At 67.0% G+C, this 51,924-nt stretch carries 50 protein-coding genes and 1 pseudogene (1 of these 51 running past the window's edge); 39 read left to right on the top strand and 12 right to left on the bottom strand.

Annotated features, from left to right (window positions below; all coding sequences use genetic code 11):
• Window positions 1-2,102, bottom strand: a pseudogene (locus BLT60_RS22595) (beta-propeller fold lactonase family protein); the annotation flags it as partial.
• 436 nt (window positions 2,103-2,538) lie between these two features.
• Here BLT60_RS22595 and BLT60_RS22590 point away from each other — a divergent pair.
• Window positions 2,539-3,513, top strand: coding sequence for a complex I NDUFA9 subunit family protein (locus BLT60_RS22590; RefSeq protein WP_090880716.1), 975 nt, complete (start codon window positions 2,539-2,541; stop codon window positions 3,511-3,513).
• A gap of 25 nt (window positions 3,514-3,538) precedes the next feature.
• Here BLT60_RS22590 and BLT60_RS22585 read toward each other — a convergent pair whose 3' ends face one another.
• Window positions 3,539-4,345 (bottom strand): undecaprenyl-diphosphate phosphatase, encoded by an 807-nt coding sequence (locus BLT60_RS22585; RefSeq protein ID WP_090880714.1) that lies wholly within the window; start codon window positions 4,343-4,345, stop codon window positions 3,539-3,541.
• Window positions 4,346-4,466: 121 nt separating this feature from the next.
• Here BLT60_RS22585 and BLT60_RS24840 point away from each other — a divergent pair, with 121 nt between their 5' ends.
• The 5 genes from BLT60_RS24840 (at window position 4,467) to BLT60_RS22560 (ending at window position 8,594) form a co-directional block, all read left to right on the top strand.
• Entirely contained in the window at window positions 4,467-5,159 is a 693-nt protein-coding gene (locus tag BLT60_RS24840; RefSeq protein WP_090880711.1) for a glutathione S-transferase family protein, read from the top strand.
• Window positions 5,057-6,265, top strand: coding sequence for a tRNA epoxyqueuosine(34) reductase QueG (queG, locus tag BLT60_RS22575; RefSeq protein WP_244521395.1), 1,209 nt, complete (start codon window positions 5,057-5,059; stop codon window positions 6,263-6,265). The genes BLT60_RS24840 and queG overlap by 103 nt, the downstream gene beginning before the upstream one ends.
• Window positions 6,246-6,563: a hypothetical protein gene (locus BLT60_RS22570; protein ID WP_244521394.1), complete on the top strand. Its 318-nt coding sequence runs from the start codon at window positions 6,246-6,248 to the stop codon at window positions 6,561-6,563. The genes queG and BLT60_RS22570 overlap by 20 nt, the downstream gene beginning before the upstream one ends.
• A 33-nt stretch (window positions 6,564-6,596) precedes the next feature.
• Window positions 6,597-7,469, top strand: coding sequence for an NAD-dependent epimerase/dehydratase family protein (locus tag BLT60_RS22565; protein WP_090880754.1), 873 nt, complete (start codon window positions 6,597-6,599; stop codon window positions 7,467-7,469).
• A 252-nt stretch (window positions 7,470-7,721) separates the two neighbouring features.
• On the top strand, window positions 7,722-8,594 hold the full coding sequence (locus BLT60_RS22560; protein ID WP_175478592.1) for a LysR family transcriptional regulator: 873 nt from the start codon (window positions 7,722-7,724) through the stop codon (window positions 8,592-8,594).
• A gap of 9 nt (window positions 8,595-8,603) precedes the next feature.
• On the opposite strand, the gene BLT60_RS22555 is transcribed toward BLT60_RS22560, so the two are convergent.
• Window positions 8,604-9,398, bottom strand: a complete 795-nt coding sequence (locus BLT60_RS22555; RefSeq protein WP_090880703.1) for an alpha/beta hydrolase — start codon at window positions 9,396-9,398, stop codon at window positions 8,604-8,606.
• Window positions 9,399-9,584: 186 nt separating this feature from the next.
• On the opposite strand from BLT60_RS22555, the gene infC reads away from it, so the two are divergent.
• The 9 genes from infC to BLT60_RS22510 all read left to right on the top strand — a co-directional run bounded on the left by infC (window position 9,585) and on the right by BLT60_RS22510 (window position 17,339).
• Window positions 9,585-10,124, top strand: a complete 540-nt coding sequence (infC, locus tag BLT60_RS22550; protein ID WP_090880700.1) for a translation initiation factor IF-3 — start codon at window positions 9,585-9,587, stop codon at window positions 10,122-10,124.
• Window positions 10,125-10,363: 239 nt separating this feature from the next.
• Window positions 10,364-10,564: a 50S ribosomal protein L35 gene (gene rpmI, locus BLT60_RS22545; protein WP_090880751.1), complete on the top strand. Its 201-nt coding sequence runs from the start codon at window positions 10,364-10,366 to the stop codon at window positions 10,562-10,564.
• Window positions 10,565-10,590: 26 nt separating this feature from the next.
• Window positions 10,591-10,947 (top strand): 50S ribosomal protein L20, encoded by a 357-nt coding sequence (rplT, locus tag BLT60_RS22540; protein ID WP_090880697.1) that lies wholly within the window; start codon window positions 10,591-10,593, stop codon window positions 10,945-10,947.
• Between the two features lie 80 nt (window positions 10,948-11,027).
• Window positions 11,028-12,083 (top strand): aromatic ring-hydroxylating oxygenase subunit alpha, encoded by a 1,056-nt coding sequence (locus BLT60_RS22535; protein WP_210185666.1) that lies wholly within the window; start codon window positions 11,028-11,030, stop codon window positions 12,081-12,083.
• Between the two features lie 10 nt (window positions 12,084-12,093).
• On the top strand, window positions 12,094-13,191 hold the full coding sequence (pheS, locus tag BLT60_RS22530; protein ID WP_090880691.1) for a phenylalanine--tRNA ligase subunit alpha: 1,098 nt from the start codon (window positions 12,094-12,096) through the stop codon (window positions 13,189-13,191).
• On the top strand, window positions 13,188-13,805 hold the full coding sequence (locus tag BLT60_RS22525) for a 3'-5' exonuclease family protein (RefSeq protein ID WP_090880687.1): 618 nt from the start codon (window positions 13,188-13,190) through the stop codon (window positions 13,803-13,805). Before pheS ends, BLT60_RS22525 begins: the two co-directional genes overlap by 4 nt.
• On the top strand, window positions 13,802-16,225 hold the full coding sequence (gene pheT, locus BLT60_RS22520) for a phenylalanine--tRNA ligase subunit beta (protein ID WP_090880683.1): 2,424 nt from the start codon (window positions 13,802-13,804) through the stop codon (window positions 16,223-16,225). Before BLT60_RS22525 ends, pheT begins: the two co-directional genes overlap by 4 nt.
• Window positions 16,225-16,779 carry a dihydrofolate reductase family protein gene (locus tag BLT60_RS22515; protein WP_090880681.1) on the top strand — a complete coding sequence of 185 codons (555 nt, stop codon included), beginning with the start codon at window positions 16,225-16,227 and terminating at the stop codon, window positions 16,777-16,779. The genes pheT and BLT60_RS22515 overlap by 1 nt, the downstream gene beginning before the upstream one ends.
• Before the next feature lie 59 nt (window positions 16,780-16,838).
• Window positions 16,839-17,339: a cyclic nucleotide-binding domain-containing protein gene (locus tag BLT60_RS22510; protein ID WP_090880678.1), complete on the top strand. Its 501-nt coding sequence runs from the start codon at window positions 16,839-16,841 to the stop codon at window positions 17,337-17,339.
• 34 nt (window positions 17,340-17,373) lie between these two features.
• On the opposite strand, the gene BLT60_RS22505 is transcribed toward BLT60_RS22510, so the two are convergent.
• Both BLT60_RS22505 and ppa read right to left on the bottom strand, forming a co-directional pair.
• Window positions 17,374-19,902 (bottom strand): hypothetical protein, encoded by a 2,529-nt coding sequence (locus BLT60_RS22505; protein ID WP_090880675.1) that lies wholly within the window; start codon window positions 19,900-19,902, stop codon window positions 17,374-17,376.
• Window positions 19,903-20,083: 181 nt separating this feature from the next.
• Window positions 20,084-20,674 (bottom strand): inorganic diphosphatase, encoded by a 591-nt coding sequence (gene ppa / locus BLT60_RS22500; RefSeq protein WP_090880673.1) that lies wholly within the window; start codon window positions 20,672-20,674, stop codon window positions 20,084-20,086.
• 161 nt (window positions 20,675-20,835) lie between these two features.
• On the opposite strand from ppa, the gene BLT60_RS22495 reads away from it, so the two are divergent.
• From BLT60_RS22495 to BLT60_RS22480, 4 genes are all read left to right on the top strand, one after another.
• Entirely contained in the window at window positions 20,836-21,336 is a 501-nt protein-coding gene (locus tag BLT60_RS22495) for a Crp/Fnr family transcriptional regulator (RefSeq protein WP_175478591.1), read from the top strand.
• A gap of 127 nt (window positions 21,337-21,463) precedes the next feature.
• Window positions 21,464-22,438, top strand: a complete 975-nt coding sequence (locus tag BLT60_RS22490; RefSeq protein ID WP_175478590.1) for a thiamine pyrophosphate-dependent dehydrogenase E1 component subunit alpha — start codon at window positions 21,464-21,466, stop codon at window positions 22,436-22,438.
• A 12-nt stretch (window positions 22,439-22,450) separates the two neighbouring features.
• Window positions 22,451-23,479 (top strand): alpha-ketoacid dehydrogenase subunit beta, encoded by a 1,029-nt coding sequence (locus BLT60_RS22485; protein ID WP_090880667.1) that lies wholly within the window; start codon window positions 22,451-22,453, stop codon window positions 23,477-23,479.
• 89 nt (window positions 23,480-23,568) lie between these two features.
• A complete protein-coding gene (locus BLT60_RS22480) occupies window positions 23,569-24,675 on the top strand; it encodes an acetoin dehydrogenase dihydrolipoyllysine-residue acetyltransferase subunit (protein ID WP_090880745.1) in 1,107 nt (368 codons plus the stop codon).
• A gap of 23 nt (window positions 24,676-24,698) precedes the next feature.
• Here BLT60_RS22480 and BLT60_RS22475 read toward each other — a convergent pair whose 3' ends face one another.
• Entirely contained in the window at window positions 24,699-25,781 is a 1,083-nt protein-coding gene (locus BLT60_RS22475) for an endonuclease/exonuclease/phosphatase family protein (RefSeq protein WP_210185665.1), read from the bottom strand.
• 287 nt (window positions 25,782-26,068) lie between these two features.
• Between BLT60_RS22475 and BLT60_RS22470 the strand changes: the two genes are divergently transcribed.
• The 3 genes from BLT60_RS22470 (at window position 26,069) to BLT60_RS22460 (ending at window position 28,630) form a co-directional block, all read left to right on the top strand.
• The gene (locus BLT60_RS22470) at window positions 26,069-26,917 is read left to right on the top strand and encodes a DUF1206 domain-containing protein (protein WP_090880664.1); all 849 of its coding nucleotides are present in this window, start codon (window positions 26,069-26,071) and stop codon (window positions 26,915-26,917) included.
• Window positions 26,918-26,994: 77 nt separating this feature from the next.
• Window positions 26,995-27,693 carry a phosphatase PAP2 family protein gene (locus BLT60_RS22465; protein WP_244521393.1) on the top strand — a complete coding sequence of 233 codons (699 nt, stop codon included), beginning with the start codon at window positions 26,995-26,997 and terminating at the stop codon, window positions 27,691-27,693.
• Window positions 27,694-27,931: 238 nt separating this feature from the next.
• Window positions 27,932-28,630, top strand: coding sequence for a DUF899 family protein (locus BLT60_RS22460; RefSeq protein ID WP_090880658.1), 699 nt, complete (start codon window positions 27,932-27,934; stop codon window positions 28,628-28,630).
• Here the strand turns inward: BLT60_RS22460 and BLT60_RS22455 are convergent.
• Both BLT60_RS22455 and BLT60_RS22450 read right to left on the bottom strand, forming a co-directional pair.
• A complete protein-coding gene (locus tag BLT60_RS22455) occupies window positions 28,627-29,739 on the bottom strand; it encodes a mannitol dehydrogenase family protein (protein ID WP_090880739.1) in 1,113 nt (370 codons plus the stop codon). The two genes, BLT60_RS22460 and BLT60_RS22455, sit on opposite strands and share 4 nt — an antisense overlap.
• A 5-nt stretch (window positions 29,740-29,744) precedes the next feature.
• A complete protein-coding gene (locus BLT60_RS22450) occupies window positions 29,745-30,764 on the bottom strand; it encodes a zinc-binding alcohol dehydrogenase family protein (RefSeq protein WP_090880655.1) in 1,020 nt (339 codons plus the stop codon).
• 209 nt (window positions 30,765-30,973) lie between these two features.
• Between BLT60_RS22450 and BLT60_RS22445 the strand changes: the two genes are divergently transcribed.
• Genes BLT60_RS22445 through BLT60_RS22425 form a run of 5 tightly spaced genes read left to right on the top strand, consistent with a single transcriptional unit; the run spans window position 30,974 to window position 36,475 of the window.
• Window positions 30,974-31,996, top strand: a complete 1,023-nt coding sequence (locus BLT60_RS22445) for an ABC transporter substrate-binding protein (RefSeq protein ID WP_090880652.1) — start codon at window positions 30,974-30,976, stop codon at window positions 31,994-31,996.
• Between the two features lie 58 nt (window positions 31,997-32,054).
• Entirely contained in the window at window positions 32,055-33,530 is a 1,476-nt protein-coding gene (locus BLT60_RS22440) for a sugar ABC transporter ATP-binding protein (RefSeq protein WP_090880649.1), read from the top strand.
• The gene (locus tag BLT60_RS22435) at window positions 33,527-34,567 is read left to right on the top strand and encodes an ABC transporter permease (protein ID WP_090880647.1); all 1,041 of its coding nucleotides are present in this window, start codon (window positions 33,527-33,529) and stop codon (window positions 34,565-34,567) included. Before BLT60_RS22440 ends, BLT60_RS22435 begins: the two co-directional genes overlap by 4 nt.
• Entirely contained in the window at window positions 34,567-35,514 is a 948-nt protein-coding gene (locus BLT60_RS22430) for an ABC transporter permease (RefSeq protein WP_090880644.1), read from the top strand. Before BLT60_RS22435 ends, BLT60_RS22430 begins: the two co-directional genes overlap by 1 nt.
• A gap of 28 nt (window positions 35,515-35,542) precedes the next feature.
• Complete coding sequence (locus BLT60_RS22425; protein ID WP_090880641.1) at window positions 35,543-36,475, top strand: SMP-30/gluconolactonase/LRE family protein; 933 nt, start codon at window positions 35,543-35,545, stop codon at window positions 36,473-36,475.
• On the opposite strand, the gene BLT60_RS22420 is transcribed toward BLT60_RS22425, so the two are convergent.
• A complete protein-coding gene (locus tag BLT60_RS22420) occupies window positions 36,472-37,470 on the bottom strand; it encodes an acetyltransferase domain-containing protein (protein WP_175478589.1) in 999 nt (332 codons plus the stop codon). The two genes, BLT60_RS22425 and BLT60_RS22420, sit on opposite strands and share 4 nt — an antisense overlap.
• 324 nt (window positions 37,471-37,794) lie before the next feature.
• On the opposite strand from BLT60_RS22420, the gene BLT60_RS22415 reads away from it, so the two are divergent.
• From BLT60_RS22415 to BLT60_RS22385, 7 genes are all read left to right on the top strand, one after another.
• Window positions 37,795-38,076: an acyl carrier protein gene (locus tag BLT60_RS22415; protein ID WP_090880635.1), complete on the top strand. Its 282-nt coding sequence runs from the start codon at window positions 37,795-37,797 to the stop codon at window positions 38,074-38,076.
• A 9-nt stretch (window positions 38,077-38,085) separates the two neighbouring features.
• A complete protein-coding gene (locus tag BLT60_RS22410) occupies window positions 38,086-38,553 on the top strand; it encodes a 3-hydroxyacyl-ACP dehydratase FabZ family protein (RefSeq protein WP_090880633.1) in 468 nt (155 codons plus the stop codon).
• Between the two features lie 47 nt (window positions 38,554-38,600).
• Window positions 38,601-39,809, top strand: coding sequence for a beta-ketoacyl-ACP synthase (locus tag BLT60_RS22405; protein WP_090880630.1), 1,209 nt, complete (start codon window positions 38,601-38,603; stop codon window positions 39,807-39,809).
• 117 nt (window positions 39,810-39,926) lie between these two features.
• On the top strand, window positions 39,927-41,198 hold the full coding sequence (locus tag BLT60_RS22400; protein WP_090880627.1) for a beta-ketoacyl-ACP synthase: 1,272 nt from the start codon (window positions 39,927-39,929) through the stop codon (window positions 41,196-41,198).
• A gap of 26 nt (window positions 41,199-41,224) precedes the next feature.
• Window positions 41,225-42,250 carry a zinc-binding dehydrogenase gene (locus BLT60_RS22395; RefSeq protein WP_090880622.1) on the top strand — a complete coding sequence of 342 codons (1,026 nt, stop codon included), beginning with the start codon at window positions 41,225-41,227 and terminating at the stop codon, window positions 42,248-42,250.
• On the top strand, window positions 42,247-43,362 hold the full coding sequence (locus BLT60_RS22390) for a lipid A biosynthesis lauroyl acyltransferase (protein ID WP_090880619.1): 1,116 nt from the start codon (window positions 42,247-42,249) through the stop codon (window positions 43,360-43,362). Before BLT60_RS22395 ends, BLT60_RS22390 begins: the two co-directional genes overlap by 4 nt.
• Window positions 43,363-43,433: 71 nt before the next feature.
• On the top strand, window positions 43,434-43,916 hold the full coding sequence (locus BLT60_RS22385; RefSeq protein WP_090880616.1) for an MmcB family DNA repair protein: 483 nt from the start codon (window positions 43,434-43,436) through the stop codon (window positions 43,914-43,916).
• 22 nt (window positions 43,917-43,938) lie between these two features.
• On the opposite strand, the gene BLT60_RS22380 is transcribed toward BLT60_RS22385, so the two are convergent.
• Both BLT60_RS22380 and BLT60_RS22375 read right to left on the bottom strand, forming a co-directional pair.
• Window positions 43,939-44,484 (bottom strand): ActR/PrrA/RegA family redox response regulator transcription factor, encoded by a 546-nt coding sequence (locus BLT60_RS22380; protein WP_090880614.1) that lies wholly within the window; start codon window positions 44,482-44,484, stop codon window positions 43,939-43,941.
• A gap of 56 nt (window positions 44,485-44,540) precedes the next feature.
• A complete protein-coding gene (locus BLT60_RS22375) occupies window positions 44,541-45,911 on the bottom strand; it encodes an ActS/PrrB/RegB family redox-sensitive histidine kinase (RefSeq protein ID WP_090880612.1) in 1,371 nt (456 codons plus the stop codon).
• Between the two features lie 124 nt (window positions 45,912-46,035).
• Here BLT60_RS22375 and phaZ point away from each other — a divergent pair, with 124 nt between their 5' ends.
• From phaZ to BLT60_RS22360, 3 genes are all read left to right on the top strand, one after another.
• Complete coding sequence (gene phaZ, locus BLT60_RS22370; RefSeq protein WP_090880609.1) at window positions 46,036-47,562, top strand: polyhydroxyalkanoate depolymerase; 1,527 nt, start codon at window positions 46,036-46,038, stop codon at window positions 47,560-47,562.
• A 94-nt stretch (window positions 47,563-47,656) separates the two neighbouring features.
• The gene (locus BLT60_RS22365; protein ID WP_090880606.1) at window positions 47,657-48,082 is read left to right on the top strand and encodes a DUF2852 domain-containing protein; all 426 of its coding nucleotides are present in this window, start codon (window positions 47,657-47,659) and stop codon (window positions 48,080-48,082) included.
• Between the two features lie 160 nt (window positions 48,083-48,242).
• Complete coding sequence (locus BLT60_RS22360) at window positions 48,243-49,034, top strand: M48 family metallopeptidase (RefSeq protein ID WP_090880603.1); 792 nt, start codon at window positions 48,243-48,245, stop codon at window positions 49,032-49,034.
• A 126-nt stretch (window positions 49,035-49,160) separates the two neighbouring features.
• Here the strand turns inward: BLT60_RS22360 and BLT60_RS22355 are convergent, their stop codons facing one another.
• Window positions 49,161-50,102, bottom strand: coding sequence for an aldo/keto reductase (locus tag BLT60_RS22355; protein WP_090880601.1), 942 nt, complete (start codon window positions 50,100-50,102; stop codon window positions 49,161-49,163).
• Between the two features lie 118 nt (window positions 50,103-50,220).
• On the opposite strand from BLT60_RS22355, the gene BLT60_RS22350 reads away from it, so the two are divergent.
• Together BLT60_RS22350 and trpB are read left to right on the top strand one after the other, a co-directional pair.
• Window positions 50,221-50,895 (top strand): phosphoribosylanthranilate isomerase, encoded by a 675-nt coding sequence (locus BLT60_RS22350; RefSeq protein WP_090880599.1) that lies wholly within the window; start codon window positions 50,221-50,223, stop codon window positions 50,893-50,895.
• Window positions 50,892-51,924: the 5' portion of a tryptophan synthase subunit beta gene (gene trpB / locus BLT60_RS22345; RefSeq protein ID WP_090880596.1), read on the top strand. It continues 185 nt past the right edge of the window; the window shows 1,033 of its 1,218 coding nt (coding positions 1-1,033); its start codon is at window positions 50,892-50,894; the stop codon falls past the right edge of the window. The genes BLT60_RS22350 and trpB overlap by 4 nt, the downstream gene beginning before the upstream one ends.

Below are 51,924 nucleotides of genomic sequence, written 5' to 3'. Positions count from 1 at the left end.
GCGAACTTGACGGCGTCGTCGCCGCCCTTGCCGTCGGCGTCGTAGCGCAGCCACCCCTTGTTCTTCTGCCACAGGACGTGGTCGTTGCCGTCGCTGGCTTTCTTGCCCGTGTTGAAGAATTTGCCTTTCAGCGCGCCGACGCCGATCCCGTCGAAGATGGCGCTGTCGAGCACGATGGTGTCGTCCCCGACCTCGAAATCCTCGATCCTGTCGGCCCACTTGTTCTTGAGCCTGGTCGAGAAACTGAACTGGTCCTCGCCGTCGCCGCCGAAGAGCGTATCCCGCTTCTTGCCGCCATCGAGCAGGTCGCCGCCGCCGAGTCCCTGCAGGATGTCCTTCCCGCCACGGCCGGCGATGGTGTCCGCCTCGCCGCCGCCGGTCAGCGTCTCGCCCGTGTTGGTGCCGGAGATGTCGAGCCCGCCGACGTCGGTGACCGTCACCGTCAGTGTCTTGGTCTCGACAAGGGCGCCGTCGTCGGCGCTGACCTCGACCTCGTAGCTGTTGTCGCCATCGGCATCGGCCGGCATTTCGAAGTCCGGGGCGTCGATGAAGGAGACCGCACCGGTCGACGCGTCGACCTGGAACAGCGCCGCGTCGGCGCCGCCGGTGATCGCGAAGGCCACCGGGTCGCCGGCATTGACCTTGGCGACCGTGGCGACGGCGGCCCCGTTCTCGGCGATCGTGACGGTCGCGGCCGTCTCGTCGATGACCGCATTGGTGACCGCGACGGTCAGTGTCTTGGTTTCGGTGATGATGCCGTCGTCGACGGTGACCTCGACCTCGTAGCTGTTGTCGCCATTGGCATCGGCGGGCATCTCGAAGTCGGGAGCGTCGATGAAGGAGACTTCGCCGGTCGTCGCATTGACCTGGAACAGCGCCGCGTCCGCGCCGCCGGTGATGGTGTAGGCGACGGTGTCGTCGTCGTAGAGCTTGTCGACGGCGACGACCGCGGTGCCGTTCTCGGCGACCTCGACCACCGCCGCCGTCTCGTCGATGATGTTGTGTTCGGCCCGGAAGACGGTGATCTGACCGCTGGCACTGGGGGTGCCACTCGCCACGACGTAGGTGACTCCGTCGATCTCCGCCGTCGCGACCCTCGCCATGCCGGGAATGGAAAGGTTGTCACCGCCCAACTCGGCCTTGGTCAGCGTGCCGTCATCGGCGATGGCGTAAGCTCTGACATCGCCGCTGCTTGAGCCGCCGATGACGAGGTAGCTGACGCCGTCCACGTCGATGACCTTCATGCCGGACGGATATCTCGGGAAGAACTCAGTGTCGAAGCCGGCGATGGTCTCGACCTCGGTCAGCGCCCCGTCCACGCCGACCGAGAACACGCTGAGGCCGTAGTCGCCGCTGCCGCCCGCGATCAGGTAGGTGACGCCGCCGACCCGCGCCGTGATCATCTCGAAGACGCGGGCGATAGCGAGATCGGGGGTGTCGGCGATGTTGGAGACATTGGCGAGGCTGCCGTCGGCAGGATCCACCGAAAAGACGCTGATGCCACCGTCGTCTTGTCCGGCCACGAAAAGGTAGGTGATGCCGTTGACGACGGCGGTGGTGATGGCGCGGGGTCCGTCGAGGAAGAGCGTACCGTCGTCGGTGAAGTTCTGGAGGTTGGTGAGCGTGCCATCGGAGCCCAGCGAGAAGGTGCTCATGCCCTCGTCGCCGCCGCCGGCCACGAAGACATAGGCGACATTGCCGAAGGTCGCCATCGCGACGCCCCTGGAGCTTTCGAGCTCCAGGCTGCCGCCATCGGTGACGTTGTCGACGTTGGTCAGAATGCCGTCCTCGCCGACGATGAAGACGCTGACACCGGAATCATTCGCGGCAGCGGAGATGAGATAGGTGATGCCGCCGGTCTCGACGGTGGCCAACCGGTTGACGTCAAAGAGTTCGAGGTCGCCGAAATCGGTGACGTTATCGGTGTTGGTGAGCGTTCCGTCAGCGTTGAGCCTGAAAACGCTTAAACCGTCGTCATTCCTGCCGGTGACGAATACATAGGTCGTCCCGCCGACCACGGCCGTGATTGCGTCGAACGTGTTCTCGAGTTCGAGTACGTCGTCGTCCGTAACAGTATCGGTGGTAATGAGTTCCAATGCCATAGCGCGTCGCCTCGCTTAGCTGGTTGAGCCCATGGAAGACACACGTCATGGCCGCGTCTCTAACCAGATCAGTGAAGCGAGTCGGAAGCAGAAACGCAATATAACTTAAAGTAGAATTAGTCGATAAACTTGCGACATCGTTAAGGCCTGAAATTTGGATTCTGGTGAGCATCCAGCTATTTGGATTTGGATCAAACCGAAAGAAAATCCGAGGGCGGGCTTGTTCCCGAACAGGAGGGGCCTCCGCACAGCGCGACGGTAATCCCGTCGCGGGTTGTGGACCGTCATGGAGGCGCGCGGTTCGACCGATTCCGGACGGAAGGTCCGGTTTCGCGGCGCCGGCTGGCCGCATCGGCTTGCCCATGTCGCCCCGGGCGAATACACAGACCATTGAATGGAATGGCGCGCCGGCGCCTCGCTTCGGAGACACGACAGAATGGCAATCGCTTACGCCGACAAGGGGCTGGTCACCGTATTCGGTGGCTCCGGATTCCTCGGCCGGCATGTGGTGCGGGCGCTCCTGAAGCGCGGCTGGCGGGTGCGCGCCGCGGTGCGCCGCCCCGATCTCGCCGGTCACCTCCAGCCGCTCGGCATGGTCGGCTGGGTGCAGCCGGTCCAGGCCAATCTGCGCTATCGCTGGTCGGTGGATCGCGCCGTCGATGGCGCCGATGCGGTGGTCAATCTGGTCGCCGTCCTGGCGCCGTCCGGCCGCCAGACCTTCGATACGGTCCATACCTTCGGCGCCCGCGCCGTCGCCGAGGCGGCCCGTGGCATCGGCCTCGACGCGATCACCCATGTCTCGGCGATCGGCGCCGACCCGGACTCCGAGTCCGACTACGCCCGCACCAAGGCGGAAGGCGAAGCGGCGGTGCGGGAAACCTTGCCCCAGTCCGTCGTCATGCGTCCGTCGATCATCTTCGGGCCGGAGGATCACTTCTTCAATCGATTCGCGGGAATGGCGCGGATGTCGCCGGCCCTGCCGTTGATCGGTGGCGGCAAGACCCGCTTCCAGCCGGTCTTCGTCGGCGATGTCGCCGCGGCCATCGCCGATTCCGTCGAGGGCAGGGCGCGGCCGGCCACCACCTATGAGCTCGGTGGCCCGGAGGTCGTGACCTTCCGCGAATGCATGGAACTGATGCTGCGCGAGATCGACCGCAAGCGTTTGCTGGTGCCGCTGCCATGGGGCGTGGCGAGCCTGATCGGCTCGATTGCCCAGCATCTCCCCGGCAAGATCCTGACGCCCGATCAGGTCCGCCAACTCCGTCACGACAACGTCGTGTCGGAGGCGGCCATCGCCGAGAACCGGACGATCCAGGCCTTCGGCGTCAAGCCGACCAGCCTCGCGGCCATCCTGCCGACCTACCTGTCGCGCTTCCGCGCCCGCGGCGAATACGAGAACCGCCCGGCCTGACCGCCGAAGGCGGCCCGGCCGGCGCTCAGGCCCGGTAGACGAAGAAGTAGAGGCCGAGCAGGCCGACGACGATCCGCCACCAGCCGAACAGCGCGTAGCCGTGGCGGCTGACGAAGTCGAGCAGCGAGCGCACCACCAGGATCGCGGCGACGAAGGCGGCGGCGAAACCGATCGCCACCAGCATCAACTCGTCGCCGGTGACCAGCGCCCGGTTCTGGTAGAGGTCGTAGGCAAAGGCCCCGGCCATGGTCGGCATGGCGAGGTAGAAGGAAAACTCCGCCGCCGAGCGCTTGTCCGTGCCCATCAGCAGCGATCCCACGATCGTCGCGCCCGAGCGCGACACCCCCGGCACCAGCGCCAGGCACTGGAAGAAGCCAATCCGCAGCGCCAGCCACAGCGGAAATTCCTTCACGTCGTGGTAGCGCGGCTCGAACCTGATGCGGTCGACGATCAGCAGGATCACGCCGCCGACGATCAGCATGGTCGAGATCAGCGCCGGCGATTCGAAGAACACTTCCTTGATGATCCGGTGGCCGAGCACGCCAAGCACCGCCGCCGGGAGGAAAGCCAGGAAGACCGCGGCGACGAAGCGGCGGGACGTCGGGTCGCTCGGCAGGGTGCGCACCAGCTGGATCAACCGGCCGGCATAGACGACGAGGATGGCGAGAATCGCGCCGAGCTGGATCAGCACCTCGAACATCTTGCCGGGGTTCTCGAAGCCGAGCGCCCGGCCGGCCAGCAGGATATGGCCGGTCGAGGAGACCGGGATGAATTCGGTCAGCCCCTCGATTATCCCGAGGATGAGGGCGTCGATGATTGAAGTGCCGTCCAACGGATGCCCCCTTGTCCCGAAAGCCGAATCGCCTTGTTCCGGCCGCAGGTGGCCTCTATACCCGATGCCGAATCACGCAAGATAGACCGTGTGATCGGGGACCTTCCTTTACGCCTGCCTGATGTCAGTTCTGTACCATCACCCATTGTCGGCGCCTTGCCGCTACGTGCGCCTGATCCTTGCCGAATACGGCGAGGCGGTTGAACTCGTCGAGATGCCGCCCTGGGTCAGGAGCGAGGATCTCCTCGCCCTCAATCCGGCCGGCACGGTTCCGGTCTTCGTCGACGAGACCGACGGTCCGATCGCCGGTGCCACCGTCATAGCCGAGTATCTGGCCGAAACCCGCGGATCGCGGGTCGGCGAAAGCACGCTGATGCCGATCACGCCGGCCGACCGGGCGGAAGTCCGGCGTCTCGTGTCATGGTTCCTCGACAAGCTCGACGACGAGGTCGTTGGCTACCTGATTACCGAAAAGGTGCTGAAGCGCCTCGCCCCGGCCAGCAACGGCGGCGGTTCGCCGGATGCCGCGGCAATTCGCGCCGCCCGTAGCAACATCCGCTATCATCTGCGCTATATCGGCTATCTGGTGACGCGGCGAAACTGCCTGGCGGGGCGCGAACTGACCTTCGCCGATCTCGCCGCCGCGGCCGAATTGTCTTGTGCGGATTACCTCGGCGAGGTGCCATGGGAGGAAGACGCGACGGCGAAGGAGTGGTACGCGCGCGTCAAGTCGCGGCCGAGCTTCCGCGAGATTCTCGCCGACAAGGTGCGCGGCAGCCTGCCGGCGACCCATTACGCCGACCTCGACTTCTGAAGACCCGGCTGATTGCCGATGCGCGCGCCGAAGGGTTCGACGCCGTCGGCGTCGTCAGGCCCGATTCCGTTCCCGAGACCGTCCCACGCCTCCGCCAGTTCCTGGCCGAGGGTTTCCACGGCGAGATGGCCTGGATGGCCGAGACCGCCGGGCGTCGCGGCGCGCCGCGCAGCCTGTGGCCGGAAGCCCGCTCGGTCGTCATGCTCGGCCTCAATTACGGTCCCGACAGCGATCCGATGGCCAGTCTTGCCCGCCACGACCGGGCGACGATCTCGGTCTATGCCCGCAATCGCGATTACCATGACCTCGTCAAGGGCAAGCTGAAGCAGGTCGCCGGCCGCTTCGCGGCGCGGGAGGGCGTCGGCGTCAAGGTCTTCGTCGATACCGCCCCCCTGATGGAGAAACCGCTGGCCGCCGCCGCCGGCATCGGCTGGCAGGGCAAGCACACCAATCTGGTCAGCCGCGACTTCGGCTCATGGCTGTTCCTCGGCGCCATCCTCACCGACATCGACCTGCCGCCGGGCGAACCGGAGGTCGATCATTGCGGCTCCTGCCGCGCCTGCCTCGACATCTGCCCGACCGCCGCCTTCCCCGCGCCCTACCGCCTCGATGCCCGGCGCTGCATTTCCTACCTCACCATCGAGCACAAGGGCCCGATCCCGCACGAATTCCGCGCCGCGATGGGCAACCGCATCTATGGCTGCGACGACTGCCTCGCCGTCTGCCCGTGGAACAAGTTCGCGCAGGTCACCCAGCAGGCCAAGCTCGCCGCCCGCGACGATCTCGACGCGCCGCCACTGGCGGACCTTGCCGTCCTCGATGACGCCGGCTTCCGCGCCCTGTTCTCCGGCTCGCCGATCAAGCGCATCGGCCGCGACCGCTTCGTCCGCAACGTGCTGGTCGCCATCGGCAATTCCGGCGAGGCGGAACTCCGCACCGCCGCCATGCGTCTACTCGATGATGCCGCGCCGCTGGTCCGTGGCGCGGCGGTCTGGGCGCTCGCCCGGCTCGATCCCGCCGCGGCTGTGGCGGAGCGGGCGAGCCGCATGGCCGACGAATCCGATCCCGATGTCCTGGAGGAATGGCATGCCATCGACAGAGACTGACAAGCCCGCGAGCCCGGTGGAACCGATCAACCAAGGCAAGATGCTGGTCGCGCTTGAGGAGAGCAAGACCCCGGCCACCGCGACCGGCGCCAGCGCCGTCGGCGCCAGTGCGATCGGCACGTTGGCGCTGGGGGCGTTCGCCATCGGTGCGCTGGCGATTGGCGCGCTGGCCATCGGCCGCCTGGCGGTCGGGCGATTCAGCGCCCGCGATGCCCGCATCGACCGCCTGCGCATTGGCAGCCTCGAGATCGGCGAGATCAAGCACCTCGACGACCCACCGCCCAAACGCCGCCGTTGACAGGGCTCGCCACTGGCGGGCATGTCGGCGTCCATGCGTCTCTTCATCTTCGGCCTCGGTTTCAGCGGCTCCGCCTTCGCCGCCACGATGCGCGACAGTGCCACCGGGATCGGCGGCACGGTGCGCGACGCCGGAAAGGCTGCCGCCCTTCGGGGTGACGGGATCGCCGCGCTGCCCTTCGACGGCACGCGACAGGGCGAAGGCGTCGACGACGCCCTGCGCGAAACCACTCACCTCGTCATATCGATCGCGCCGGGCGAGGGCGGCGATCGCGTCCTCCGCCATTACCGCGACGCCATCCTTGCCGCGCCATCGCTGCAATGGATCGGCTACCTGTCGACCGTCGGTGTCTATGGCGATCACGGCGGCGCCTGGATCGACGAGGACACCCCGCCGCGCCCCCGCCGCGGCCGCTCGGAAGAGCGACTGGCCGCCGAAGAGGCGTGGGCGGCGCTTGCAGATGAGAAAGACGTGCCGCTCGGCACCTTCCGCATCGCCGGCATCTACGGCCCGGGCCGCAACGCCCTGGTCAATCTCGACAAGGGCAAGGCCCGGCGTCTGGTCAAGCCGGACCAGGTCTTCAATCGCATCCACGTTGCCGATATCGCCGCGACCCTCGCTGCCGCGGCGGCTGCGCCGGCAACGCGCATCTTCAACCTCGCCGACGACGAGCCCGCCCCGCCGCAGGATGTCGTCGCCTGTGCCGCCGGTCTGATGGGGGTCGCCCCGCCGCCCGAGATTCCGTTCGAGGAAGCCGACCTTTCGCCGATGGCCCGCTCCTTCTACGGCGAGAACAAGCGGGTCTCGAACGCTCGCATCAGGACCGAACTCGGCGTCGATCTCCGCTATCCCACCTACCGCGAGGGCCTCGCCGCGCTGTGGCGGGAGGGGACCTGGCGCGGATAGTCCGTCCCGTCAGCCAGCCGGCGGATGCGGCGCCATGTGTCCCGCACTTCGTCCGCCACCGTCACACCAAAGGTCAGGTCGCCGTCGTCGACGGTGCGCCTTTCGGCCTTTGGACCAAGGACGATGGCCGTGGCAAGGTGGTATATGTCAATCATGAAACGATCCCGTGTCGTGATGGAATCACCATGTTCAGCAGATAGGAGATACGGTGCCCGCCGGAGTAGACCGGACGTCGCAAGAGGTGTTTCAGAAATGAAAGATGTCACCGACTGGGATACCCTGCGGCTCTTCCTCGCGGTGGCGCGGGCGGGCGGGCTCGGTCCCGCCGCCCGTCAGACCGCGATCAGCGCCCCGACCCTGGGACGGCGGATGGCCGCGCTGGAGCGTGCCCTCGAGCTTCGCCTGTTCGACCGCGCCCGCACCGGCTACAGCCTCACCGAAGTCGGTCGGGCGCTCTACGGACAGGCGGAGGAGATGGAGACCGTCGCGCTCGGCATTGACCGCTGGCGCCGGGAAGACGCGCCCCGCCGCTCCGTCCGCGTCTCGGCCGGTGCCTGGACGAGCCGCTTCCTCGCCCGCCATGTCGGCCGCCTGTGGTCGGCCGGTGAGCCGCTGGTCGTCGAATTCGTCACCGCCACCCAGCGGGTCGACATCCTGCGCCGCGAGGCCGATATCGGCATCCGCAACCACGCGCCAGCCGAGGTGCGGCTCGCCGCCCGCCGCCTGTCCGATGTCGCCTTCGCCACCTACCGCGCCCGCGATGCGGCCGATCCGGCGGCGCTGCCATGGATCGCGGTCATCGGCGACGCCGGCATCACCCCATCGGCGCGCTGGACAGGCGATCGTCATCGGGCCGAGGTCGGGCTCGCCACCACCGACCCGCGCATGGTGCTCGACCTTGTCGCCGCGGGCGCCGGGCGCGGCGTCCTGCCGTGCTTCGTCGGCGATGCGGAGGCCGGGCTGGCCCGCGACGGCGACCCCATCCCGGACCTCCGCAGCCAGCAGTGGCTGGTGCTCAACGAGCAGGCCCGCCACGCCGGCGCGGTGCGTCAGGTGATCGATCGCATCGTCGCGTTGCTGGCGGAGCACCGCGCCCTGTTCGAGGGCGATCAACCGGCCGGGTAGGGCGTCGCCCTACGTCTCGGCGTTCTCGGCGATGATCCCGTCGATCGCCGCTTCCAGCCGTTCGAGGTCCTCCGGGCGCGACAGCCGGTGGTCGCCATCCTTGACCAGCGTCAGCACCACGTCGTCGCTGGCCAGTCGCGACACCAGCTCGGTCGCGTGCCGCCATGGCACGTCGGTATCCTTGATCCCTTGCAGGATATGCACGGGGCAGCCGGTCTCGATCAGCCGGTCGCCGAACAGGTGGGCCTCGCCGTCGTCGATCAGCCCCTTGGTGATCAGGTAGCCTTCCGCGTCATAGTCGCTGGCCTCGCGGACCGATCCGGTTTCGGTCAGCGTCTTCTTCTCCGCCGCGCTCATCTTGTCCCACATCAGCACCTGGGTCATGTCGACGGCCGGGGCGATCAGCACCAGCCCCTCGATGCGGCTCGCCGACGCCCCGACCGCTGCGCGGTGCGCCTCGACCAGCAGCAGGGCGAGCCATCCGCCCATCGACGAGCCGACCAGGATCTGCGGCCCTTCGGTGCGGTCGAAGACGGCAAGCGATTCCGCCAGCCAGCGAGAGATCGTCCCGTCCGCGAAGGCGCCGCTCGACTGCCCGTGACCGGAATAGTCGAAGCGGGTCATGCCGAGCCCGCGCCGCGCGGCAAAGCCGTCAAGCGCCTCGGCCTTGGTGCCGGTCATGTCCGAGGCGAAGCCGCCCATCCAGAACAGGCCCGGGCTGCCGCCCGGCCGCGCCAGGACGGCGATCCGCCGGGCGTCGTCGCCGTCGCCGACGGTCAGTGTTTCGGGGGGTGTTTCGCTCATCCCGTCTCTCCGGCTGGCGTCAAAGGGTGCGACTGCCTATATCCAATCCACCGCGCCGGGGAACCCTCGGCCAAGGGAATCGGTTGACTTCCCGCCGACTTTGCAGGAATCCTTCTGCCGTGTCGCCGCGTGCGAGGAGCAGCGCGGTGATTTCGCTATTGTCTTGAACAGAACAGGAGACTGGCCATTCGCAGGCCCCATAGAGCACCGCCCGCAGCCGCAAAGGAAGGACCGCGGGTCAACGAAGATATTCGCGTGAGCGAAGTCCAGTTCATCGACGCCGAGGGCGCCAATCTGGGCACTGTCCCGACTGAGCGCGCTCGAGAGATGGCCGCAGCGGCCGGTCTCGATCTCGTCGAGATTGCACCCAATTCGGTCCCGCCCGTCTGCAAAGCCCTCGATTACGGCCGCTTCAAGTTTCAGGCCCAGAAAAAGGCTGCGGAAGCCCGCAAGAAGCAGAAGACGGTCGAGATCAAGGAAATCAAGATGCGGCCGAACATCGACACCCACGATTACGAGGTGAAGATGCGCGCGGTGAAACGCTTCTTCGATGAAGGCGACAAGGTCAAGGTGACCCTGCGTTTCCGTGGCCGCGAGATGGCCCATCAGGAACTCGGCGTCAGGCTGCTCGACCGGGTCAAGGACGAGACCTCGACGATCGCCAAGGTCGAGTCCGAGCCGCGCCTCGAAGGCCGTCAGATGACGATGGTGCTGGCGCCGCGCTGACGCGGCGTCCCCGACCCGACGCCATTCTGGTTTCTTGCATCCATCGGGGCGACGGCGCGTCGCCCCGCCGGTCAATTTTCGGCCGGTCGGTGCTTGTGCGCCGCAGCGCCAGTCGCTATAACCCCGCGGTTCCGAGCCGCCCGGCCTCAAAAGGGCATGCCGTGGCGGCTCGAATGCTCAGATGAACATCTAACTGGCCGGCGGTCTCTTCTACCGCGTCAGGCCGCATGGAGAGCCAAATGCCCAAGATGAAGACCAAAGCTGGCGCCAAGAAGCGATTCAAGGTGACCGGCACCGGCAAGGTGATGGTCGCGCAGGCCGGTAAACGGCACGGCATGATCAAGCGTAGCAAGAAGTTCATCCGCCAGGCGCGCGGCACGATGGTTCTCGCGGACCAGGATGCACGCGTCATCAAGCGGCACTTCCTGCCTAACGCCTGAACGCCAGCCCTACCGGAGAAAACGACATGTCACGCGTCAAACGCGGCGTAACCGCCCACGCCCGGCACAAGAAGGTCCTGGCTCGCGCCAAGGGCTTCTACGGCCGTCGCAAGAATACCATTCGCACAGCCAAGGCCGCCGTCGACAAGGCGGCGCAATATTCCTATCGCGACCGCAAGAACCGCAAGCGCACCTTCCGCGCCCTGTGGATCCAGCGGATCAATGCGGCAACCCGCGAGCATGGGCTTGCCTACGGCCGGTTTATCGACGGCCTCGGCAAGGCCGGGGTCGAAGTCGACCGGAAAGTGCTTGCAGATCTTGCCGTTCGCGAGCCAGCGGCCTTCAAGGCCCTCGTCGAGAAGGCCCAGGGCGCGCTCTCCTGACGCGCCGACCGGCCTTCCGCCGATCGCCCCTCAAAGGCTAGGCTGAAGCGAACGGCGCCACTCGGGACGGAACGCGGACAGTGCAGGGCCTCAAAGCGGAACTTCTGCGCGGTTGCTGGTATCTCGCGATGCCGGCAGCCTCGCTGAAACGACACGCGACCGTTGCAAAGACATTGCTCGGCGAGCCGCTCCTCTTCGGCAGGGGAGACGACGGCAAGGTCTTCGCGATCCGCAATACCTGCCCGCATCGCGGCATCCCCCTCCAATATGGCCGTTTCGATGGCGAAACGATCATGTGCACCTACCACGGTTGGCGTTTCGACCGGACGGGGACCTGCGTCGAGATTCCATCGCTCCGGGAAGGCCAGACCGCCGATCTCAGCAAGATCCGGTGCGGTAACTGGCGCTGCGTCGAGCAGCAGGGGCTGATCTGGGTCTATTTCCCGCGTGGCGACGAAGAGCCCTCGGGCGACGAGGCCGAACCGCCGCGCATGCCGATCTTCGGCGACGACGTCGGTCCGAAACTCACCATCACGCTGCCCTTTCCCTGCTCGACCGATCACGCTGCCTTCGGCCTGATGGACCCGACCCACGCCGCTTATGTCCATACCTCGTGGTGGTTCAAGCGTCAGGCGACCAAGTTGCGGCCGAAGGAGAAGAAGTTCGAACCGGCCGACTATGGCTGGCGCATGGTTCGCCACCAGATTCCGCCGCAGAACCTCGCCTACCGCATCCTCGGTCGCGAGGTCAGCACCGAGATAACCTATCGCCTGCCCGGGCTCCGCATCGAGGAAATCCGCGGCAACAAGCATTCGGTCGTCGGCCTGACGGCGATCACGCCGGTATCGGATGAAGCCACTGAAGTCTGGCAGATGTTCTGGGCGACGCCGGCCTGGATCGGCGCGCTGAAGCCGCTCTTGCGCAAACTGATGACCATCTTCCTCGATCAGGACCGGGTCGTCGTCGTGCGCCAGCGCGACGGCCTGGCCACATCGCCGAAGCTGATGCTGATAAACGATGCCGATACCCAGGCCCGCTGGTGGATGCATCTCAAGGACGAGTGGGTCAATGCCGGCAAGGAAGGCCGCGCCTTCGTCAATCCGGTGAAGGCGCGAACCCTGCGCTGGAAGAGCTGACGGGAAAACAATGAACACAATCGCCACCGCCGACATCGAAGCGCTGGAGCGCGACCTCGCCACCCGCATAGCCGGTGCCACCGATGACGCCGCCCTCGAAAGCGAGCGCGTCGCCGCGCTGGGCAAGAAGGGCGCCGTCTCCGAATTGATGAAGGGCCTCGGCGCGATGACGCCGGATGAGCGCAAGGTCATGGGCCCGGCGCTGAACGGCCTGAAGGAGCGTGTCACCCAGGCGATCGCCGCCCGCCGCGCCGTGCTGCGCGAGGCGGAGCTGACCCGGCGGCTCGAGCAGGAGCGCGTCGACGTCACCCTGCCGGTCCGTCCCTCCGGCCTCGAGACCGGCCGCATCCATCCGGTCAGCCAGGTGATCGACGAGATCACCGCGATCTTCGCCGATCTCGGTTTCGCCATCGCCGAAGGCCCGGATATCGAGACCGACTATTACAATTTCACCGCGCTCAATTTCCCGGTCGGCCATCCGGCTCGCGAGATGCACGACACCTTCTTCTTCAATCCGAAGGAGGACGGCGAGCGGATGCTCTTGCGCACCCACACCTCGCCGGTGCAGATCCGCACCATGGAGACGCAAAAGCCGCCGATCCGCGTCGTCATCCCCGGCCGCACCTACCGCTTCGATTCCGACCAGACCCACACCCCGATGTTCCATCAGGTCGAGGGACTGGTGCTCGACGAGGAGTCCACCGTCGGAACGCTGAAATGGGTGCTGGAGGAATTCTGCAAGGCCTTCTTCGAGGTCGACCAGGTCAGGATGCGCTTCCGTCCGTCCTTCTTTCCCTTCACCGAGCCGTCGATGGAGGTCGATATCCAGTGCGACCGCTCCGGTTCGGAAATCCGCTTCGGCGCCGGCGACGACTGGCTGGAAATCCTCGGCTGCGGCATGGTCCATCCCAATGTCATCCGCCATGGCGGCCTCGACCCCGACAAGGTCCAGGGCTTCGCCTGGGGCATGGGCATCGACCGCATCGCCATGCTGAAATACGGCATGCCGGACCTCCGCGCCTTCTTCGACGCCGATATCCGCTGGCTGAATCACTACGGCTTCCGCCCCCTCGACCTGCCGTCGCTGGCCCGGGGGCTGACGTTGTGAGTTCGACGCCAGCCCCGGCCTTCGTCGTCACCGATGTCGAGCTCGACGGCCCGAGCCCGCTGCGGAACTCGATGCTGAGCTTCGCCTCGGTCGCCATCGATGGCCGGGGCGCGGTACTTGACGAGTTCGAGGCGGTGCTGGCGCCGCGCGCCGACCGGGCGCCCGATGACGGCACCAGCGCCTGGTGGGCCACCCAGCCGGATGCCTGGGCCGAGGCCACCCGCGCTCCCCAGCCGGCCGAAACCGTCATGCCGCGCTATGCCGACTGGCTGGAAACCCTGCCGTCGCCGCGCCTTTTCGCCGCCCGGCCGCTGATCCTCGACGGCCCGTGGATCGACCACTATCTCGACACCTATGTCGGCTGCCGCGTCATCTCCCTGCCGCGGGCGAAGCGAGTGCTGTTCGCGGGCGCCGGCCTCGACATCTCCTCCTTCGCCGCCGCACTCGCCGGCCTCGATCACGTCACCGATCTCGGCAAGCGCCTGTCCGACGACTGGCTCGGCCACGTTCCCCACACCCACCGCGCCATCGATGACGCGCGCGGCTACGCCAACGTTCTCGCCCGCCTGCTCGCCATGGCGGCGACCCGCACCACCGAAGGCGCCCTGACATGAAATTCACCCTGTCCTGGCTCAAAGAGCATCTCGACACCATCGCCACCGTCGATGGCCTCGCCGACAAGCTGACCATGATCGGCCTTGAGGTCGAGGGCATCGAGGACCTGACCAGGGACTTCGCGCCTTTCCGCATCGCGCACGTCGTGTCGGCCGAGCCGCATCCCAATGCCGACCGCCTGCGGGTCTGCATGGTCGATGCCGGCGACGGCGATCCGGTCCAGGTTGTCTGCGGCGCGCCCAATGCGCGGGCCGGCATGAAGGGCGTCTTCGCCCCGGCCGGCACCCATGTCCCCGGCACCGGCGTCGACCTCAAGAAGGGCGTCATCCGCGGCGTCGAGTCGAACGGCATGCTGCTGTCAGAGCGCGAGCTCGGCCTCTCCGACGATCACGACGGCATCGTCGACCTGCCCGACGACGCGCCGGTCGGCACGCCGTATGCCGACTACGCCGGCCTCGACGATCCGGTCATCGATATCGCCGTCACCCCCAACCGCCCGGATGCGCTGGGCGTCTCCGGTGTCGCCCGCGACCTGGCCGCGGCCGGCGAGGGCAAGGCGATCGAGCATCCGGTCGAGCCGGTCAAGGGCGAGGGCGCCTGTCCGGTCACCGTGACGCTCGACTTCGGCGACACGGAGCCGCTTTGCCCGGCCTTCGGCCTGCGCCTCGTGCGCGGCGTCAGGAACGGCCCGTCGCCGGAATGGCTGCAGCGCCGTCTCCGCTCGGTCGGTCTCCGGCCGATCAACGCGCTGGTCGATATAACCAACTTCATCACCTACGACCGCTGCCGGCCGCTGCATGTCTTCGATGCCGCGAAAGTCTCCGGCAATCTCGTCGTCCGCCGCGCCCGCGACGGCGAGGAGATCCTCGCCCTCGACGGCAAGACCTACACGCTGGATCCCGAGATTTGCGTCATCGCCGACGATCGCGGCATCGAATCCCTTGCCGGCATCATGGGCGGCGAGGAGTCCGGCTGCACCGAGGAGACCGTCGACGTCCTCATCGAGTCGGCGCTCTGGGAGCCGCTCAACATCGCCCATACCGGCCGCCGTCTTGGCGTCCAGTCCGACGCCCGCCACCGCTTCGAGCGTGGCGTCGATCCCGCCTTCATGATCCCGGGCCTCGAGCTGGCGACCCGCATGGTGCTTGACCTCTGCGGTGGAACCCCCAGCGAAATCTTCGTCGCTGGCGAGGTCCCGCAGCCGGCCACGGTCATCGATTTCCCGGTCGCCGAGGTCAAGCGCCTCTCCGGCATCGACCCGTCGGTCAGCGACGTCACCCGCATCCTCGAAGACCTCGGTTTCGCCTGCAAGCCGCACCGCACCGAGGGCAGCGTTGTCGTCAGCGTTCCGACCTGGCGGCCGGACGTCGCCATCAAGGCCGATCTCGTCGAGGAGGTGGTGCGCATCATCGGTGTCGATCGCGTCCCGGTCACGCCGCTGCGCCGTTCGCCCGGTTCCCAGCGGCCGGTGCTCACCACGCTGCAGACCCGCACCCGCGGCGCCAAGCGGGCGCTCGCCGCCCGTGGCATGGTCGAGGCGGTGACCTGGTCCTTCATCTCCGCCCGCCAGGCCGAAGCCTTCGGCGGCGGCAAGCCCGAACTGATCCTCGCCAATCCGATCGCCGCCGACATGTCGGACATGCGGCCGAGCCTGCTGCCCGGTCTCATCGCCGCCGCCCAGCGCAACGCCGATCGCGGCTTTGACGATCTCGCCGTCTTCGAGGTTGGCCAGGTTTATCGTGGCGACGGCCCGACCGAACAGGATACCGCCGCCGCCGGGCTGCGCCGCGGCACCGCCGGTGTCAGTGGCGGCGGCCGTCACTGGTCCGGCAAGGCCGGGCCGGTTTCGACCTTCGATGCCAAGGCCGATGCCTTTGCCCTGCTCGAATCCCTCGGCCTGTCGACCGACAAGGTCCAGGTCACCGCCGACGCCCCGGCCTGGTTCCATCCCGGCCGGTCCGGCGCCATCCGCCAGGGCCCGAAGACCGTCATTGGCGCCTTCGGCGAAATCCATCCCCGGGTGCTGGAGGAACTCGACGTCTCCGGCCCGCTGGTCGGCTTCGAGATCATCCTTGAGGCGATTCCCGTGCCCAAGGCGCGCGCCACCAAGACCCGGCCGCCGCTGGCGCTCTCGGATCTCCAGCCGGTGCGTCGCGATTTCGCCTTCGTCCTCGACCGCGCGGTCGAGGCGGCGGCGGTGCTGCGCGCCGCGCAAGGCGCCGATCGCAAGCTGATCGCCGGGGTCTCGGTCTTCGACCGCTTCGAGAGCGCGGCGCTCGGCGCCGACAAGAAGTCGCTCGCCATCGAGGTGACCCTCCAGCCGACCGAGAAGACGCTGACCGACGAGGAGATCGACGCCACCGCCGGCAAGATCGTCGCGGCGGTCGAGAAGGCGACCGGCGGCACGCTCCGCGCCTGATGTCGCGCTGGGCGTTTCACGGTCACGCCATCGTCTCCGATGACGACCGGATCGCCGGTCCCGACGGCCTGACTCCGGAGTCGCTCCGCAACGATGCCGACTGGGCGCGCTTCCAGGCGGCCCTCGATGCGGCCGCCGTCACCATCCTCGGTCGCCTCGGCCACGAGGCCAACCCGAATGTCCGGGGCCGCAACCGGCTGGTGCTGTCCTCCGGTGTCCGGGACATCACGCGGCGCGACGACGCCTGGTGGTGGAACCCGGCCGGGATGCCGCTCGGCGAGGCCCTCGCCATCGCCGCTCCGCAAGGTGGTGTCGCCGTCGTTCCCGGCGGCCGTCTGGTCTTCGATTACTTCCTGAAGACCGGCTTCGACCAGTTCCATCTGGCCCGCGCCGCCGGTGTCAGCGTCCCCGGCGGGGTCCCGGTTTTCTCCGCCATTTCGTCGGGCAGCACTGCCGGCCAGTGTCTTGCGGCCGGCGGCCTCGTGGCGGATGCGCCGGAGGTGCTCGATCCGGCGGCCGACATATCGCTTACCCTATGGCGTCGCCGCGCTTGACGGATTCGTGACACGGGCGGACAGTAGCGGCCGGTTTGTTGCGTTTCGGGAGCCAGCCGGTGAACATCAGAGGCATCCTCAATTCGACGTCCTTCTTCAGCGTCGTGCTCGATGCCGGGCAACTCGACGACCTCGCGGCTGCGACCAGCGAAGTGCGCTTCGGTCGCGGCGAGGTCCTCATGCGCCAGGGCGAAATCGGTACGGCGATGTATGTCCTGACCGACGGCAAGGTCACCGTCAGCGTCCACCAGCCCGGCGGTGACAAGACCGTTGCGACGCTCGGCCCGGGCGAGGTGGTCGGCGAGATGGCGGTCATCACCGGCGAACGCCGCAGCGCGACCGTCAAGGCCAAGGGGCGCGTCACTGCGCTGGAGATCACCAAGGCGGCATTGGCGCCGCTGCTTGCCGCCGAGCCCAAGCTCGCCCATCGCTTCGGCACGATGATCGAGCAGCGCACCGGCGAACTGACCGGCCGGCGCGACAAGGTCCGGCAGTCGATCAGCGTCGGTCTCGGCCGCGAGCAGATCGCCGCGCGGATGACGAGTTACTATTCCGGCTGAGCCGGGGTCCCCCGCGGCTCTCGCCCGGGCCGGATCAGATCACGAAGAAGTCGTCGTGATCGAGAATCGTGCCCTTGTCGACCTTGGCGAACAGCGTCTCGCCGCCCGCCTTGCTGCCATTCTTGTCGTAGCTGATCTCCCCGGATTTCACCGAGTAGATGATGTGGTCGTTCTTGTCCTTCGCCTTGTTATAGGCGAAGAATTTGGCCTTCAGCTCGCCGCCGTCGCCGATCTTCTTGAAGATCGTGTGGTCGAGCTGGATGACGTCATCGCCCTTGCCGAAATCGGTAATCTTGTCGACATTCTTGTTGCTGAGCTTGGTGGTGAAGGCGAAGGCATCGTCCCCGTTGCCACCGGTCAGCTTGTCCTTGTTCTTGCCGCCGTCGAGGATGTCGTCGTCCTTGCCGCCGTTCAGCTTGTCCTTGGCGTTGCCGCCCGAGAGGTTGTCCGCGCCCTCGTTGCCGAAGAGCTTGTCCTTCCCGCGGTTGCCGTAGATATCGTCGTCGCCGCCGGCGCCGGACAGCTTGTCCTTGCCGGCCTTGCCCTTGATGATGTCGCCGCCTTCCGTCGCGGGCAACTGGCCGAACACCGTGTTGGTGGTGTTGACCAGGTCGGCATTCGGCGTGCCGATGATCACCGCCTGGATTGCGGTCAGCTCGACGTCGTTGCCGTCGCCGCCCTTGTAGGTGATCGCGAAGGCCCGGCCGTCGGCGACGAACTGCGCCCCCTCGGCCAGCCCCGCGAAGGTTCCGGCAACCGCGTCGGTGCCGTCGTTGGCGATGATCGTGAAGCTGTCGCCGAATTGCGGATCGAAGTCATCGATCAGCGCCACGGTAAGAACCGCGCCGGGAAGCGCCACCGTGCCGTTGACGACGACACGGTCATAACCGCCGGCCCCCGCCGTCGTGCCGCCGAGCTCGGCGGTCATCAGGCCGCCAGCCGAGAAGGCGAGGTCGCCGGTCGTCAGGATCCCGGCGCTGGCGCCGGCTGCCAGCGTGCCGCCCGCCTCCACCGATACCGCGCCGGTGGTGCCATTGCCGCCAAGCGTGCCGCCGGAGCCCACAGTGGTCGCCGAGCCGGCGATCGACCCGTCGACCTGGAGCAGGCCGGCCGCCACCGTCGTCGGCCCGGTGTAGATGTTGTCTCCGGAAAGGATCAGCGTCCCCGCGCCGTCCATCGACAGCGACCAGGCGCCGGGCGTATAGCCCGCCGGCGGCGTATACCCGGCGTCGACGACGCCGGTCTCGTCGGCGATCGCGTCGCTGATCGTCGTCGTCTCGCCTGCGCCGGGGTTGAAGGCCAGCGCGCCGCTGCCTTGCAGGAACAGGCCGCTGCCCGCCGCGATTCCGTCGCTGCCGGTGAGAGCGGTGTCCGCGGCAATGTTACCCGCGCCGCCACTCACCCCGCCGCCGGTCACCGAACCGGCGCCCACGGTCAGTTGCCCGCCCTCGCGGACGAAGATCGCGCCACCGAAGCCGGCGCCGCCGCCACCACCACCACCGACGTGGTCCTCGGGGTCGGAGCCGGTCACGCCAAGGCCGCCGCCGCCACCGCCAAAGCCTCCGTCGCCGGTGTCGCCACCGATGACCGGGGCCGCGCCGCCGCCGCCGCCGCCGAATCCGCCGTCGCTGCCCGGGCCGATGCCGATGATCGCGCCGGTGCCGCCGCCGCCGCCGCCAAAGCCGCCGTCGCCGCCGGTCTCGCCGAGGTCGATGATCTCGCCGCCACCGCCACCGCCACCGCCAAAGTCGCCGCCGGCCGCGCCCTGCTGGCTGGTCGCCGTTGTTCCGCCGATACCGCCGCCGCCGCCGCCACCACCGCTGCCCACGGCGTCCTCGCCGCCGCCGCCACCACCGCCGCCTCCACCGTCTATGCCGCCGGTTCCACCGGTACCGGTGTGGCCACCGCTGTCGCCGGCGCCGCCCGAGGCCTCGCCTGCGGCAATCCCCGCCGCGCCGTCGTCGCCGTCTCCGCCACTGCGCATGCCGCCGCCGCCGCCGTCCGCCTCAAGGCCGCCGCCACCGCCGCCGCCGCCGAAGATGCCGAAGGTGATGGCGTCGTCGTTGCCTGGGTCAAAGAAAAGGTGCGGCGCGTCGCCGCCGTCGCCGCCCATGCCGCCGCCGCCGCCGCCGCCGGTGACCAGGGCGCCGCGGCCGCCATCGCCGCCGGTCGCACCGTTTTCGGCGAAGGCGACATTGGAGATGGTGACGTCGGCGCCGGAATTGACGAACAGCGCCCCGCCGGCGCCCATGCCGCCGCCGCCGGCCGAACTGCCGTCTCCGCCGTCGCCGCCCTCGGCCAGCCCGTTGGCCAGCGTGACGTTCTGGATGGTGATGTCGCCGCTATTGGCGAAGAAGATCCGGTGCGCGTTCTGGCCGTCGATGGTGAAGCCGTCGCCGTCGATCACCAGCGCCGTGCCGCCCTGCGGGTTGAGGATGGTCGGTGCGCCGGTCAGTGCGAAGGATGATGTCAGGGTGATCGTGTTGACGGCATCGCCGCTGGCATTGGCGCTTGCGATGGCGGTGTTCAGCTCGGCAAGGGAGCCTGCGAAAAACTGGGCCATTCTTCCTCCGGACGGTTCGGCGCGGGTCGCGGCCCGCAGGATTCTCCACGCATTGCACATGCGCCTGATTGAAAAGGGCTGCGTCGACGCGCAGCCGTGAATCGAATGCTAGTGCAGCAGCACTCGGAATGCGAGATACCAAATACCCAGTATTTATTTCAAATCAGTGACTTGGCTGTTTTCAGCTTTTGGCCTTCCTGCTGCGGGCAACTTTCGCGGGCTTTGTCGTCCCGGCCCGCTTCGCTGGCTTCTTCGCCCGCGCGATCGCCTCGACGATCAGTGACTTTGCCTCGTCGGCGTCGCCCCAGCGCAGCACCTTGACCCACTTGTCGGGCTCGAGGTCCTTGTAGTGCTCGAAGAAATGTTTGACCTGCTCGAGGGTGATCTGCGGCAGTTGCGAAACGGTTTTCACCGAGTGATAGCGCATGGTCAGCTGGTTGCTCGGCACGGCGACGATCTTCTCGTCATTGCCCGACTCGTCCGACATCATCAGCACGCCGATCGGTCGGACATTCATCACCGCCCCCGGCATGATCGCCCTGGTGTTGGTGACGATGACGTCGATCGGGTCTCCATCATCCGACAAGGTGTGCGGCACGAAGCCGTAATTGCCGGGATAGCGCATTGGCGTATAGAGGAAACGGTCGACGAACATGGCGCCGGAAGCCTTGTCGAGCTCGTATTTGATCGGCTCGCCCCCGACTGGAACCTCGATGATCACGTTGACATCTTCTGGCGGGTTCTTCCCGAGGGGTATGGCGTCGATCCGCACGGAGTTGGCTCCTTCGGCAGGGTCTTGGGCAGGGGGCGGCGCTCGTCGGCGGCGCGTTTCCCCAGCCATAGCTCGATATGGTTGACAATCTGCGAACCGCGGCACGGTTTCTTGACCGCGGCGGCGGCCGGGTAGAAAGTCGCGGCGCCAGGGAGGCCCTCATGCAGCCACGCGATATCCTCGCCGCCAATCCCTTTTTCGCCGATCTGCTCGGTCCGGCCGAACTCGACGCCCTCGCGAAACGGGCGGCGGTCCGAACCTTTCCGCAGGGCTCGTTCCTGATCAGGGAGGACGATGCCGGCACCTCGCTGTTCATCATTGCCGACGGTGCGGTCGATATCGATACAGGCGATCGCCGAACCGGAAAGCACATCGCTTCCGGCGGTCCCGGCACCATCGTTGGTGAGATGTCGCTGATGACCGGCGCGCGGCGAAGCGCCAACGTCATCGCTACCAGCGATGTCACCGCCGTCGAGGTCACCAGCGCGGCGCTCGAGCCGATCCTCGCCGGTTCGCCGGCGCTGGTCGATCGATTCGCCGAAATGCTCACGGCGCGCCAGGCGGAACTCGACCATGCCTATGGCGCCGGGGGCCTGGGCGGCCTCCTTGCCGGCCGCGATCTCGCCGGCATGATCCGCGGCTTCTTCGGCATGCGCGGCTGACGTCGCGCCCGGGTGCTTGTCCCATCATGGCGGGCGCCCGCACCGCCGCACTTGCCAGCCACCCGCAAGAGCATATCATCCTCCCCAACAACAAGACGTCGAAACGTTGCGATGGGAGGAAATGACGATGGCGAGTGGCATGCAGTTGTCGCGCGATGAGCTTGGCGCGGCTTATCGGAGAATGCGGACGATCCGCGAATTCGAGGACGCGGTTCATACCGAGTTCGCCGCCGGCACCATCCCCGGCTTCGTCCATCTCTATGCCGGCGAGGAAGCCTCGGGCGTCGGTGTCTGCATGCATCTCGACGAGCGCGACGCCATTGCCTCCACCCATCGCGGCCACGGTCATTGCATCGCCAAGGGCGTCGAGGTCGGGCCGATGATGCACGAGATCTTCGGCCGCAAGGAAGGCCTGTGCGGCGGCAAGGGCGGCTCGATGCATATCGCCGACCTGTCCAAGGGCATGCTCGGCGCCAACGGCATTGTCGGCGCCGGGGCGCCGCTGGTCTGCGGCGCGGCCCTGACCGCCAAGCTCCTCAAGACCGGCGGCGTTGCCATCTGCTTCTACGGTGACGGTGCCTCCAACCAGGGCGCCGTGCTGGAAAGCTATAATCTGGCGAAGATCTGGAACCTGCCGGTGGTCTTCGTCGCCGAGGACAACGGTTATGCCGAGGCGACCGCCTCCGCCTGGTCGGTCGGCGGCACCCAGAAAGGCCGCGGCGAGGGCTTCGGCCTCCCGTCGCGCGAGGTCGATGGCGGCGATTTCTTCGCCGTCTACGAGGCCGCCGGCGAGGCGATCGAGCGGGCGCGATCCGGCGGCGGGCCGTCGCTGCTCCACGTCAAGCTCAACCGCTTCTACGGTCATTTCGAGGGCGACGCCGGCACCTACCGCCTGCCCGAGGAAGTCGAGGCGGCGCGCAACGCCGACCCGATCGAACTCTTCCGCCAGCGCATCGTCGAGGCTTCGCTGATCGACGCCAGCGAACTCGATGCGGCCGATCGCGAGATCGAAGCCGAGATCCGCGCCTGCATGGTAGCCGCCAAGGCCGCGCCGATGCCGGGCGAGGCCGATCTGATGACCGATATTTACGTGGCGTATTAGGGGGGCGGACCGATGTCGAAGAAAAGCTATCGCCAGGCGATCAACGAAGCGATGCGTCAGGAGATGGAGCGCGACGAGCGCGTCATCCTGATGGGCGAGGATGTTGCAGGCGGCACCGGCGCTGCCGGCGACCAGGATGCATGGGGCGGCCCGATGGGCGTCACCAAGGGCCTGCGACCGCAATTCGGTCCCGACCGCGTCCTCGATACCCACCTTGCCGAGATCTCCTTCGTCGGCGCGGCGGCGGGTGCCGCACTCACCGGCCTGCGCCCGATCGTCGAGTTGATGTTCGTCGATTTCATGGGCGTCTGCTTCGATCAGATCCTCAACCAGACCGCCAAGTTCCGCTACATGTTCGGCGGCAAGGCGGTGACCCCGCTGACCATCCGCACGATGTATGGCGCCGGCTTCCGCGCCGCCTCGCAGCACTCGCAATGCCTCTATCCGGTCTTCACCCATATCCCCGGACTCAAGGTCGTGCTGCCGTCGAACGCCTACGAGGCCAAGGGCCTCCTGATCCAGGCGATCCGCGACGACGACCCGGTCGTCTTCTTCGAGCACAAGGCGATGTATGACGACGAGATGGAGGTGCCGGACGAGCCCTATGCCATCCCCTTCGGCGAGGCCAATGTCACCCGCGAGGGTGACGACGTCACCATCGTCGCCTTCGGCCGCATGGTGAATTTCGCCAACGAGGCGGCCGACAATCTCGCCCGCCGCGGCATCTCCTGCACGGTCGTCGACCCGCGCACCACCTCGCCTCTCGATACCGAGACGATCCTCGAGACGGTCGCCGAGACCGGCCGCCTCGTGGTTGTCGACGAGGCGCATCCGCGCTGCGGCATGGCCGGCGACATCGCCGGTCTCGTCGCCGAGCATGCCTTCGATTCGCTGAAGGCGCCGATCAAGCTGGTCACCGCGCCGCACGCGCCGGTGCCCTTCTCGCCGGCGCTGGAGGACATCTACATCCCGGGCGTCGACAAGATCGAGGCGGCGGTCGCCGCCGTGCTCGACCACGACCGCAAGGTCGCCGCCGAATGACCGTCGAAAGCCGTCGCCCGACGCGCATCCCCAATTGGTGGGAGCCGGAGGACGACGGCGACAAAGCATCAAGCCCGGAGGAAAATCACATGGCCGAAATCCAGCCGATCACCATGCCGAAATGGGGCCTTGCCATGGAGGAGGGCATGCTCGCCCGCTGGGCCGTCGATATCGGTACGCCGATCGAGCTCGGCCAGGAGATCATGGACATCGAGACCAGCAAGATCGCCAATGTCTTCGAGAGCCCGGTCACCGGCGTCCTGCGCCGCCGCGTCGTCGCCGACGGCGACACCGTGCCGGTCGGCGCGCTGCTCGGCGTCGTCGCCGCACCGGAGGTTTCCGAGGAAGCCGTTGACGATTTCGTCCGCACCTTCCTCGAGGGCTTCGTCCCGGAGGAGGCCGGCGCCGCCAGTGGCCCGTCGGCCGAGACCGTCGAGGCCGGCGGCCGTCGCATCCGCCGCCTCAAGGCCGGCCCCGACACGGGCAAGCCGATCGTTTTCATCCACGGCTTCGGCGCCGACCTGTCGACCTGGATGCTCAACCAGGCAGCGCTCGCCGAGGATCGCCCGGTCCATGCCATCGACCTGCCCGGCCATGGCGGCTCGGAAAAGGCGCTGGACGACGGTTCGCCCGCCGGTCTCGCGACTGCCGTCATCGACTACATGGACGCCGAGGGGATCGAATCCGCCCATCTCGTCGGTCACTCGCTCGGCGCCGCGATCGCCGCCACCATCGCCCTCGATGCGCCGTCCCGCGTCGACGGGTTGACGCTGGTCGCCCCGGCCGGGTTCGGGCCTGAGATCGCCGGCGACTTCATCGCCGGCTTCATCGCCGAGAGCCGCGCCCGCAAGCTCCGTCCCTGGCTCGAGATGCTGGTCGCCGACCCGCAGATGGTCACCGCCGAAATGGTCGAGGACGTACTGAAGTTCAAGCGCCTCGACGGTGCGCTGGCAGCCCTTCAGGCCGTCGCCGCGGCCAATTTCGACGGCGACGCCCAGCGTCATTCGCTGCGCGACCGCCTCGCCGATATCGCCGCCCCGGTCCATGTCGTGTGGGGCGCGGAGGACCGCATCCTGTCGGTTGCCCATGCCGAGGGCCTGCCGGCGAATGTCACCGTCACCGTCATTCCCGGCGCCGGTCATATCGTCCACATGGAAAAGGCCGCCGACGTCAACGCGCTGATCGCGGGGGCTTAGCCAGCTAGCCGGAGCCGGCGCGATCACTTCTCCCAGTCGCTGCCGATCGGCTTGCGGTCGAGCGTCTTCGCCTCGGCGACCACCTCCGCCGCTTCCTCCGTGTCGTCGGCATCGGCCGCCTCCGGCGTCTCGCCGCTCGCCTCCTCGGCCAGCAGCGCCAGGGCGAAGAGCATCGGGAAATGGTCCGAGCCGATCGCCGGCAGCCGGGCCAGGTCCGCGACCCGGAAGCGGGCGTCGTGAAAGAGGTGGTCGAGCGGCCAGCGCATGAACCGGTAGCGTGCGTCGAAGCTGTTGAAGAAGCCGCGGCCGACGCGCGGGTCGAGCAGCCCGCTCAGCCGCTGGAAGCGCCGTGTCGATCGCGACCACGCGACGTCGTTGAGGTCGCCGGCGACCACCGCCGGCAGGTCGTCCTCTTTGGTATCCTCCGCAGTCAGGATCAGTTCGCCGTCGCGGCCGAGCGTATCGGCATGGGGCACCGGCGGCTCGGGGTGGATGACGTAGAGCGCGAAGCGCTGCCCGTCCGGCGTCTCGACGCTGGCCCGGATCGACGGCACCTCCTCCATCAGGCGGAAGCGCACCGTGGCGTCGGTCAGCGGCAGGCGCGAGAACAGCGCCATGCCATAGGCGTTGTCCTGCGGCTGCTCGACGACGAAGGGATAGCGTTCCCGGATCGGCGCCAGCGCCGTGAGCCATGCCGCGTCGACCTCGACCAGGATCACCATGTCCGGGTCCTGCTCGGCGAGCAGGTCGATCAGCGCGTCGTAGCGCCGGTTCGACATCTTGACGTTGGCGGCGACCATCCGGAAGACCGCCGCCCCGTCCCCGTCGAAGGGCAGCGACTGCACCCGCCACAGCCGGGTATAGCGCAGGCAGACATACCCCTGCGCCAGCAGCACCGCGCCCTGGACGACCAGTAGCCCGATCGCCAGCGGGTCGGGCAGCAGGAAGAGGCTGACCACCGCCAGCAGTGCCGCGATCGCCATGATCTGCAGGCGCGGAAATTCGCAGGCCCGCACCGCGCCATGCGCGATCGGCAACAACGGCGCGAGGGTCATTCCCGCAACGATCAGGGTCAGGACGCCAAGCGCCAGGAAGACGAGGAACACCGGCAACCCCTCCAGGGGAACGCCGCCCGCGATGTCGGGCGGCTATGTCCATCGGGCGAGTATGCGGCGCGCCCCGAAACAAATCCACCAATCCAGAGGAGTCGCGCGATCGTCGGGCCTCTTTCCGCGCGACGCACAGCCCGTGACCTGGCGTATCCGCCGCCGTTCACAGGCGAGGGGACCATGTGCAGGATGGTGGAGGGGGCACGCCGCCGCTCCGCGTCACGTCATCCGGAACAAATCCACCAATCCAGGGGTTGTCCCAGAATACCTCCTTGGAGCACCGCATGGCGCGAGACGATTTTTCCTGGGCGATCCCGGTGATGCGGGCCGGTTATGCCGGCCGCGGCCTCGTCTATCTGTGCGTCGCCGGCTTCTCCCTCTACGCCATCTGGTATGGCGGCCAGGCGAGCGGCACGTCCTCGGCGCTCAGCCAACTCGAAAGCACCGCCTGGGGCAGCGTTGTCCTTTTCCTGATCTTCCTCGGCATGGTCGCCTTCGCCGTCTGGCGTGGCGTCAACGCCGTCTTCGATCTCGAGGACCGCGGTACGGACGGCAAGGGCCTGGTCGCCCGCGCCGCCCTGATCGTCTCCGGCTTCATTCACCTCGGTCTTGCGGCGCTGGCCTTCACCCTGCTTTTCACCGATGGCGGGGAGGGCGGCGGTTCGTCCCTCGCCGCTTGGCTGTCGGCGATCATGCAATGGCCCGGCGGGCGGTGGCTGGTCGCGCTCGGCGGCTTCGTGATTGTCGGCGTCGGCATCTACTATGCCTACCGCGCATGGCGCGAAAAATACCGCCACCGCCTCCAGGCCAATCATTTTACAGAGCACTGGGACTGGCTGCTGAAGGCCGGGCTGGTCGCCAAGGGCCTCGTCGTCGTGATTGTCGGCATGCTCTTCGTCTACGCCGCATGGCGCGCCGACCCCAATGCGGCGGGCGGCACCGGCGATGCCTTCGCCTGGCTGACCGGACAGCCTTACGGCCAGGTTCTCGTCGCGGCCATCTGCCTCGGCCTCCTCGGCTACGCCCTCTTCTGCTTCGTCAACGCCGCCTTCCGCGACATCCCCAAGGTCTCCGGCGGCGCCATCGAAACCCTGGAAGCCAAGCTGGCCTCGACCGTCAGGCAGGCGTTATAGCGTGGGGTTCCTTCTTCATTGACGGCCTTTGACCCGTGAAAGCTCTCCGATCGTCAGGAACCCGCCTCCGGAACTTGGTGGCCGCGGAGTGGCCCATCCTCGTCACCCTGCTCCTTCCCGCCGCGTGCATCTGGGCGTTCGTCGCTTTGGCCGACGAGGTCATCGAAGGCGAGACGAGCACGATCGATTCCGCGATCCTTCTCGCCCTGCGCAACCCCGCCGACCTCGCGGATCCGCTCGGGCCGAAATGGCTCGAGGAGATGATGCGCGACTTCACCGCGCTGGGCGGCGTCGGCGTCCTGACCCTGATCATCATCGGAACCGCGGTCTATCTCCTCCTCATTCGCAAGCGGCGGGCAGCGCTCGCCATGACCGTCGCCGTCGCCGGAGGCATGCTGGCGAGTTCGCTGCTCAAGCTCGGCTTCAGCCGTCCCCGCCCCGAACTCGTGCCGCACGAGGCCTTCGTCTACACAACCAGCTTCCCGAGCGGCCACTCGATGATGTCGGCGGTGGTCTACCTGACGCTGGCGGTCATGGTCGCCCGCGTCCAGACGGATTGGCATGCCCGGGTCTTCGTGCTCGCCGCGGCGGTGTTCGTCTGCCTGCTCGTCGGCGTCAGCCGCGTCTATCTCGGCGTCCACTGGCCGACGGACGTGCTCGCCGGCTGGGCGCTCGGCTCCGCCTGGGCCATCGGCTGCTGGGCCGTCGTCCTCGTCCTGCAGCGTCGCGGCGAGATCGAAGCGCCCGGCGAGACGGACCCGGCTCCGGTGAACTAGGGCCGCCGGACACCGTGCGGGGCACCGCGCATTCGAGCCGCCAATGACCCGGCCGATCCTCCCCCGTTCACGGGGGAGGGGGACCATGCGCAAGCATGGTGGAGGGGGCGCGCGGCGCTCGCGGCAGCGACGCCATCCTCCTGCGAAGAAACGCTGCGGCCCTGTCGATTTGCACCCTCGTCAAACGACTTGGTCACGAGGACCGTCCGCGTCAGAAACGTCCAGAGGAGGAACCTGAATGTCCGAGACCCTTGTCCCCGCTGCCGAACTCGCCGCCCGTAGCCCCGTCCGCTTTCCGAACGAGAGCGCCGAATACCGCGCCGCGCGCACTGCGCTGTTGGCCGAGGAGATCGAACTGCGCCGCCATCTTGCTCGCGTTGCGGAGCAGCGCCGCGCCTTGCCGCCCGGCGGGCCGGTGATTGGCGATTATCGGTTCCAGGGCGAGGACGGCCCGGTCGATTTCGCCGGCCTTTTCGGCGACCACCGGACGCTTGCTCTCTACAGCTACATGTTCGGGCCGGAGCGCGAGCGCCCTTGTCCGATGTGCACGAACCTGCTCGGCCCGCTGGATGCCAACGCCGCCGACCTCGCCCAGTGGATCTCGCTGGCCGTCGTCGCCCGCTCGCCGATCGAGCGACTCGTTGCGTGGAAGAAGGAGCGCGGATGGAAGCATCTGCGCCTTCTCAGCGATCTCAACGGCAACTACTCGCGTGATTACTTCGGCATCCTGCCGGACGGCTCGGAAATCCCGTCCTTCAACTTTTTCACCCGTCGCGACGGCACGATCCGCCATTTCTGGAGCGAGGAAATGACGCAGGATTCCGCCGACCCGGGTCAGGACCCGCGCGGCGCGCCGGACCTCGCGCCGCTGTGGAATGTCCTCGACGGAACGCCCGACGGCCGCGACCCCGACTGGTACCCGAAGCTCGACTACTAGCTGAGACCCTTCAGCCCCGAATCCCGGATCGCGGTCAGCGTTGGCATCTCGTGGCCGGGCGCTGCTTCCGCCGCGAAGGCGGTGAGGGCGCCGATCCGCGTTGCCTTCTTGGCGGCGTGGTTCATCGCGATGTCGGAGAGGCGGTGGTCGAGGAAGGGGTTCTGGAAGCGCTCCAGCACGGTCGCGCGATAGGCCGGCGCCTCCGTGATGCCGCCGGCGGCAAAGACCGGCAGGATCTCGGTGTCGATGATCGCGTCGAGCCAGGCCCGGACGGCCGGGTCGGCGATCATCTCGCGCACCGTCTCGTCGCCCGGTCGCGCATCGGCCAGCCAGCGCTCGGCGAGGCAGGAATGCGGCAGGTTGAGGAGGAGCAGCTTCAGTCGTGCCGTCACCATCAGGTCGTCGACCGGCCGGACCGCCGGGTGGGTCAGCGGGATGACCAGCCGTTCCTGTTTCTCGATCGCCCACAGCGCATAGGGCTCGGCCACTGCGCCGGCCGGTTCCAGCGCGCCGGAGACGATGCGGTCGACCAGGCTGTTGGCCCATACGCAGTCGGTCGCCATCCACGCGATGAAGGCGTCGGGCAGGCCGGAGCGCCGCGCGATGCCGTCGCAGAGCCCGGCCAGTACCACGCCGTTATTGGTCACCAGTTCGGTCGGAAACAGGGTGAGCGGTTTGCCGCCGGCCCGCCAGCGTGCAGCGAGCAGCTTGGTCAGCTTGGCCGGAAACGAGACCGGCACGCCGTCGTCGATCGTCTCGTCCTCGGGCATCTGGAAGCCGCTGTCGCCGGTGTTCGAGAGCGCGTGGTCGGCCTCGACGAAGACCCGCTCGACCTCGTCCCAGCTGTCGGCCGCCGACAGCCCGCGCACCAGGCAGGTGGTGTATTCGGTCCGCTCGACCGTCTCGCCATTCTCCATCCCGCGCACGAGGATCGGCAGCGGCCGTCCGTCGAAGGCGGCGAGCCGTCCGGCTCGCGCCGCCGAGCCGCTGGTCTGCACCACGGCCACCGGACCGAGGTCCTGCCCGGCCCGCATCGCATCGGAAATGAAAAGGTCGGCATGCGCCTGCAGGAACCGGCTGGTGCCGAACTGGATGATCGGGGTTTTCATGATGCTCACACCGTCACGATGGCCTTGATCGGCGGGGCGTCGGAGGCGAGCCACCCCGGCATCGCCTCCGGCAGTGCGTCGAGCGTGTCGCGATGGGTGTTGATCGCATCCATCGGGATCTTGCCGGCCGCGACCGCGTTCATCACCGTCTCGAAATCCTCCTTCGTCGCGTTGCGGCTGGCGCGGATGGTCATCTCCTTGCGATGGAATTCCGGGTCGTCGAAGGTGATCGATGCCTTGAGCACGCCGACCATGACCAGCGTCCCGCCGCTGGCGACGAAGTCGAAGGAGCGCTCCATCGCCTTGGCGTTGCCGGTGGCGTCGAAGACAAGGTCGTAGCGCTCGCCGCCGGTCAGCCGGTCGACTTCGTCGAGCGCTGAGTCACCGGCCAGGATCGTCTCGCTGAATCCGAGGGTGTCCGCGACCGTCGCAAGCCGTCGCGACGACACGTCCATGACCGCCACATGCCCGTCCGGGCCGCCCGCCAGTGTCGCAAACAGCGCGGTGCCGATGCCGATCGGCCCGGCGCCGACCACCAGCACGCGGCTTCCCGGCGCGATTTCCGAGCGCCGGACCGCATGCGCGCCAATCGCCAGGAACTCGATCATCGCCGCGTCCCTGAGCCCTAAATCCCCGGCAGGATAGAGGTTTTCCTCCGGCACCTGGACCCGCTCGCACATCCCGCCATCGATATGGACGCCGAGAACCTGCAGCGTTGCACAGCAATTGGGCTTGCCCTTCCGGCAGGCAACGCAGGTCCCGCAGGAGAGGTAGGGATTGATCACCACCGGCGTTCCCGGAGGGAGAGAATCGCTTCTTGCCCCCTCGACAACCACGCCGGAAAGCTCGTGGCCCATGATCCGCGGATAGGCGAGAAACGGGTGCAGGCCCTTGTAGATGTGGAAGTCCGTGCCGCAGATGCCGATCGCCTTGATGTCGACCGACACCATGCCCGCCTTCGGCTCCGGCGGATCAATGTCGATCCGCTCCAGCGTCCCGGGCTCGGTGCAGACTATCGCCCTCATCGTCTTCCTCCCTGCCCGGTTGACCCCGGGTTTTGTACGATCAATCAGCCGTTGTCGCCTTGCGCGATCCGCTCGGGCGAAATATTAGCATTAGCTATCTGCGATGCCGCCAACCGGCGGGGTCGACAGTATCGGCCGGAACAGAAGTCGAGGGAAGGTTTCCCCAAAGCGACGCACCGGACGATCATCACAATGGGAGGAAATGTCACATGAAACGCGTTACCGGAATAGTCGCCCTCGCTGCGCTGGGCGCAAGTGTCGCCGCCGGCTCGGCCTTCGCCGACACCTCTGACAAGAAGATCGCCCTGTCGAACAACTACGCCGGCAATTCCTGGCGTCAGGCCATGCTGCGTTCGTGGGAGAAGGTGACCGGTCAGGCCGTCGCCGATGGCGTCGTCGCCGCCGCCGATGCCTTCACCACCGCCGAGAACCAGGTCACGGAACAGGCCGCCCAGATCCAGAACATGATCCTGGAAGGCTATGACGCGATCGTGCTCAACGCCGCCTCGCCCGAGGGTCTGAACGGCGCCGTCAAGGAAGCCTGCGACGCCGGCATCATCGTCGTGTCCTTCGACGGCATTGTCACCGAGCCCTGCGCCTGGCGCGTCGCGGTCGACTTCAAGCAGATGGGCAAGGACGAGGTCCTCTATCTCGCCGAGAAGATGCCCGATGGCGGCAAGCTCCTCGAAATCCGCGGTCTCGCCGGCGTCTTCGTCGATGACGAGATTTCCAGCGGCATTCACGAGGGCGTCGCCGAAAACGCCCAGTTCGAGATCGTCGGTTCGGTGCACGGCGACTGGGCGCAGGACGTTGCCCAGAAGGCGGTTGCCGGCATCCTGCCGTCGCTGCCCGAGGATATCGTCGCGGTTGTCACCCAGGGCGGTGACGGCTACGGCGCGGCGCAGGCCTTCAAGGCCGCCGGTCGCGACACCCCGCTGATCATCATGGGCAACCGTGAGGACGAGCTGAAGTGGTGGAAGGAACAGAAGGACGCCAATGGCTACGAGACCATGTCGGTTTCGATCGCGCCCGGCGTCTCGACGCTCGCCTTCTGGGTCGCCCAGCAGATCCTTGACGGCGCCGATGTGCCGAAGGACCTGACGGTGCCGTTCCTGCGCATCGACCAGGACAACCTCGAGGAGAACCTGGCCAACACCGAGCCGGGTGGCGTTGCCAACACCGAATATTCGCTCGACGATGCGAAGAAGGTCGTCGACGAAGCCAAGATGTGATCTGACGGCCCGGGCGGCGTTCGATTGATCGCCCGCCTGGGCTGCAGATTTTCGGGTTATGTCGGGGACACCTGAGAACATTGTAAGGCTGGACGGCGTCGAAAAGCACTTCGGCGCCGTCCGTGCGCTTGATGGCGTTGACCTCGCCGTCAACGCCGGGGAATGCGTCGGCCTTGTCGGCCACAATGGTGCCGGCAAGTCGACGCTGATGAATGTCCTGTCGGGAACCACCGCGCCGGGCGCCGGGGTCATCTCGTTGCGCGGCGTCGATGTCACCCGGGGCTATTCGGTTGCGACGGCGACCACCGCCGGCATCCGCTGCGTCTTCCAGGAGCTGTCGCTCTGCCCCAACCTGACCGTGGCCGAAAACGCCCGCATCATGCATTCCGCGCTGTCCGGCTTCGGATGGCGCCGTCGGGCCGGCGCCCTGATCATTGATCAGCTCGACCGGATCTTTCCGGGCCATGGCATCGCCGCCGGGGACAATGTCGGCGACCTGTCGATCGCCCGCCGCCAGATGGTCGAGATCGCCCGCGCCTTCTCGGTGACCGACACCGCCGCGGCGCTGGTCATCCTCGACGAGCCGACGTCGTCGCTCGATGCCCATGTCGCCGCGCAGCTGCTCGCCTTCGTTCGCGACTTCGTCGCCGCCGGCGGCTCCTGCATCCTGATTTCACACCTGCTTGGCGAGATCATCGACACCGCCGATCGCATCATCGTCATGCGTGACGGCAAGGTCGTCGCCGAACGCGCCGGCAGCGGCTTCACCCGCGATTCCCTCGTCGCGGCGATGGGCAGCGTCGCCAAGGACGACGCCGCCGGGCGTGCCGCCTTCGCCTCGAAACGCGAGAGCGGCGCACCGCGGGTTCGGGCGAAACCGAAGGCCCAGACCGACGGTCGCGACCTCGTCGCCCATCCCGGCGAGATTGTCGGCCTCGCCGGTCTCGACGGCCACGGCCAGAAGGCGATGCTGCTTGCCATCATGGGCGAGGGCGAGACCGGGCAGGGCGACGTCACGGTAACCGGACCGCTGGCGCTGGTCGCCGGCGACCGTCAGAACGACGGCATCTTTCCGCTGTGGTCGATCGCCCGCAACACCGGCATCCGCTCGCTGCGCGCGCTGCGGACCGGCTTCCTGATCGATCGCAAGAAGGAGGATGCGCTTGCCGAGGAATGGCGCGAGCGCATCGGCATCCGCACGCCCGATGTCCACAACAACATCCTGTCGCTTTCCGGCGGCAACCAGCAGAAGGCGCTGTTTGCCCGGGCGCTCGCCTCCGACGCCGAGACCGTGCTGATGGACGACCCGATGCGCGGCGTCGATGTCGGCACCAAGCAGGAGGTCTATGGCATGATCCGCGAGGAAGCGAAGGGCGGCCGCACCTTCATCTGGTACACGACCGAGATGGATGAACTCGACCACTGCGACCACGTCTATGTCTTCCGGGACGGCCGCATCGTCGCGGATCTGCCGCGCAGCGAACTGACCGAGGAAAAGGTGCTGCATTCCTCCTTCGAGGAGGCCAAGTCATGAGCCACGCACCGACCGCCGATACCGGCGAAAGCCTGTTCGCCAGGCTTACCTCGCCCCGGGTCCTGCGCTCGATCCTGCCGGCGTTTTCGCTGGTGGTGATCCTGCTGGCGATCTTCTACCTGCAGCCACGGGCGATGAGCCCGATCGGCCTCAAGCTTCTGTTCAATCTCTCGGTGCCGATCGCGCTGGCGACCATCGCCCAGATGTTCGTCCTCTGCGTCAATGACCTCGACCTGTCGATCGGCGCCTATGTCGGCTTCGTCGTCGCCGTCGGCGCCACCATGCTCGACGGTGGCATCGCCGCCCTGCCGGCGCTGGAGGGCATGCTGCCTGATCCGGTGCCGTGGATCCTGACCACGCCGATCTCCGGCGTTATCGTCCTCGCCGCCGGCATCGGCGTCTATGCGCTGCTGGGCGCGCTGATCTACATCCGCGACCTGCCGTCGATCGTCGTCACCCTCGGCATGTCCTTTGTCTGGGCCGGCCTCGCCGTCCTCGTCCTGCCGACGCCCGGCGGCAGCGCGCCGGCTTTCGTCCGGGCCGTGATGACCCTGTCGACGCCGGTGGTTCCCTTCGCCATCGTCGCGCTGGTGATCATCGCCATCGTCGTTCATTTCGGCCTGATGCGGACGGCCTATGGGGCGGTGATCCGCGGCGCCGGTGGCAATCCGCGTTCGGTCGCCCGCGCCGGCTGGTCGCTGCTCAAGATCAAGATGGTCAGCTTTGCCCTGGCCGGGTTCTTCGGCATGCTGGCCGGGCTGGCGCTGCTCGGCCTGACGACGGCCGGAGACGCCAATATCGCCGTCCGCTACACGCTTCTGTCGATTGCCGGGGCGATCCTCGGCGGCAGCGAGTTCGTCGGCGGCCGGGTGTCGCCGATCGGCGCGGTGATCGGCGCTGCGACGCTGACGCTCGCCAATTCCTTTCTCACCTTCCTCAAGCTCAATCCGGATTTCCAGATCGGCGCCCAGGGAGCGATCCTGATCATCATCCTGGCGTTGCGCGTTCTCATCAACCGGGCCGAGGCGCGCCGCTGATGTCGTCGATCAGGCAGATTTTCGAGAAGCCCTGGATCTGGGCTTTCGTCGCGGCGATCGGCGTCTGGATCGCCACCATCACCTTTACCCAGGGCCAGGGCGCCGGCGGCGTGCTGACCGCCGCCTTTTCCTTCGCCACTTTCTCGGTGATCGTCGCGCTTGGCCAGATGATGGTGATCACGCTTGGACCGGGCAACGTCGACCTGTCGATCCCCGCCACCATGACGCTTGCCGGCACGGTCGCCACGAAGGTCATGGCGACGCAGGATTCGATGATCATCTTCGGGCTGCTGGTGGCGCTCGGCGTCGGTCTCGGCGTCGGGCTGGTCAATTACGGCCTGATCCGGTTGCTGAGAATCCCGCCGATCATCGCCACCCTGTCGTCGAGCTTCCTCTTCCAGTCGGCGGCGATCTGGTACAATCGCGGCCTGCGCATTAAGCCGCCGCCGCTGCTCGCCGATTTCGCCACCTCCACCGTCTGGGGCGTGCCGGTGCTGGCGATCTTCATCATCGTCCTGTCGGTGGCGATCCACATCGCCTTGCACCGCACCGTCTACGGGCGATCGGTGACGGCGATCGGACAGAACATGCGGGCTGCCAGCCTCGCCGGCATCAATGTCAATCGCGTCCGCTTCCTGACCTACATTCTCTGCGCCGTCTTCGCCGCCCTCAACGGCTTCTTCTTCTCGGCCTTTTCGGGCGGCGCGGCGTTGAACATGGGCCAGACCTACCTGCTCAATTCGATCGCCGTCGTGGTGATCGGCGGCACCTCGGTCGCCGGCGGCTTTGCCAATGTGCCTGGCCTGTGGGGCGCGGCCTTGTTCCTGTTCCTGGTCGAGGCCATGCTCAACACCTACGGGCTTGGCGCCGGTATTCGCCTGCTCCTGACCGGACTGATCATCGTCGGCGTCATCACCGCCGCCGGCGGACAGAAGACGGCCCGTTAAGGGCAAGAACACTAGGAGGAAAACCAAGATGGCACTCGTTGGACCCGACGCCGAACACTACGACAAGCGCTTCACCTGGCTGATCAACGGCACCTGCAAGAAAGACGTGATCTTCGACGATTGCCGCTGGTCGGAAGGGCCGGTCTGGTTCCGCGACGGCAACTTTCTGGTCTGGAGTGACATCCCTAACAACCGGATGCTGCGCTGGGTGCCGGACGCCATCGGCGGCAGCGGAAGCGTCAGCGTTTTCCGAGCCGATTCCAACTATGCCAACGGCAATACGCGCGACCGCGAGGGCCGGCTGATGAGCTGCGAGCATGGCGCGCGCCGCGTGACGCGGACCGAGGTCGATGGCTCGATCACGGTTATCGCCGACAGCTACAAGGGCAAGCGGCTCAACTCGCCGAATGACGTCGTCGTCAAGTCGGATGGCACTATCTGGTTCACCGATCCCAACTACGGGATCATGAGCGACTACGAGGGCCACAAGGGCGAGGTCGAGCAAGATGGCTGCTTCGTCTTCCGCTTCGATCCCAGGTCGGGCGAACTCGCCGTGGTCGCCGACGATTTCGACAAGCCGAACGGGCTCGCCTTCTCGCCGGACGAGTCAGAGCTCTATGTGGCCGACTCGGCCTCGGCCCACGAGCCGGAAAAGCCACGCCACATCCGCGCCTTCAAGGTTAACGCCGACAACACGCTGTCCGGCGGCGAGGCGCGTTTCGTTCTCAAGCAAGGCTTCCCCGACGGGTTCCGGGTCGATACCGACGGCAATGTCTGGACCAGCGCCGGCGCCGGTGTCGATGTCTTCAGCCCGGAAGGCGAAGTCCTCGGCCGGATCAATTTTCCGCAGGGCGTGTCGAACCTGGTCTTCGGCGGCCCGAAGAAAAACCGGCTCTTCGTAACCTGCACACAGGAAGTCTATTCGGTCTACGTCACCGCGACCGGCGCGCAGGTTCCCTAGACCCCCTCGGAAACGTCCGGAGGCAGGTGCTTCGCCCGGCATTCGGCGAGGATCACCTGCCACCGGTCGAGCTGGGCCTCGCTGAGCTGGCGCTGCCCGGCCGAGACGAGGATACCCTCCTCGGCGCTGAGCGCAGTGACGATACAGCGCGAATAGGCGTCGCAGGCGCCCTGCTCGTAGCCGGCAAGGGCACAGCTCGCGTCATATTCGGCGCGAAGCTGCGCCGCCAGCGCGGCTTCGCTCGGGCCGATCAACGGCGCTGCGACCATCAGGATGCCGATCAGGATCGGCTGGTGGATCAGGTAGATCGACAGGCTCCATCGACCCGCCAGGGCAAGGAAACGCGCGACGGCGCCTTCGCCGCGCCACTGCCATAGCGGCCAGTCGAGGTGGGCAAGGACGAACCGCCCAGCCGCGACGCCGGCAAGCACGACGCCGAACCACGGGAAGATCGGCACGAAGTCGACGGTGATCGGCGGATCGGTGGCGAGGCCGAGCCAGTACCACCAGTAGGAGTTGAAGATCGGGCTGGCGAGGACATGCGGCCCGACCAGGAAAAAGACGGCCACGACCAGGGTCAGCCAGACCGGCGCCCGCAGGAAGGGAAGGGCGAGGATGCTGGTCAGCGCAATGGCGTGCAGGATGCCGAAGAACACGAAGGAGTCCGGCTGGAACCAGTAGGTCCCGGCGCTCACCACCGCCGCTGCGGCGATAATGATCGCCAGCCGCCGGAGGTAAGGGCCGGTCCGGAAGCCGTTGCGTGACGCCAGGACGAGGTTGAAACCGACCAGGGCGAGGAAGGTCCCGGCAATCAGTCGGGCGAAAATCTTCCAACCGACATCGGTCGAGACATCGACCGCGATCAGGCTGTTGGCCGAGAGGTCCCACGCCAAGTGGTAGACGACCATCGCCAGGATCGCGATTCCCCGGGCAACGTCGATCGCCGCGAGCCGGAACGATCGCCCGGTAGCTTGGGATCCGGTTACTGAAACCACAGGGAATGCCTCTTCTGACTGGGCGCATTGTCTCGCGACCGGCCTTTGTCGCGCAACCAGCATGCTGTGTCACGGTGGACAGGAGAGGGGAAGGGCGGTATTGCCCTTGCCGGCACGGCGCCGCGCGAATGCGGCCGCCGTTTGTGCGTTGCACGATATCGTCAGGCGGTCGGGGCGTACCCGCGATGCGGCCGTGGCGGAAAAGTGAGCCGTCGTAGCCGGGCCTGGGAAGCAGGCCGCGGCCCGGCGGGGGGCTTTTTATGCTTGGAATCGCCGGCGCGCGGCGTTAGATGGCTTGAATCAGCAAGGGATCGTCAAAGTCACATGTCCTCGACATTCGATGTGGTTTCCAAGGTCATTTCCGAGACCAGCGAGATTCCACAGGATCAGATCACGCCGGAATCGCATGCAATCGACGATCTGGGCATCGATAGCCTCGATTTCCTCGACATCGTTTTCGCCCTCGACAAGAAATTCGGGATCAAGATCCCGCTCGAATCATGGACCGAAGAGGTCAATGAAGGGCGGGCTTCGGTCGATGATTATTTCGTCCTGAAGAATCTCTGCGCCCGCATCGACGAACTCGTCGCTGCCAAGGACGCCTGACCGGACGCCATGCGCCTCGAATACTTCGATATCATCGACAGCGTCGACGTCTTCGACCTTGAGAAGGGTCACGTCGAGGCAACGTCGACCATTCCGGACGAAAGCCCGGTCTTCGAAGGGCATTTCCCCGGCTATCCGATCATGCCGGGCGTGCTTCTGCTCGAGATGATGAATCACACGGCCGGCTACCTGCTTCTTGGCATGAACAATTTCGGCCGGCTGCCGTTTTTCGCCGGTGCCAAGAAGGTCAAGATCCGGAGCTTCGCCCTGCCCGGCATGGTGATGAAATCGACCTGCGACCTCGTTCATGATGGTTCGGGCTTCAGCATCACCCGCAATTCGATCCACATCGACGGCAAGCTCATCGCCGACGCCGAGTTGACGATGATGCTGATGGACTTCCCGAGCCCGGAACTTCCGGTTCTCGTTCGCGAACGCGCGCGTCGGCACGGCGTCGAGATGGGGATGATGTCTTGATCATAATCCACCGTCCGGCGAAGCGCTTGCGTGCAAGGGTAGGGTAAATGACGCGCGAGGTCTGGATCACCGGCATCGGCATGACGTCCAGCCTCGGCGAGGGTCTGGACGCCCATTGGCAGGCGATGGCCGAGGCCGAGCATCCCACCCCGGTGATCGACAAGACCACCTTCGCGCCCTATCCGGTCCATCCGATGGTGCCGCTCGATTTCTCGCAGCAGATTCCGAAGGGCGGCGATCGCCGCCAGATGGAGAACTGGCAGCGCGTCGGCACCTACACCGCGGGCCTGGCGCTGGACGACGCCGGTATCGCCGGCAATCTCGAACTCTTGTCCAACACCAACATGGTCGTCGCCGCCGCCGGTGGCGAACGCGATCTGGCGGTCGACCAGACGATCCTCGAAGGCGTTGGCGCTGCCGAATCGCCGGAAGAGTTCATCAACGAGCGGCTGTCTAACGACCTCCGCCCGACGCTGTTTCTTGCCCAGCTTCCCAATCTCGTCGCCGGCAACATCGCCATCGTCCACAAGGTGACCGGCTCCTCCCGCACCTTCATGGGCGAGGAACTGGCCAGCGTCAGCGCCGTGGAAATCGCCGCGCGCCGCATTCGCGCCGACCAGGGCGACATCTTCCTGGCCGGTGGTGCCATCATCGCCGAGCGCAAGGACGTGCTTCTGGTGATGTCCGGCGCCGGCTGGGCTTGGACCGGCGAGCCGGCCTCGGTCTGGGCGCGGCCCGAGAAGGGCGGCGGCATCATTCTCGGTTCGGTCGGTACCTTCCTGGTGCTGGAAGCGCGCGAGCATGCCGAGGCCCGTGGCGCCAAGCCTTATGCGCGGCTCGGCACGGTGCTGTCCGGCCGCAGCCGCCGCGAGCCCGGCCAGGCCGCCGAAATCGCCGCCGAGCAGTTCGCCGCGATCCGCAAGGAAGCCGGCGACCGCCGTCTCGCCATGCTGACCAGCGCCTCCGGCCTGTCGCCGCTGACCCAGGAAGAGCAGGGCTTTCTCGCCGGATTGATCGCCCGCGGCGAGCTGGATACGGTGCGGGCCGTGCCGAACATGCTGGGCACCAGCGTCGAGGCGACGTTCCCGTCGATGGTTGGCCTGGCGGCGCTCGCCCTGTCGCGCAAGGGCTTCTACCGGCCTGCCGACGACACCGGCTTCGAGACGCCGGTGACGGAGGCCCCGACCGCCATAGCCGTCAATTCGTGGGGCAACTGGCGCGGCGAGGGCATGGGTCTGGTCGAGGCGATCGACTAGGATCCGGCGAGCCGGGACTGCCGCGCGCGGCCCCGGGCAGGAAGTGAAGCGGTTGAAGCAAGCCGAAGCGGACCCACTTGTGGGGTCTGGTTTCTTCGACAGAGGACGGAGTTTGAAATGGCTCTTCGTGACAAGCGTGATCGCCCGGTGGTCGCCGTCACCGGAATGGGCGTCGTGTCTTCTCTCGGCACCGGCCTCGAGGACAACTGGACGGCGCTGGTCGCCGGTCGCTCGGGGATCAAGGAGATCACCCGTTTCCCGACGACGCATCTGCGCACCACCTTCGCCGGCACCGTCGATTTTCCGGAGGTCGATCCGCGCGATCTCAAGCTGACCATCGGTGAACTTGCCATCGACGAAGCGGTCCGCATGTCCGGCATCGGCAAGCCCGGCGACTTCCCCGGCCCGCTCTTCACCGCCATTCCGCCGGTCGAACTCGGCTGGCCGGCCCGCCGCCGCCTCTACGAGGCTGTCGGCCCGGAAGCCGGCGAAGACGCCTATGACCGCATGTGCCGTGCCGCCGGTCAGGCCAACGATCGCGAGGAATTCGAGCGCTCGATGTATGGCTATGTGTCGGAGAAGCTCGCCGACCGCTTCGGCACCAAGGGCGCCCCGATTTCGCTGACCACCGCCTGCGCTTCTGGCGCGACGGCCATCCAGCTCGGCGTCGAGGCGATCCGTCGCGGCGAGACCGAGGCGGCGCTGTGCGTCGGTACCGATTGCTCGGTGACCGCCGAGGAGATTGTCCGCTTCTCGCTGCTGTCGGCGCTGTCCTCCTACAAGGGCCCGCCCGAGGAAGCCGCCAAGCCCTTCTCCAAGAACCGCGACGGTTTCGTCATCGCCGAGGGCTCCGCCGCCCTGGTGCTCGAGGACTACGACGTTGCCAAGGCGCGCGGCGCCCGGATCCTCGCCGTCATTCGCGGCGCGGCCGACAAGAATGACGATTTCCACCGTACCCGGTCCAAGCCGGACGGTTCGGCGGTGATTGGTGCGCTGCGGGCGACCTTCGAGGACGCCGCCATGCACCCCGACGAGATCAACTATATCAACGCCCACGGCACCGGCACGCCCGAGAACGACCGGATGGAAGCCTTCTCGCTCGACAAGGTCTTCGGCGAGCGCCTGCGCAACGTCCCGATCAGTTCCAACAAGTCGATGCTCGGCCACACGCTGACCTCGTCGGGCGCGCTTGAAGCAGTCATCTCCATCAAGACCATGCATGCCGGCGTCATCCCGCCGACCATCAACTACAAGGTCCCCGATCCCGATATTACCCTCGATGTTGTGCCGAACGTGGCGCGTGAGGGCAATGTCTCGGTGGTCCTGTCGAATTCCTTCGGCTTCGGCGGCCAGAATGCCTGCCTGATCATCGCGGCCGAGCCCGCTTAACCCCAACAACAACGGTCGACAGTCGCGTGCGCGCCCTCCAAGTCCTCGACAGCCGCCAGGTCGCGGCCGTCGATCTGCCCGAACCGCCACCGCCGGGACCCGGCGAGGTCCAGGTCCGCATTGGCGCGGTCGCGCTCAATCACATCGACGTCTGGGGCTGGCGCGGCATGGCCTTCGCCAAGCGCAAGCTGCCCATCGTCGTCGGTGTCGAGGCAGCCGGCACCGTCGCCGCGGTCGGTGACGGCGTCGAGGGGCTGGCGCCCGGTCAACTGGTGGCGATTTTCGGCGCCGAGACCTGCGGCACCTGTCCTGCCTGTCGCGCCGGCAAGGAAAACCTCTGCGAGAATGTCGGCGGCATCCGCGGCTTCCATATCGACGGCCTCGCCCGCGAATTGGTCAACCTGCCGGCGCGCCTGGCGATCCCCGCGCCCGACGGCGTCGATGTGGTCGCTGCCGCCTGCGCCCCGGTCACCATCGGCACGCCGCAGCACATGCTATTCGACAATGCCAGGCTGGAGGGGGGCCAGACGATCCTCATCCAGGCCGGCGGCAGCGGCATCGGCACCGCCGCCATCCAGCTCGCCAAGGCGGTCGGCGCGACGGTGATCACCACGGTCGGCAGCGACGACAAGATCGAGAAGGCCAAGGCGCTCGGCGCCGACCACGTCATCAACTACCGCGAGGACCGCTTCGAAAGCCTGGTCCGCAAGATCACCAAGAAGCGCGGCGTTGATGTCGTCTTCGAACATGTCGGCGTCGATACCTTCGCCAAGAGCATGTTCTGCCTGAAGCGCGGCGGGACGCTGGTCACCTGCGGCTCGACCACCGGAATCAATTGTGAAATCAATCTCTTCCAGCTCTATCAGCAGCAACTTCGGCTGATCGGCAGCTTCGGCTGCTCGGTCCGCAACCTCAAGGAAACGCTGGACAAGCTCGCCTCCGGCGTCGTCAGGCCGGTTGTCGATACGATGACCGATCTCGACGGCATCGACGAGGCGCTCGCCCGGCTGGAATCGCGGCAGGTCTTCGGCAAGATCATCGTGACGTTGTGAGCGACGGGTCGAAAGCGAAAAACCCCAGGGCTGGTTCCCGCAAGCACAAGACGCCCCGCACCGACGAGGAGCGGCGCGCGCGCCGCCGGCGCAAGCGCGAACGGCGCGACAAGCACTCGGCCGCCAGGCAAGCCCGGCGCGCCGCCCGCAAGGCCGCCAAGCAGAAGCGCCGCGATACGGCGCTGCGACGGGCCGGCACGTCGGACTTCCTTCAGCGCCGCATGGCCGGCCTCATGCGCTTCCTGTTCAACTGGGCGCAGGCGGTCGGCCGGCTGCGGGCCTCCCGGATCGCCGCCCGCGTGACGCGCGTCTTCGGCCGCCTCTCGAAGGAAAACAAGCTCGGCGCCGCCAATATCGCCGCCGCCTACCCCGACAAGAGCGAGGCGGAGCGCGCCGCGATCCTCTCGGAAGTCTGGGACAACCTCGCCGCCCAGGCGATCGAATACGCCTTCCTACAGGACCTCGTCGCCGACTTCGATCCCGAGAACATGCAGGACGGGCCGGTCGAGGTCGTCGGCATCGAACACATCCACGCGCTGCGCGACAGCGGCAAGGCCGGCATCATTTTCGGTGCCCATATCGGCAACTGGGAACTGGTCGCGGCGATCGGCGCCAGGCTCGGCCTGCCGGTGGTCGCGCCCTACCGTCCGCCGACCAATCCCTACATCGCCGCGGAGATGGAAAAGCGCCGCAGCGCCTTCGTCGAGGATCTGGTCGTTTCGGGGCCGGGCACCGCGCGGCAGGTCGCCCGGGCGCTTGCCAAGGGCAATCATATCGGCGTCCTCGTCGATCAGCGCATTGCCGAAGGTCAGGCCATCCCCTTCTTCGGTCGGATGTCGCTCAGCAACCCGGTCGTCGGCGTCATGGCCCGGCTGTTCGACTGCCCGGTGCATGGTTCCTTCTCGGTGCGCCTGCCCGACGGCCGCTTCCACGTGACGATGACGCCGCCGCTGGCGCTGCCCCGCGATGCCAAGGGCCGCGTCGACGCGGAAGGCGCCAATGTCGTCGTCCATGGCATGGTCGAGCAATGGGTGCGGTCGGCGCCGGGGCAATGGCTGTGGCTGCACGACCGCTGGCGCTACGGACGCCGCAAGCACAACAAGCAGTTCTAGGGCACCGCTTGCTCGCACTGCTGCCACTCAGGGCTTCCAATCCCCGGCGTGCCTGTGCCACCTTTGTTCCCATGTTGAACGATCTCAGCCGAGTCGCGCCGCCGGTGGACGGACGCCAGTCGGAACGCGCTTTGGCTGTCCAGCGCGGCGTCGGCCGGCTGCTGCGCGCCCGCGGCTTCGCGGTGGTGGCGGAGCTGCCGCTCGCCACCGGCCGTCGCGCGGATGTCGTCGGCCTCGGGCCAGCCGGCGACCTGTGGATCGTCGAGATCAAGTCGTCGGTCGAGGATTTCCGTACCGACCATAAATGGCCTGACTATCGGCTGTCCTGCGACCGCCTGTTCTTCGCCACCCATGCCGACGTTCCGCTCGACATCTTTCCCGAGGACGCCGGCATGATCCTCGCCGACGGCTATGGCGCGGAACTGTTGCGCGAGGCGCCGGAACACCGGCTGGTGGCGGCGACCCGCAAGGCGATGCTGGTCCGCTTCGCCCAGGCGGCCGCCCACCGTCTGCACGGACTTGTCGATCCGGAAGCGGCGCGGCTGGCCTTCTAGGTCTGTCTGTCCGGAGAGGCGCCTAGCGCGGGGCGCGCTTGGCGAGGATGCGCTGCAGCGTGCGACGGTGCATGTTGAGCCGGCGGGCTGTCTCCGAGACATTGCGGTCGCAGAGTTCGTAGACCCGCTGGATATGTTCCCAGCGCACCCGGTCGGCCGACATCGGGTTTTCCGGCGGTTCTGCCTTCTCCAAGGGGTCGCGGGTCAGCGCCAGGTGTACGTCGTCGGCGTCGGCCGGCTTGGCCAGGTAGTCGAAGGCGCCGAGCTTCACCGCCGTTACCGCGGTGGCGATGTTGCCATAGCCGGTCAGCACGACGATCCGCGAATCGGGACGGCGCTTGCGGATCAACGCGACCACGTCGAGGCCGTTGCCATCGTCCAGCCGCATGTCGACCACCGCGTAGGAGGGTGGGGTGCTTTCGACCTTGCGCAGCCCGTCGGCGACGCTGTCGGCGGTGTCGACCTCGTAGCCACGGGTTTCCATGGCTCGGGCCAGACGCTGCAGGAAGGGTTTGTCGTCGTCGACGATCAGCAGTGACATATCACCATTCTCTTTGGGTTCGGGCATTGGGCGCCGTCCTCGCTCCCTTGCGAAATAGTGTCGCACTGCGTGTTTTTGAAGGGTTATAGGGGCTCGTTTTCGGATCGCCAAGCCGGCGCCTGTGCTTGTGAACCGCTTTCCTCCGGCTCGGCGTCGAAGAGCCGGCGCGGCCAGCTCACCTTGACGATCGCACCGCTATCCGGCCGTTCGCGGTTTCCCATCGTCAATCGGGCGCCCGTGCGCTCCAGGATCGTCTTGGCGATGAACAGTCCGAGGCCCAGTCCGCCTGCCTCGTGGTCGGCGCGGTCGTCGGCGGTCCGGCCGCGCGTTGTCACATAGGGTTCGCCGATGCGCTCCAGAATGCCCGGCGCGAATCCGGGTCCGTCATCGGCGATGGTGACGGTCACGCTCGTCTGGTCCCATTCGGTGCCGATGGTCACCTCCTCGCGAGCGAAATCGACCGCATTCTCGATCAGGTTGGCCAGCCCCTGGATGATCGCCGGGTTGCGCCGTCCCGTCGGTTCGGCTCCCGCGCCGATGGGCTCCGCCACGGCGATCGCGACCGCGAATTCCCGGTACGGCTCGGCCAGTTCCTCGATCAGGTGGGACAGCGGCTGGCGGGTATGGGGATGATCCAGTTCGCTGGAGAGCGAGGTCAGCTTGGTGAGGATGTCACGGCAGCGCTGCGCCTGGCTCTTGAGCAGGGCGAAATCCTCGGCATGCGGGCTGTCGGGCGGCAATTCCCGCTCCAGTTCCTTGGCGACCAGGGCGATGGTCGCCAGTGGCGTGCCGAGTTCGTGGGCCGCTGCCGCCGCCAGGCCGTCCAGGGCACTGAGATGATGCTCGCGCGCCAGCACCATCTCGGTCGCGTTCAGGGCCCGCGCCAGCTGCCGGGCTTCCTCGGTGACCCGGAAGGCATAGGTGCCGGTGAAGGCGCAGGCCGAGACCAGCGCAAACCACACGCCGACCGAATAGATCAGTGGAATCGTCAGTCGCTCGCCCGGATACCATGGCAGCGGCAGGTGCTCGATGACGAGAATGGATGCCGTCGCAACCACCAGCAGGCCGAGCAGCATGGTCGGTCGCGGCGCCAGCGTTGTCGCCGAGACGATGACCGGGACCAGCAGCAGGATGGCGAAGGGGTTGTCGAGCCCCCCTGTCAGGAAGAGCAGGCCGCCGAGCTGGAGCACGTCGTAAGCGAGTAGCCAGAACGCGGCGCCGCCGCGCAACCGCAGGCTTGCCGGGTAGCGTAGCCCCAACGCTATGTTCAGCGCCGCCGAAAGGCCGACCAGGCTGAGACAGAACACCATCGGCAGCGGAAAGCCGAGGCCGAATCGCACCACGAAGACGGCCACGGTCTGGCCGACCACCGCCAGCCAGCGCAGCCGGACGAGCGTCTCGAGGCGCAGGCTGTGGCCGGTCAGGTCACTGGCCGTGAGGGGCAGATCCGACATGGTTTTCCAGGTTCAGCGGCGCGCCGCCAACCAACCTTTTCCTTGCTTCGACACCTAACCTGGCCATATCTTGTGCAGTGCAGCAACGAACTGGCCGCATGGGAGACCACCGCGGAAGGGGTCCATGACTTTGCCTTATTACCATCTTTACGAAATGAACCACGCCGCATTGAGCCCGTTGCGGGCCGCCGCGGACGCAGCGCGACTGTATTTCAGGAATCCCCTCAACCCGCTCAGCCACACCCCCTGGGGCCGCAACGTCGCCGCAGGCGCGGAACTGTTCGAGCGGACGACCCGGCGCTACGCCAAGCCCGAGTTCGGTATCCCCTCGACCCTGGTGCGTGGCCAGCGCGTTCCGGTCCAGGAGCGGGTGGTCTGGAATCGCCCCTTCTGCAACCTCCTCCATTTCGAGAAGCATGGCGTCCGCAATGGCGTCGACCAGCCCAAGCTGCTGATCGTCGCGCCGATGTCGGGCCACTATGCGACCCTGCTGCGCGGCACGGTCGAGACCATGCTGCCCGATCACGATGTCTACATCACCGACTGGATCGACGCCCGGATGGTACCGCTCGCCGACGGTGACTTCGACCTCGACGACTATGTCGACTACCTGATCTCGATGCTCCACTACCTCGGTCCGGACGCCCATATCATGGCGGTCTGCCAGCCGTCCGTGCCGGTGCTGGCGGCGGTGTCCGTGATGGAGGGCCGCGGCGACAAGTACCTGCCGGCGACGATGACCCTGATGGGCGGCCCGATCGATACGCGCATCAGCCCGACTGCGGTCAACACGCTCGCCCATGCCCATGACCTCGAATGGTTCGAGCGCAACGTCATCATGAAGGTGCCGTTCCCGCACCCCGGTTTCATGCGCGACGTCTATCCCGGCTTCCTCCAGATCTCCGGCTTCCTCGGCATGAATCTCGACCGCCATGTCGAGGCGCATCGGGACTTCTTCCGTCACCTCGTCGAGGGCGACGGCGATTCCGCCGAGAAGCATCGCGACTTCTACGACGAATACCTCGCCGTGATGGACCTGACCGCCGAGTTCTATCTGCAGACCGTCGATACCGTCTTCATCCGGCACGCCCTGCCGGAAGGCACGATGGAGCACCGCGGCGAGCCTGTCCGGCCGTCGGCGATCCGCTCTGTCGCGCTCTTTACGGTCGAAGGCGAGAATGACGATATCTCCGGCGTCGGCCAGACCAGGGCCGCGCACGATCTCTGCACCTCGATCCCGGACGAGCGCCGCGCGCACTATCTCCAGCCCAAGGTCGGCCACTACGGCGTCTTCAACGGCTCGCGATTCCGCTCCGAGATCGCGCCGCGCATCGCCGATTTCATCGCCACCCATCGCACCGCCGGCCACGGCCCCAATGGCGTGAGCGCCCCGAAGACCACCCCGGCGAAACCGGTCGGGAAAACCGGGAAGGAAGCGGCGGCGCCCGCCGATCGCTTGCAGGACATTTCAGGCATCGGCCCGAAGATCGAGGAACTGCTCAATGGCGAAGGCATCACGACCTTCGCGGAGATCGCGGCGCTGAAGGCGGCGGACGTGCGCAAGCTGGAGGAGAAACTCTCCTTCCCCGGACGGATCGCGCGCGAGAAATGGATCGCCCAGGCCAGGGCGCTGGTGAAGCAGCACGCCTGATCGGCGCAACCGCCGGCTGAGACGCCGGTCCGATTTTTCTTGAATCGGACCGTCACCGTCACCACCTCAAGCCCGTCAGCAACAGGGGAGAGTGATGGTCAATTCCTATGCCCTGCGTCCGGCCTGGACGCCGCTTACCATCTTCCTGATGGTCCTCGGTTTCATCGTCTTCTGGCCGCTTGGCCTGGCGATGCTTGCCTACATCATCTGGGGCGATCGCATGCCCGAGGTGAAGCAGCATTTCGAGGGTGTGAAGCGCAACTTCAAGTCGGAGTTCCGGGGTTGCAGCGGCCGCGCCCGCGGTTATGCGCGCACCGGCAACGCCGCATTCGACGAGTACCGCACCCAGGAGCTGAAGCGTCTCGAGGAAGAGCGCCGCAAGCTCGAGGAGGAACGTCGCGAGTTCGAGTCGTTCATGCACAACCTCCGCCGGGCGCGCGACCAGGAAGAGTTCGACCGCTTCATGCACGATCGCGAGACCGCGCGGAAAAACGGCGACGACAAGACGATCGATCTCTGATCACGGGACCGATGCGAAAATGCCGACGGCGGGGTCATGCCCCGCCGTTTTGATTCCGGCCTCCGGCTCGCGACAATTTTCGAGGATTCCGGCTTTCGCCCAAATCGCGCAGAATGATCGGAGCTGATTGATTCGGTTTCCCTGGGTGTCCCGTCCGCCAATGGCCTTCTTCGAGCGCAAACCGCCGACTGCCCGCGCCACGCATTTCGATCTCGCGACGGAGCGCGGCGTCGTCGCCATTTCGCTGCGCCGTCACCCGCGCGCCCGCAACTACACGCTGCGGGTCGGCAGCCCGGCCGGTGCGCCGGTGCTGACCATGCCGGTGCGCGGCTCCCTCGCCGAAGCCCGCGCCTTTCTCGATCGCAATGCCGGCTGGCTGATCAACCAGATGGGCCGGCTGCCCGAGGCCCGCCCGATCGTCGATGGTGCCACCATCCCGCTGCGCGCCGTGCCGCACCTGATCCGCCACCTGCCGCACCGTCGCGGCACCGTAACGCCGCTGGCCAGCAGCGAGGGGCCGGTGCTGCTGGTCGCAGGCCGCGAGGAGCATCTCCGCCGCCGGGTGATCGATTACCTGAAGAAGGAGGCGCGCCGCGATCTCGAACGCGCCGTCGCCCGCCACGCGATGATGCTCGGTGTCCGCGTCTCGGCGATCCGGCTGCGCGACCAGACCAGCCGCTGGGGCTCCTGTTCAAGCACCGGCACGCTGTCCTTCTCGTGGCGGCTGGTGATGGCACCGCCCTTCGTCCTCGATTATCTCGCCGCCCACGAGGTGGCCCATCTCCACGAGATGAACCACGGTCCCCGCTTCTGGCACCTGGTCGAGTCGGTTTGCCCGGAGACCAAGCAGGCCCGCGCCTGGCTCAACCGGGACGGCCTGCACCTTCACGCCATCGGCGCCGAGAGCCCGCTCGCCGCCGCCCCGACCGAGGACGACCTGGCGACCGCCTGACGGCCAGTGGGAGGCAAAGGCCCTGACCCACACGAGCCTCATCGCCCATGTCCCACGCCCCACGCCGCCATCCTGAGGTGCGCCGCGAAGCGTCGCCTCGAAGGACGCACCGGCCGTCCGGCCGGTTCAGACCTTGGTGATCCGGTCCACTTCGGCCATCTCTTCCATCGTCAGTTTCCAGCCGAGGGCGTTGACGTTGGCTTCGAGCTGTTCGGGCTTCGTCGCCCCGGTGATGATCGAGACCACCTGCGGCCGCTGCGCCAGCCAGTTGAGCGCCAGTTCGAGCAGCGTATGGCCGCGCTCCTCGGCAAAGGCGGTCAGTTTCTCGACGGTTTCCTGCCGGGCCGGGCCGAAGAAGCGGTTGGCGCTCTGTTCGTTGGCGCTCAGCCGGGCCCCATCGGGCATCGGCTGGTCGCGCCGGTACTTGCCGGTCAACGCGCCGGCTGCCAGCGGGTAATAGGGAATGAGCCCGAGCCGGTGGGTTTCGAGCACCGGCAGCAGGACGCTCTCGATGCCGCGGGAAAGCAGGCTGTAGTCGTCCTGGGTCGCCACGAAACCGCTGATCCCGATCCGCTTTGCCGTATCGACCGCGTCGGAGACTTCGCCCGCCGAATAGTTCGACCCCGCCAGATAGCGGACCTTGCCGGCCTGGATCGCCTCCTCCAGCGCCCGCAGCGTTTCCTCGATCGGCGTGCCGGGGTCGGGCTCGTGCATGTAGAGCAGGTCGATGCGGTCGGTGCGAAGACGCTTGAGCGAGCCCTCGATCGCCGCGGCGACATAGTCGCGCGATCCGCGATTCTTCGGCGGATTGTCGCTCATCGGCTTGCCGATCTTGGTGGCCAGCACCGCCTCGTCGCGACGGCCTTCGAGGCATTCGCCGATGAAGGCCTCCGAGTTGCCCCGGCCGCCGTAGATGTCGGCGGTATCGATATGGGTGATGCCGAGTTCGAGCGCCTTGTCGATCACCTTGCGGGTCGCGGCCAGGTCGATCCGACCGCCGAAATTGTTGCAGCCGAGGCCGAGCAGCGAGAGGTGCAGGTCGGACGGACCGAGCGCGCGGGTTTCCATGGTTTTGAGGTCCTTCGGGCTGGGCTTTGGGGCAGGAGAGGGCAAGGGTCTAGGCTGGCCGGACAACGCCCCCGATGTCAATTGGACTCTAACCGGCTTTCATGCCAAATCCTCGCTCATGAGCCTGATTGTCAAGATTTGCGGCCTGTCGAGCCGCGAGACGCTGGATGACGCGATCGATGCCGGTGCCGACATGGTCGGCCTGGTCTTCTTCGGCCGCAGCCCCCGTTTCGTGCGGATGGAGGACGCTGCCGCGCTGGCCGACCACGCGCGTGGCCGAGCGGAGATCGTCGCCTTGACCGTCGATCTCGACGATTCCGAGATTTCCGCGATTGTCGAGCGGGTCCGGCCGGACTGGCTGCAGCTTCATGGCGCCGAGCCCGTCGGTCGCGTTGCCGCGATCCGCAAGCGCTTTCCGCAGAAGGTGATGAAAGCGCTGGGCATCCGCTCACCGGACGATCTGGCCGCGGTGGACGACTACGCGTCGGTGGCCGATTGCATCCTGCTCGACGCCAAGCCGCCGGCCGGCAGCGACCGCCCGGGCGGCAACGGCGCGTCCTTCGACTGGACGATGCTCGAAGGCTTTCGGCCGCGCGTCGACTGGATGCTCTCCGGCGGCCTCGATCCCGACAATGTCGGCGAGGCCCTGCGCATCAGCCACGCTCCCGGTGTCGATGTCTCGTCTGGAGTGGAGAGCGCGCCGGGCCGCAAGGACGCAGACAGGATCCGCGCCTTCATCGCGGCGGCCCGCAATGCCGACAGTGTGTCGGCGGCAACAAGGAAAGCATCATGACTGCCTTGCCCAACACCATGCGCGGAGGCCCTGACGACCGCGGCTTCTTCGGGCTCTATGGCGGTCGATTCGTTGCCGAAACGCTGATGCCGCTGATCCTTGAGCTCGAGACCGCCTACGAGGCGGCCAAGGCCGACCCGGACTATCGGGCGGAGCTCGACAACCTCAACACCCACTACGCCGGCCGGCCGAGCCCTCTCTATTTCGCCGAGCGGCTGACCGCGGAACTCGGTGGCGCGAAGATCTACTTCAAGCGCGACGAGCTCAATCACACCGGCAGCCACAAGATCAACAACTGCCTCGGTCAGATTCTGCTCGCCCGCCGCATGGGCAAGACCCGCATTATCGCCGAGACCGGTGCCGGCCAGCATGGCGTCGCTACCGCCACTGTCGCCGCGCGCTTCGGCCTGCCCTGCGTCGTCTACATGGGCAAGACCGACGTCGAGCGGCAGAAGCCCAACGTATTCCGCATGAAGCTGCTCGGCGCCGAGATCGTCCCCGTCACCGCCGGCGCAGGCACCCTCAAGGACGCAATGAACGAGGCGCTGCGCGACTGGGTGACCAATGTCGAGGACACCTATTACCTGATCGGCACCGCCGCCGGGCCGCACCCCTATCCGGCGATGGTCCGCGACTTCCAGTCGGTGATCGGCGCCGAGGCGCGTGAGCAGATGATGGCGATGGAAGGCCGGCTGCCCGACGCGCTGGTCGCCTGTATCGGCGGCGGCTCCAATGCCATCGGCCTGTTCCATCCCTTCCTCGATGACAAGGATGTGGCGATCTACGGCGTAGAGGCCGGCGGCCACGGCCTTGACGTCGAGAACGGCCATGCCTCGTCGATGAGCGGCGGCAGGCCGGGCGTCCTCCACGGCAACCGCACCTACCTCCTGCAGGACGACGACGGCCAGATCCTCGAAGGTCACTCGATCTCGGCCGGGCTCGATTACCCGGGCGTCGGCCCGGAGCATTCCTGGCTGCGCGACACCGGCCGCGTCACCTATGTACCCGCCACCGACAAGGAGGCGCTCG

Source organism: Bauldia litoralis, assembly GCF_900104485.1.
In the GTDB taxonomy this organism is placed as follows: Bacteria; Pseudomonadota; Alphaproteobacteria; order Rhizobiales; family Kaistiaceae; genus Bauldia; species Bauldia litoralis.
The sequence above is the reverse complement of the archived record's forward strand: the minus strand, read 5'-3'. Positions and strand labels throughout refer to the sequence as shown.

Coding starts and splice junctions, on each gene's coding strand:
- BLT60_RS22590 (WP_090880716.1), top strand. CDS start 2,539: ATGGCAATCGCTTACGCCGACAAGGGGCTGGTCACCGTATTCGGTGGC.
- BLT60_RS24840 (WP_090880711.1), top strand. CDS start 4,467: ATGTCAGTTCTGTACCATCACCCATTGTCGGCGCCTTGCCGCTACGTG.
- BLT60_RS22570 (WP_244521394.1), top strand. CDS start 6,246: ATGCCATCGACAGAGACTGACAAGCCCGCGAGCCCGGTGGAACCGATC.
- BLT60_RS22565 (WP_090880754.1), top strand. CDS start 6,597: ATGCGTCTCTTCATCTTCGGCCTCGGTTTCAGCGGCTCCGCCTTCGCC.
- BLT60_RS22560 (WP_175478592.1), top strand. CDS start 7,722: ATGAAAGATGTCACCGACTGGGATACCCTGCGGCTCTTCCTCGCGGTG.
- BLT60_RS22555 (WP_090880703.1), bottom strand. CDS start 9,398: ATGAGCGAAACACCCCCCGAAACACTGACCGTCGGCGACGGCGACGAC.
- rpmI (WP_090880751.1), top strand. CDS start 10,364: ATGCCCAAGATGAAGACCAAAGCTGGCGCCAAGAAGCGATTCAAGGTG.
- rplT (WP_090880697.1), top strand. CDS start 10,591: ATGTCACGCGTCAAACGCGGCGTAACCGCCCACGCCCGGCACAAGAAG.
- pheS (WP_090880691.1), top strand. CDS start 12,094: ATGAACACAATCGCCACCGCCGACATCGAAGCGCTGGAGCGCGACCTC.
- pheT (WP_090880683.1), top strand. CDS start 13,802: ATGAAATTCACCCTGTCCTGGCTCAAAGAGCATCTCGACACCATCGCC.
- BLT60_RS22515 (WP_090880681.1), top strand. CDS start 16,225: ATGTCGCGCTGGGCGTTTCACGGTCACGCCATCGTCTCCGATGACGAC.
- BLT60_RS22505 (WP_090880675.1), bottom strand. CDS start 19,902: ATGGCCCAGTTTTTCGCAGGCTCCCTTGCCGAGCTGAACACCGCCATC.
- BLT60_RS22495 (WP_175478591.1), top strand. CDS start 20,836: ATGCAGCCACGCGATATCCTCGCCGCCAATCCCTTTTTCGCCGATCTG.
- BLT60_RS22490 (WP_175478590.1), top strand. CDS start 21,464: ATGGCGAGTGGCATGCAGTTGTCGCGCGATGAGCTTGGCGCGGCTTAT.
- BLT60_RS22485 (WP_090880667.1), top strand. CDS start 22,451: ATGTCGAAGAAAAGCTATCGCCAGGCGATCAACGAAGCGATGCGTCAG.
- BLT60_RS22480 (WP_090880745.1), top strand. CDS start 23,569: ATGGCCGAAATCCAGCCGATCACCATGCCGAAATGGGGCCTTGCCATG.
- BLT60_RS22470 (WP_090880664.1), top strand. CDS start 26,069: ATGGCGCGAGACGATTTTTCCTGGGCGATCCCGGTGATGCGGGCCGGT.
- BLT60_RS22460 (WP_090880658.1), top strand. CDS start 27,932: ATGTCCGAGACCCTTGTCCCCGCTGCCGAACTCGCCGCCCGTAGCCCC.
- BLT60_RS22455 (WP_090880739.1), bottom strand. CDS start 29,739: ATGAAAACCCCGATCATCCAGTTCGGCACCAGCCGGTTCCTGCAGGCG.
- BLT60_RS22450 (WP_090880655.1), bottom strand. CDS start 30,764: ATGAGGGCGATAGTCTGCACCGAGCCCGGGACGCTGGAGCGGATCGAC.
- BLT60_RS22445 (WP_090880652.1), top strand. CDS start 30,974: ATGAAACGCGTTACCGGAATAGTCGCCCTCGCTGCGCTGGGCGCAAGT.
- BLT60_RS22440 (WP_090880649.1), top strand. CDS start 32,055: ATGTCGGGGACACCTGAGAACATTGTAAGGCTGGACGGCGTCGAAAAG.
- BLT60_RS22435 (WP_090880647.1), top strand. CDS start 33,527: ATGAGCCACGCACCGACCGCCGATACCGGCGAAAGCCTGTTCGCCAGG.
- BLT60_RS22430 (WP_090880644.1), top strand. CDS start 34,567: ATGTCGTCGATCAGGCAGATTTTCGAGAAGCCCTGGATCTGGGCTTTC.
- BLT60_RS22425 (WP_090880641.1), top strand. CDS start 35,543: ATGGCACTCGTTGGACCCGACGCCGAACACTACGACAAGCGCTTCACC.
- BLT60_RS22415 (WP_090880635.1), top strand. CDS start 37,795: ATGTCCTCGACATTCGATGTGGTTTCCAAGGTCATTTCCGAGACCAGC.
- BLT60_RS22410 (WP_090880633.1), top strand. CDS start 38,086: ATGCGCCTCGAATACTTCGATATCATCGACAGCGTCGACGTCTTCGAC.
- BLT60_RS22405 (WP_090880630.1), top strand. CDS start 38,601: ATGACGCGCGAGGTCTGGATCACCGGCATCGGCATGACGTCCAGCCTC.
- BLT60_RS22400 (WP_090880627.1), top strand. CDS start 39,927: ATGGCTCTTCGTGACAAGCGTGATCGCCCGGTGGTCGCCGTCACCGGA.
- BLT60_RS22385 (WP_090880616.1), top strand. CDS start 43,434: ATGTTGAACGATCTCAGCCGAGTCGCGCCGCCGGTGGACGGACGCCAG.
- BLT60_RS22380 (WP_090880614.1), bottom strand. CDS start 44,484: ATGCCCGAACCCAAAGAGAATGGTGATATGTCACTGCTGATCGTCGAC.
- BLT60_RS22375 (WP_090880612.1), bottom strand. CDS start 45,911: ATGTCGGATCTGCCCCTCACGGCCAGTGACCTGACCGGCCACAGCCTG.
- phaZ (WP_090880609.1), top strand. CDS start 46,036: ATGACTTTGCCTTATTACCATCTTTACGAAATGAACCACGCCGCATTG.
- BLT60_RS22365 (WP_090880606.1), top strand. CDS start 47,657: ATGGTCAATTCCTATGCCCTGCGTCCGGCCTGGACGCCGCTTACCATC.
- BLT60_RS22360 (WP_090880603.1), top strand. CDS start 48,243: ATGGCCTTCTTCGAGCGCAAACCGCCGACTGCCCGCGCCACGCATTTC.
- BLT60_RS22355 (WP_090880601.1), bottom strand. CDS start 50,102: ATGGAAACCCGCGCGCTCGGTCCGTCCGACCTGCACCTCTCGCTGCTC.
- BLT60_RS22350 (WP_090880599.1), top strand. CDS start 50,221: ATGAGCCTGATTGTCAAGATTTGCGGCCTGTCGAGCCGCGAGACGCTG.